We start from the raw sequence: 57,671 nt of genomic DNA, 5'->3' as shown, positions 1-57,671 counted from the left end.
CGGCCGGGTCGCCGCGATCCTCAACGACCTGCCGACCGCCGTGTACGTCGCCAAGACCGCCGGTGACGGCCAGTACTTCGAGGTCGTGCCGCTCGCGCCGATCAACGGTGGCCCGTACGGCATCGGCGTCGCGAAGAAGAACGCGAAGCTGTCCGAGGCGATCAGGGCGGCGCTGCAGTCGCTGATCGACGACGGCACCTACACCAAGATCCTCACCACGTGGGACATCAAGCAGGGTGCGATCACCAAGGCCGCGATCAATGGCAAGTGATCTCCGCCCAGATGATCTGAGGGATGATCTGGTCGTCGTGCCGTTGCGCCACCCATGGCGGTGGTTCAGCGGCGCGATGATCCTGCTGATCATCGCCGGTCTCGGCTGGGCGATGGCCGAGGCGCAGATCCAGTGGGAGGACGTGCCGGGGTTCTTCACGCACCCCGTGATGCTGGAAGGCCTGCTCAACACCATCGTGCTGGCCGTCTGCGCGCAGGGCGGCGCGATCGTGCTCGGGGTCGTGGTCGCGTTGATGCGGCTCTCGGCGAACCCCGTCGCGCGGTGGTTCGCGGTCGGCTACATCTGGTTGTTCCGCGGGCTGCCGGTGCTGCTGCAGATCCTGATCTGGTTCAACCTCGCGCTGGTGTTCAAGAACATCAGCATCCCGATGTTGTTCACCGTGCCCACCAACGTCGTGATGACCGCGTTCGTGGCGGCGTTGCTGGGTCTCGGCCTGAACGAGAGCGCCTACATGGCCGAGATCGTCCGCGCGGGCCTGACCAGCGTCGATCCCGGTCAGACCGAGGCGGCGAAGTCGATCGGCATGACCCCGCTGACGACGTTGCGCAGGGTTGTCCTGCCGCAGGCGATGCGGGTGATCATCCCACCGACCGGCAACAACTTCATCAACATGATCAAGGGCACCTCGATGGCGTCGGTGATCGCCTTCCTGGAGCTCATCCACGCCGCGAACAACATCTCCTCGCGCAACCTGGAGATCATGGAGACCCTGTTCGCCGCCGCGGCCTGGTACCTCGTGATGGTGTCCCTCGCGTCGATCGGGCAGCACTACCTGGAGCGTGCGTATGGCCCTCGTTGAGGCCGTGGGAGTCCGCAAGTCGTTCGGCCACACCGAGGTGCTGCGCGGTATCGACCTGGAGGTCGGGCGCGGTGAGGTCGTGTGCCTGCTCGGGCCGTCCGGTGCGGGCAAAAGCACCTTCTTGCGCTGTGTGAACCACCTGGAGACCATCGACGCCGGCCGGATCTGGGTCGACGGCGTGCCGGTCGGGTTCCGCGCGTCCGGCGGGAAGCTGTACGAGCTGCGCGAACACGAGGTGGCTTTTCAACGCCGTGAGGTCGGGATGGTGTTCCAGCGGTTCAACCTGTTCCCGCACCGCACGGCGCTGGAGAACGTCATGGAGGGCCCGGTCCAGGTGCTGCGGCGGGACCGCGCCGAGGTGCGCGCGGAGTCGCTGGCGCTGCTGGAACGGGTGGGTCTCGCGGAGAAGGCCTTGGCTTATCCGGCGCAGCTGTCCGGCGGCCAGCAGCAACGTGTTGCGATCGCCCGCGCGCTGGCGATGAAACCGAAGCTGATGCTGTTCGACGAGCCCACGTCCGCGTTGGACCCGGAGCTGGTCGGCGAGGTGCTCGACGTGATGACCTCGCTGGCCCGCGACGGCATGACGATGATCGTGGTCACTCACGAGATCGGTTTCGCCCGCTCGGTCGCCGACCGCGTGGTGTTCCTCGTCGACGGAGCGGTGGTGGAGACCGGCACACCGGCCGACGTGCTGGACAATCCGCAGCAGCCACGTACGCAACAGTTCCTCGCAAAGGTGCTCTGAGTTGATCGACGCCTCGTACCTCGCCCAGTTCCGCGAACCGGAGGGGTACCTCGACTTCGCCCGCTTCGGCCCGCCGTCGCTCCCGGTGGTCACGGCCACCTCGCGCCTGATGGACCAGGCCTCGCTCGCCGGTCCCTCCACAGTGGACACGCTGATGCGCGAGGAACAACGGGTGAAGGCCGCCGTCGCGCGGTTGTGCCGCACCGACACCGATCACGTGGCGCTGGTGCCGAACACGTCGATCGGCCTGTTCCAGGCGGCGTTCGGGCTGTCCGGCACGGTCATGTACAGCGCGGCGGAGTTCCCGTCCAACACCTACCCGTGGGTGCGGGCAGGCCTGCCGTCGGTGGTGCTGGACGGTCCGGTGACACGCGAGGCCGTTGCTGCGGAGCTGACTCCCGAGGTTTCCGCGTTGTCGGTGTCCGCTGTGGACTTCCGCACCGGCTACCGCGCGGACCTGGCGGCGTTGCGCGAGGTCGTCGGCGATCGGCTGCTGATCGTGGACGGCATCCAGGGCTTCGGCGTGGCCGACGAGCCGTGGGAGCTCGCCGACGTGTTGGTGGTCGGTGGCCAGAAGTGGTTGCGGGCGGGGTGGAGCACCGGTTTCGTCGTGTTGTCCGACCGTGCGCTGGAGCGGCTGTCGCCCGTGCTGTCGGGCTGGACGGGTGCTTTGGACGCCGGCCTGTTCGACAACGCCGTGCACGAGCCCGCTCCCGATGCCGCCGCGTGGAACATCACGAACCTTTCGCCGGTCGTGTCCGGGGCGTTCGCGGAGGCACTGGAACTGGTCGAGCTCGCGGGCGTCCCGGCTTTGGACACCGCGGTGGCGGAGATCGTCGCCGAGCTGGAGGAGATCGTGTTGTCGTGCGGCGGCGAGATCGTCTCCGCGCGCGACCGGCGGGCGGGAATCCTGGCGTTCACGATGTCCGAAGCCGCTTCCGTGGTGGGGGAGACGTTGAACGCTTTCGGTGTGACGGCGACCGTTCGGCCGGAGCACGTCCGGTTGTCCCCGCACGCCACGACGTCGCGCGGGACTCTCGAACGGGTCCGCGCCGCCCTGAAGTCGTTGTCCGGGACCGCTTCCTCGCCGGTGCCGGCGGCGTTGTCGGCGCTGGTGCCGACGGTGGACTCGCTCGCCTCGGCGCTCGGCCCGGACACCGAGGTCGTGGTGCACGACCTGTCCCGGTTGCCGAACTCCATCATCGCGATCGCTGGCTCGCTGACCGGCCGCCAGGTGGGCGGGCCGATGACGGACCTGTTGCTGGGCCTGGTTCGGCGCGGCACGACCACGGACATGCCGGGCTACGAGACGTATGCGCCGGACGGGCGCGCGATCTGGTCGTCGACGACGTTCGTGCGCGACGCGTCCGGGGTCGCCGTGGGTTGCTTGTGCGTCAACAAGCTCGCGGCGCACGAGGCGTCCGGGCCGGTGGAGTCCTTCCCCCAGGACGTGGACACGTTGCAGCGGGTGCTGGTGGAGAAGGCGATCGCGGACGTCGGCGTGCCCGTCGAGCTGATGAAGAAGGTGCACAAGTCGCAGGTCGTGCGGGTGCTGGACGAGGCCGGGTTCTTCCTGATCCGCGACTCGGTCGACCACCTGGCGGGTGTCCTGGAGGTCACCCGGTACACGATCTACAACTACCTCAACGAGAACCGGGGTACCTGATCACCCTCGCCGCGGTTACAACCTCCAGCTCTACTCGTGTGCCGCCGATCCGACGCACCAGCACGTCACCAACATGCAGTAAGCGGATTCGTTCGGGCGTGAAGGGTTCTTGCAACTTTCGTCTTCCTTTCTGTGCGACACGGAATAAGCTCATTGCGCCAGTAGGCGGTTGTTGGGCTGAAATCGACTCGTTACCGTGCTGTACTGGCTGGCGAGTGCCAGTGTGAAATCAGTTCCTGAGGGGGGAACAATGATATTCGCCCGAAGATCGATCATTGGCGTTTTCTCCGGACTGACGCTTGTCGCGTCAATAGCGGTCGCCGTTCCGGCGAATGCCGAATCTGCGGCGAAAGCGGACTCGATCGTCGGCTCGTCCGCAGTCGTGTGGGACGAGGGCGCTCGCGCCGAGCGCAAGGTTTCCTCCGCCGAAGCCCAGCGGATCGTCAGCGAGTACTGGACGCCGGAACGGATCGCCGCGGCCAAGCCCGCCGTAGCCACCGCCGGCCCGAGGAACACTGACGCGAAGACGTCGGCTCAGGCTCCGGCAGGGAAAGCCGGGACCGGCTCCGTCCCGGAGGCACCGTCGGTGACGGGCGGCCCGTCGACCCAGGACGCCTGGTTCTCCTACACCACCGGCAAGATCTACTTCGTCGACCCGAGGAACAACGGCGGCTACCAGTGCTCCGGCAGTGCCGTGAACAGCGCCTCCAAGAGCCTCGTCGTCACCGCTGGCCACTGCGCGGTCGTGGGTGGCGGCAACGGCCAGGTCATGCGGAACTGGGTCTTCATCCCGGGCTACCAGAACGGCTCCGAGCCGCGTGGACGGTTCGCCGCCTACTGGTTCCACTACTCCACCGGCTGGTCGGTCCGCAACGACTGGCAGCGCGACTTCGCGTGGGTGGTGACCTACGCCAACAGCTCCGGCCAGAAGGTGGTCAACGCGGCGGGCGGCCACGGCTTCCGGTACAACGGCAGCTACAGCCGTTACGTGCACGTCGCCGGCTACCCGGGAAACCGTGACAACGGTCAGGTGCAGTGGTACTGCTGGGGAACGACCGACCGGTGGCCGGGCGCGAATGCCTATCGACTCGGCTGCAATTTCGGCGGCGGTGCCAGTGGTGGACCGTGGCTTGAGGACTACCAGCCCAACGGCCTCGGTTACGTCATCAGTGCGACCCAGGGACTTCTGGACGGAAACAATTCCGGGCCGTATTATGACAGTCACGTGAATGACGTCTTCAACAACGCGAAGAACCAGACTCCGTAAGGAGGCTCCATGAGCACCCGCACGGTTGTGGTGGTGGCGTTGGTCGCGGCGACTGTCGTGGTGGGCGCCTCCGTGATCGCCGGGTTGCGGGGCTCGGGTGGACCGGCCGCGCCTGCCGGTCCGGAAGTGGCCGACGGGCCGGCGGAGCACACCGACCCGGACTACTGGACCGAGGAACGCATGCGTGACGCGAAGCCGGTCCCGATGCCGCAACCGCCTGCGGGCGGCTGAGAGCGCAGCGAAGTACGAGCGAGGCCCATCCCCGCCGCAGGGGGTGGGCCTCCGTGCTGTCGTGATCAGCGCGAGGCGATCCAGCCGACGAGCGCGCTCCAGGCAGGGGTGGAGAACGCGAGGACGTCGCCGCTCGCGTTCTTCGAGTCCCGGACCAGCGCGTCGCGGGCCAGTGACACCTCGACGCACTCGCCCTCTTCCGTACCGTTGCTGTAGCTGCTCTTACGCCAGGTGCGGTCCTGAGTCATCGTGTCCCTCTCGCGGTCGGCCGACGTACTCCGCCAGCTTGCTCCGCGATTGTTCCGCACCCAAGGAAACCTGATCCAGGCGATCGAAAAGCAGCCGGGTGCGTGCGATCGCGCCCAGATCTTGCACGAACACGTGCGTGAGGTCGGTCTCGCTGAAGGCGATGGGACGAGCCTTCTCGTACTCCCACAAGACGCAACTTGAGGCGGCCAGAGGCGCGTCCGCAGGCACGATCCGGATCGTGTGCGTGTTGAACAGCAGTCGTGCGTACTGATCCTCCATGATCTCGCTGCTTCCGACCTGAAGCTCCAGCGCATGCTCATGGACGTAAAACAAGCAAGTCGGCCGATTGTGTCGGCGGAGGATCGTCTGGCGGTCGGTTCGGAACTGGACGAGGTCCGGGATGCGGGTCTCGGTCACCTGTCCTGTCATCCGGTAGAGGCCATCAGCGTATTCCGGAGTCTGGACCAGGCCAGGTATCGACTGCGGTGAGTAGCTCGTGATGGTCGTGGCCGTGGACTCGGCCATCACGACCGTGCGGAGGTTGTCCGACACCTGCACGATGTAGTCGTCGAACGCGTAGTGGTACCGGCGCTTGAACTCCATCACGTAGTCGATGTCCTTGCCGCACATCGACAAGAACTGGATCAGGTCGATCTCGCTGGCGCGCGCCTTGCCGTGCTCGATGGTGGAGATCTTGCTGGGGTCCCAGCCGAGCTTCTTCGCGAGTTCGTTGCTCTTGAGGCCGGTACACGTCTCTCGCAGCCTCCGGAGCTCGTCGCCCAGGTCCCTGCTGTACGCGGTGGAGGGAGTCATGCGTCGACGCTATGGGTTGTATTCAATACAAGAAGCCGCTCGTTCGGGTGAAAACGGTGGCGGGACCGGTTCTTCTTTCCCTCAGCTTGCATCTTTCGCTTAGCGACATCTCGTGTTTACCGTTCCAGGTGTGAGAGCGCTCTCAAAGGTGAGATGGCTGGCCGGCCTGGCCGCCGCAGCGATTGCCCTGCCGTCACTGGCGTCGTCCACCGCCGCGTCCGCGGCCGAGGACTACACGCAGAACGTGACGGCGCTGGACGCCACTCAGGCGAGGATCAACTTCACGCCGACGACCCCTGCCCTCTACGTCGACGTGCACTACCTGATCACCGGTACTCCGCAGCAGAACTTCCGCATGACCAACAACGCCGGCACCTGGCAGAAGACCGTCGGGTCGCTGTCGTCGGGCACGGTGATCGAGTACTGGTTCACCTACGAGAAGAGCGGGCCGCAGTACGACACCCCGCACTTCACCTACACCCACGGCAGCACACCGCAGCAGGTTGCGACGCCGTCGTTCAGCCCGCCCGGTGGCGCGTACACGTCCGGGCAGACCGTGACGATCACTACCGCGACGAGCGGTGCGACCATCCGGTACACAGTGGACGGTTTGACACCTACCGCGAGCTCTCCCGTCTACAGCGGGCCGATCTCCGTGCCCACCAGCCGGACCGTCAACGCCATCGGCATCAAGGCGGGCCTCACGAACTCCGCCGTGGCGAGCGCGACGTACACGATCGGCACGCAGGAGGGGTGCGTCCAGTCGGACACGCCGAACTTCGGGCCGAACACGCGCGTCTTCGACCCGAGCATGTCGGCGCAGAGCATCCAGGCGCAGCTCGACACCGACTTCAACAACCAGAAGGACACGCTGACCGCGCAGATGGCGCCGCGCCGGGTCGCGCACCTCTTCAAGCCCGGCACCTACAACGTCCACGACGACGTCGGCTACTACACGTCGGTCTCGGGTCTCGGGCGCAACCCCGGTGACGTCGTGATCAACGGCGACATCACCGTCGACGCGTTCAACGAGTCCGACAAGGGTGTGGCGCTGCAGAACTTCTGGCGTTCGGCCGAGAACATGGCGGTCAACCCGAGCAGCGGCACCAACCGGTGGGCTGTGGCGCAGGCCGCACCGTTCCGCCGCATGGACATCCGCGGCAACCTGGCGCTGTACCCGGCGTCGTACGGCTTCGCGAGTGGTGGTTACACGGCCGACACCCGCGTGTCCGGTCAGACGGCGTCCGTCTCGCAGCAGCAGTGGTACACGCGTGATTCCAACTACGGCAGCTGGGACGGCGGCGTCTGGAACATGGTGTTCTCCGGAACGCCGGGCGCTCCCGCGAACACGTTCCCGTCGCCGCCGGAGACGACGCTCGCGACGACGCCGATCTCGCGTGACGTGCCCTACCTCTACTTCGAGGCGGGCAAGTACCGGGTGTTCCTGCCTTCCTTGCGCACCAACGCTTCCGGGGCTTCGTGGATCAACGGCGGCACGCCGGGAACCTCGTTGCCGATGAGCCAGTTCTACGTCGTCAAGGCCGGCGACACCGCCTCGACGATCAACGCGGCGCTGGCGCAGGGCTGCAACCTGTTCTTCACGCCCGGTATCTACAACGTCGACCAGACGATCAACGTGACCCGCCCGAACACCGTCGTCCTGGGCATCGGGTACGCGACGATCGTGCCGCAGAACGGCGTCACCGCCATGCAGGTCGCGGACGTCGACGGCGTGCGGATCAAGGGCATCCTGTTCGACGCGGGCACGACCCTGTCTCCGTCGCTGCTCACGGTCGGCCCGTCCGGCTCGTCTTCGAGCCACGCGTCCAACCCGACGACGTTGCAGGACGTGTTCTTCCGGGTCGGCGGGGCCGTGGCGGGCAAGGCGACCAACAGCCTGGTCGTCAACAGCCACAACACGATCATCGACCACACCTGGATCTGGCGCGCCGACCACGGCAACGCCGGCACCTGGGGCTGGAACGAGGCGATCGGTGACACGGGCCTGGTGGTGAACGGCAACGACGTGCTGGCGACCGGCCTGTTCGTCGAGCACTACCAGAAGTACCAGGTGATCTGGAACGGCGAACGCGGGCGGACCATCTTCTTCCAGAACGAGATGCCGTACGACGTGCCGAACCAGGCGGTGTGGAACAGGCCGAACGGGCAGGCCGGGTACGCGGCCTACAAGGTCGGGGACAACGTCACCACGCACGAGGCGTGGGGGCTGGGGAGCTACTGCTTCTTCAACGTCAACCCTTCGGTGCGCGCCGAGAACGCCTTCGAGGTGCCGCAGCGGTCCGGCGTGAGGATGCACAACCTGCTCACCGTGTCGCTCAACTACCAGGGAACGATCACCCACGTGATCAACAACGTGGGCGGGGTGACGCCGCCGGGCACGGTGCCGGTGAACGTCGTCAACTACCCGTAGCGCTGGGACGACGGGCCCGCCGGCAGCCGTCGGCGGGCCCGATTTCGTTCTGCGGGCATCGCATTGCATGATGCGTGGCATGTCGATCGAGCGGGGCGCCGAGTTCGCCGAGTTCTGGGCCGAACGGCACCTGTGCACGTTGTCCACGGTCCGTCCCGACGGGACTCCCCACGTGGTGCCGGTGGGAGTCACGCTCGACGCCGAGAACGGCATCGCGCGGATCATCACGCACGGCGCGTCGTGGAAGGTCAAGCACGTGCGCAAGGCCGGCTACGCGGCGGTGTGCCAGGTGGACGGTCGCCGGTGGTCGACGCTGGAGGGGCCCGCGGTCGTTCGCGAGGACGCGGCGTCCGTGGACGAGGCCGTGCGGCGGTATGCGCTGAGGTACAAGCAGCCTCGGGTCAACCCCGAGCGCGTGGTGATCGAGATCCAGGTGAAGCGTGTCACCGGCACCGTCTGACGTCGTCGTGGTCGGCATCGGGGCCGACGGGTGGGACGGGTTGTCGCCGGCCGCGCAAGCCGCGATCCGGTCCGCGCGGGTGTTGATGGGGAGCACGCGGCAGCTGGACCTGGTGCCGAGGGATCTCGGGCGGACCGGCGACTCGTCGGCGCCGGGTGATCAGGAGCGCGTGGCCTGGCCGTCGCCGCTGGTCCCGGCCTTGCCCGCGTTGTTCGAGAAGTACCGGGACGTCTGCGTGCTGGCGTCCGGTGACCCCATGTTCCACGGCATCGGCACCACCCTGGTCCGGTTGCTGGGCTCGCGTGTTTCCGTCATCCCGCACCCGTCGTCGGTGTCGCTGGCCTGCGCGCGGCTCGGGTGGGCGTTGAACGAGGTCGAGGTCGTGTCGCTCGTCGGGCGGTCGCCTGACCTGCTGCGACCCGTGTTGACGCCGGGGCGGCGGGTGCTCGTGCTGGGCGGTGACCCGGCAACGGTTGCCGCTCTGGCGGGGCCGATCACCGTGCTGGAGCAGCTGGGTGGGCCCGCCGAACGGGTGTACCGGTGGTCCGGGGAGGACGCGGACCCGTTGTGCGTCATTGCCCTGGAGCCCACCGGCGACGCATACTCCCGCGTGCCGGGTTTGCCGGACGACGCTTACGAGACCGATGGTCAGCTGACGAAGCGCGAGGTGCGGGCGATTTCGCTGTCGAGATTGGCGCCGCTGCCGGGGCAGCTGCTGTGGGACGTGGGAGCCGGGTCGGGCTCCATCGCGATCGAGTGGGCGCGGACGCATCCGACGTGCCGGGCGATCGCCGTTGAGCAGTCCGCCGAACGTGCCGAGCGGATCGTGCGCAACGCGGCGTCTTTGGGCGTGCCGGGTGTGGACGTCCACATCGGACGCGCGCCGGAAGCGTTGGAAGGGCTGGAGAAGCCCGACGCGATCTTCATCGGCGGCGGGCTGACCGTGCCGGGCGTGGTGCAGGCGTGCTGGGACGCGCTGGCCTCCGGCGGGCGGCTGGTCGTGAACGCCGTGACGCTGGAGTCCGAGGCCGTGGTGGCGCAGTGGTACGCGCGGCTCGGCGGTGACCTGGTCCGGATCGCGGTCAACCGCGGGTCGGCGGTCGGCGGGTTCACCGGCTGGCGCCCGCACATGCCCGTGACGACGTGGAGCGTGCTCAAGTGACCGTGCACTTCATCGGGGCGGGCCCCGGTGCCGCCGACCTGATCACGGTGCGGGGACGCTCGTTGATCGAGTCGTCGCCGGTGTGCCTGTACGCGGGCGCGCTGGTGCCCGTCGAACTGCTGGACTTCTGCCCGGACGGCGCGCGTCTCGTCGACACGGCGTCGCTGACGCTGGACGAGATCGTCGCCGAGTTGGTCGAGGCCTCGTCGCGGGGCCTGGACGTGGCTCGGTTGCACTCCGGGGATCCGGCGGTGTTCAGCGCGATGGCCGAGCAGATGCGGCGGCTGGACGCGCTGGGGATCGACTACGACGTCACGCCCGGCGTGCCCGCCTTCGCGGCCGCGGCGGCGTCGTTGCAGCGCGAGCTGACGGTGCCCGGTGTCGGGCAGACCGTGATCCTCACGCGGACCTCGCAGCGCGCCACGCCGATGCCTCCCGGCGAGGACCTGGACACGTTGGGGCGCAGTCACGCGACTTTGGTGCTGCACCTCGCGGTGCAACGAATCGCCGAGGTGGTCGCGGAGCTGGTGCCGAACTACGGCGCGGACTGCCCGGTCGCCGTGGTGGCGTATGCGTCCCGCGCTGACGAGATCGTGCTGCGGGGGACGTTGGACGACATCGCGGCGCAGGTGGCCGCAGCCGGGATCAAGCGGACCGCGGTGATCATCGTGGGGCAGACGCTGGGGGCGACGCAGTTCCCGGACAGCCACCTGTACTCGCCGACGCGCGTTCGATGATCCTGATCCTCGGGGGCACGGGGGAGGCCCGCGAGCTGGCGTCCCGGGTACCGGCGATTTCTTCGTTGGCAGGCCGGGTGAGCGATCCCCGTCTTCCTGTCGGCGAGGTCCGGATCGGCGGCTTCGGCGGAGTCGAGGGGCTCACCGAGTGGTTGCGGGACAACAAGATCTCCGCCGTGATCGACGCCACCCATCCGTTCGCGCGGCAGATCACCTCCAACGCCTTCGAGGCGTGCCAACGGGTCGGCGTGCCGTTCCTGATCCTTCGCCGGCCGGGGTTCGCGGCTCAACCAGGCTGGATCTGGGTGGACAGCGTCGCCGAGGCCGCGCGGAACCTGCCCGGCTCAAGGGTCTTCCTCACGACCGGGCGGCAGGACCTCGCCGAGTTCGCCGACTGCTCGCAGTGGTTCCTGGCGCGAATGGTCGAGCCGCCGGAACCGCCGATGCCGCAGCGGATCGAGGTGCTGCTGTCACGCGGTCCGTTCACTGTGGACGGTGAGCTGGAGCTGATGCGCGCGCACCGGATCGACGTGCTCGTCACCAAGGACAGCGGTGGCTCGATGACGTCGGCCAAGCTCGAAGCCGCGCGGCAGCTCGGGGTGCCGGTCGTGATCGTGCGGCGGCCACCGCTACCGCCCGCCCAGGTGGTGGACACCGTGGAGGGTGCGCTCGCCTGGTTGGGCCGCTGACCTGTCGAGGTCGTCGAGCTGCCGCTGGACGCGGGCGACATCGTTGTCACGGCCCTGCTGCCGGTACAGCTCCAGCGCTTCCCGCCACACCGAGCGAGCCTGGTCGACCTCACCGAGGGCGACGTGGGGATGGCCGAGGTTGTCGAGGGTGACGGCGGCCTCGACGGCGTTGCTGACGCTGCGGAAGAGGCCGAGTGCCTCCCGGTAGTGGTCGATGGCCCGGTGGTGGTCACCGGTGCGGTGGGCGATGAAACCCAGGCTGTCCAGGCAGTCCGCCTGGCCGTCGCGGTCCTGCTGGTGCCGGTGCAGGTCGAGGGCTGCCTGGCAGTGCGAGCGGGCGGTGTCGTAGTCGCCCAGGTGCGCGGCGTGCCAGCCCACCGTGTTCAGGGCGTCGGCTTCCCACACCGGCTCGTCCAGGTCGCGCAGGAGTGCCACGGCACGGCTGGCGTGTGCCAGTGCCTGCCGGTCGTCTCTGCGCTGTCCCCAGGCCCACGCGAGGGCGTGGTGTGTCCGCGCCTGCTGGGCGGGGTCGTCGTGGTGTTCCGCCACGGCGAGGGCGAGGTGCAGGTGAGCGATGGCTTGCTCGTGCTGCCCCAACTCGGCGTGGGCGTGGCCGAGCCGCCGTTGTGCGTGGATGAGGGCGGCGGGATCGGGCAGTCGTTCGGCGGCGTCGACGGCGGCCTGCCAGACGGCCAGGTCGTCGTGGCGGTGTCCCCGTCGCAGGTGGAACGTGGCCAGCGCCCAGGCCAGGTGCCACACGGCCTGGTGGCGGTCGTGAGCTGCGGCGGTGTGCTGGGCGGCCAGCAGATGGGGGTGGTGGGCGTCCAGCCAGGCCAGTGCGGAGGGGCGGTCGCTCAACGGGTGGGGGCGGGCCCCTGGGGCGGGCGGGTCGAGCGGGATCGGCGGGCGGTGGGGTTCCAGGATCCGGTCGGCGGTGTCGGTGGTGTGCAGGTAGAAGTCGACCACCCGGTCCATCGCCGCCCGCCGCACCGGTTCGAGGAGGTCACGGGCGGTCTCCGCGGCGTAGGCGCGGACCAGGTCGTGCATTCGGCAACGGCCGTGCGGGTGCCGGTCGAGCAGTGAGTGCTCCTCCAGGGTGCGCAGGACTTTGCGGGTCTGTGCCTCGGAAAGACCGGTGAGGGCCGCGGCGGCGGGCAGGTCGATGTCCGGGCCGGGGGCGATTCCCAGCAGCGCGAACGTGACGCGTTGCTCGTCGGTCAGGCGGTGCAGGGACCACGACAGCACGGCGGGGAGGCTGGCCGTGGGGTCGATGTCGTGGTCGAGCACCGCGAGGCCGAGGTCGCGCAGTTCGGCGGCGTGCTCCGCGAGCGGGATGGCGGGATGGGTGGTGGCGTGGCGGGCCGTGATCGCCAGGGCCAGGGGGTGGCGGCCGCACAGTTCGATCAGGTCGTTGGTCAGACCGGGTTCGGCGTTGACCCGCCGGTCGCCGATGCGGGTTGCCAGCAGGGCGCGGGCCTCGCCCGGGCTGAGGACGCCTAGCGGCAGGTGGCGGGCGCCGTGGCGGTCGATCAACGAGGACAGGGTGGTGCGGCCGGTGACCAGCACGGTGCAGGTCGGGCTGCCGGGCAGCAGGGGGATCACCTGGTCCGCGGTGGCGGCGTTGTCCAGGACGACGAGGATCTGCTTGCCCGCCACCAGACTCCGGTACAGCGAGGCCGCCGCGTCCAGGTCCGACGGGAGGTTGTCGGCGTCCTGGCCCAGGGCGTTGAGGAAGCCGCGCAGCGCGTCGGCGGGATCGGTGGGGCGGCCGGTGGGGCTGAACCCGTGCAGGTCGACGAACAACTGGCCGTCGGGAAACCGGTGCAGGTTGCGGTGCGCCCACGTGAGGGCGAGCCACGTCTTGCCGATGCCGCCCGCGCCGCCGATCGCCGAGATCACCACCGTCGCCTGGCCGTTCGTGGAGAGGGCTCGGTCCAGCTCGGCCAGTTCGAGGGCGCGGCCGGTGAACAGCGCGGGAGCGGCCGGAAGTTGGCGCGGCACCACCGGCGAGGCGTTCGCGGGGTCGGTGAGGCCGGGGTCGGCGGCCAGGATCCGCTGGTGGAGCTCACGCAGGTGCGGCCGGGGATCGACGCCCAGCTCCTCGGCCAGCCGGGCGCGCAGCTGCTCGTAGTGCTCCAGCGCGTCGGCCTGGCGACCGCTGCGGTACAGGGCGAGCACGAGCTGGGCCGCCACCTGTTCGTCCAGCGGGTGCGCCCGGGCACGCGTGGTCAGCTCGGGCAGCAACGCGGCGTGCCGGCCTCGGCGCAGCGCCAGGTCGAGACGGTCGGTGTCGGCGGCGAACCGCTCGCGCTCCAGTTCCTGGCGCACCGCGGCGATCCACGGCGTGTCCAGACCGGCCAGCGCCTCACCCCGCCACACCTGTGCGGCCTGCTCCAGCAGGTCCGACGCGTGGACCTCGTCGGGAGCGGCAGCGGCATCGGCGACCAGGCGCCGGAACCGGTGCAGGTCCACGTGGTCGGGTGCGACCAGCAGGACGTAGCCTCCGCCGCGCCGTTCGATCACCACCTCGTCCGCGACGCCACCGGCGGACAACAGGGAACGCAGCCGCGACAGGTAGTTGCTCACCAGCTGCCGGGCCCGCCGGGGTGGGCGTTCTCCCCAGATCCGGTCCACCAGCCCGTCGGTGGAGACCACCTGGTTGGCCTCGATCAGCAGCATCCCCAGCACGTACCGCTGGCGGGCGTGCCCGAGGTCCACCTCCGTTCCGTCGACCAGAACCTCGACCTGACCCAGCACCCGCAGCTCCACCCTCACCCGCGCAGGTCCCCCTCCGATCGCGGCACGGCGCTGCTTCCGGTTTATGCCCAAAGGACTCTGCACGGCACCACTGAACAGCCGATTCGCAGAACGTTGTGTGACCGGACGAAAACGGGTGTCCACGCTGGCCTTCGCCCCGGCCGCCATGACGAACGCAAGGAGAAGCGCATGTCAGGTGGATTCAGGCGACTCGCCTGCTTCCTGTCCGTCCTGCTGTTGAGCGCCGGCTTGACCGGCACCGCGACAGCAGCACCAGCCGCCCCGCTCGTCGTGTTCAGCGGGCCCGGCATCGAGATGTCCACGCAGGGCGACGTGTCCGCGGCCGCGATCCGCTGCGATGTGGGTGTCGGCAACGACGTCACCCTCTACGACGGTCAGCTCCACGTCACCTGGGCGATCGCCTGCCGGGACACCGCGACCAACCAGTTGTCGCCCCTGGTCAGGGACATCACCATGCAGATCGGCATCCGCAAGGGCAGCAGCATCATCCCGCCGGCCAGCCCTCCGTGCGTGACGCCTGGCCCGTCCGCGACGTGCTCCCACCACGTGGTCTACGACGGGTTCACGGGGAAGACCGACAGCGTGATGTACGCCCAGGTGACCTGGTGGGACAACTACCCGACGCTCACCGGGGGATTCCTCTCCGCCGGAAAGATCATCACCTGAGCCGCGTTCGCTGACGGCGCTGTTCCAGCAGTGACCACCTCGCCGTCGAGGGGACGGCAAGGCGGTCACTGCTGGAGGGACGGTGCGGGATGCTCTCGCTCGGCCGGCCGCCGTCACGAGTCGTGGCTGAGCTGATCGGTGTCCGCGGCCCGGTGGCGGAGACTATTCGCCCAGTGCGCAGGCAATGGCCTGCTCCGGGGTCATCCGTGCCCCCTCCTGAAGGGCGTCGTGGTAGGCGCGTTCACCGAGTGCTTCGCGAGTTCGCGTCCGCCAGTCCTGCCTCTGGTCGATCAGGAGGTCGAAACCGAACAGCGGCCGGCCGATCGGCTCCCACATCTTGTCCGCCGCCCCCTGCAGCACGGCCGCCCGAGTCCAGTCGCTCTCCGTCGCGGCGACCCACGCGAGGAGATCCACACCGAACGGGTAGCCCAGCCGGTCCGTCACGTCACGTTTGACGCGGAGGCACTCGCACAGGTGAGTCGCCGCTTGCCGGGGATCGCCCGCGGTCAGCCACACGATGCCGATCGCGTTCAACGCCCACGACAAGGCCCAGCGTTCGCCCAGGGACGCACAGATGCTCCGGCACTCGTCGAGCAGGTCCATGGCACGACCGGTGTCGTCGGCCATACCGGCGACGAAGATCTGGATCGGATAGATGATCACCGCCGGCGCGGTCCACCGGTCCGATGCCCGGCGGCGGGCCAGCACGTCATCGAGGAGCGGAATCGCCTGCGGCGGGTCGCCGGCCACCACACGCGCCCAGCCGAGGTGCTGGGTCGCCTCGGTCAGGGCGGTGTCGTCGCCCAGCGCCAGGGCGAGGTCCCGGCTTTCCTCCAGCAGAGCCAGACCGCTCTGGTAGTCGCCCTGCAAGCTGGCGATCCAACCGGTGACCCACAGTGCTCGGGCGCGTTCCCGGCTGGGTGCAGGGCTGGCCCGCAGGGCCCTGTCGAGCCAGTACCGGCCGTCGCGGACGAACCCGCAGGCGATCCAGTAGAACCACAGTGCCGCGCTCAACCGCAGGCCGTCGCGGTCCTGCCCCGGCACCGTCAGGCAGTGGTCCAGCGCCGCGAAGAGGTTGGCCCGCTCGACCCGCAACCGCTCGGCCCACTCGGGCTGGCGCGGGCCGCTCGAGTCCCCGTCGGCCTGCTCGGCCAGGCGCAGGTAGTAGTCGCGATGCCGGCTCTGCGGCCCAGCCGTGTCATCGGTCTCGGCCAGCCGTTGCCGCCCGTACTGGCGGATGGTCTCCAGGGTCCGGTACCGCACCCCGGTGGCGCGCTCCTCCCGGACCAGAACCGATTTGTCGATCAGTCCGGTCACCGCCTCGAAGACCTCGTCGGGGGCCAGCCCCAGGCCGGCGCACACCTGTTCGGCCGCATCCAGGTCGAAATCCCCGGCGAACACCGAACACCTGGCCCAGAGCAGCCGTTCCGGCTCCGAGCACAGCTCGAAGCTCCAGTCGACCGTCGTCCACAGGGTGTTGTGGCGCGGCAGGGCGGCGGGAGCTCCACCCTTCAGCAACGCGAACCGGTCCTCCAGCCGGGCCAGCAACTCCTCCACCGACAACACCCGCAGCCGGACCGCGGCCAGCTCGATCGCCAGCGGCAGTCCGTCCAGCCGCCGGCACAGTCGCGTCACCTCCGGCTTGTTGTCCTCGGTCAGCACGAAACCGGGGGCGGCGGTGGCCGCCCTGTCCGCGAACAACGCCAGCGCGTCGCACAGGTGCGCGGGCACCGATGCGCCGGCCTCGGTGGAGGGCAGCGACAGCGGTGGGACGGGCCAGCGGTGTTCACCGGGGACGCCGAGCGGTTCCCTGCTGGTGGCCAGCACGGACAACCCTGGCGCGGCCTTCAGCAACCGGCTCACCAGCCGGCCGCACTCATCCAGCAAGTGCTCGCAGTTGTCCAGGATCAGCAGCAGGCGCTTGTCCTTCAGGAACGCGGTGAGCACGCTCACCGGATCCCGCCGCGAGTGGTCGCGCAGGCCCAGCGCAGCGGCGATGGTCTGCTCCACCCGCGCCGGATCGCCGAGCGCGGCCAGTTCCACCAGCCACACCCCGTCGGGAAACCTCCGGCGAACCGCGCGCCCCACGTGCAGGGCCAGCCGGGACTTGCCCACCCCGCCGACCCCGGTCAAGGTCACCAACCGGGCCGCCGACAGCACGCGCCGCACTTCGGCGGTGGCCTGCCGCCGACCCACGAAACTCGTCATGTCGGCCGGCAGATTGCCCGCCTCCCGCGTGTGTCCGACGTCAGCGGTCATCAGGCCCGGCTCTCCTGTTGTTCGGTGACCCACGTGGCCACCTGGGTGCGTGTGGTCAGTCCGAGTTTCGCGAGGATGTTCTCGACGTGGCCCTCTGCGGTGCGCTGAGAGATCACCAACCGGGCGGCGATCTGCTTGTTGGTCAGGCCCTGGGCGACCAACTCGGCAACCTCCTGTTCGCGCGGGGTCAGCCTCGTGGCGGCGCCGGCGGGGGCCGGCACCCCCTGTGGTTTCTCGTTCAGCGCGCACGCGATGGCGTCTGCCAGGGCCAGGTCCGTGCCGCGCTGGAAAGCGGTCCGGAAGGCACGCTCGCCCAGTGCGAGACGAGTCCGTTTTTCGCACTCCTCGTGATAGCCGAGCATGGGCCGGATCGTGGTGGGGGACGCGCCGAGGGTGTGCCAGAGCGCGTGCGCGGCGCCGAGAAGGTGCGCGGCGTGGCGGGGATCCGGCGCGCCGGCCGCGATCCAGGCCAGTGCCTCCAGGCACCAGGCGATGCCGAGCAGGTCCTCGATCAGGCGCTTGAGACGCAGACTCTCCCGCACCAGCCCGGCCGCTCGCCGGGAATCGCCCTGCTGCCAGACCGCCAGGCCGAGGGCCCACAGGGACAGCGACCGGTACCAGACCTCCCCGCGGGGTTCGGTGATCGCCAGCACCTCCTCGTGGCAGGCCAGGGCCCGTGCCGCGTCACCCCGCACCCCGCTGTACACGGCGAGGGCGAAGAGGGCGTCGAGCAGCCGGGGAAGGTCGTTCCCGGCACGGAGCGCATCGAGGACCGCGTCCAGCAGTGCGACCGAGCGGGGCAGGTCCCCCCGGTACCCCGCCACGTACCCGGCGGCGAGGGTGAACAACGCGTGCGTCGAGGCGTCGTCCAACTGCTTCGCGACCTCCTCGCCCTCGTCCACCAGGGCTGCGGCGGCCTCGACATCGTTCTGCTGTCCGGCCAGCATGGAGTCCGCGTAGAGGGCTCGGGCCCGGTCCACGCAGGGGCGGGGCTGCTGGGCCAGGGCGTGGTCGAGCCAGTACCTGCCCTCGCTGAGCTGCCCCCGCCCGAACCAGTACAGGTACAGCGACGTGGCCATCCGCAGGCCGGCCCCTGCTTCGCCGGGTTCGGTGAGGCAGAACTCCAACGCGGCCCGCAGATTGGGGTACTCCCGCTCCAGGCGGGTGAACCAGTCCACCTGTCGGACACTGATCCACTCGGCCTCGGCGCCCGCCACCAGCGCGGCACACCAGTCTCGATGTCGCCGGCGCAGCGCGGTCTCCTGGCCGGATTCCCGCAGCCTGTCCTGGCCGTACTCGCTGAGGGTGTCGAGCATCCGGTACCGCACGTCGCCGCCGTCCTGCCGGATCAGGATCGACTTGTTCACCAGTGAGGTCACCAGGTCGAGCACGTCCTCCGACGCCAGGCCGTCCCCGGCGCAGACGCCTTCCGCCGCGGCCAGTTCGAAGCCACCGGCGAACACCGTCAGCCGAGCCCAGAGCCGTTGTTCCGCGCTCGTGCACAGCTCGTAGCTCCACTCGATGCTGGCCTGCAGGGTCCGCTGCCGCGTCGGCGCGCTGCGCGGACCAGCGGCCAGCAGCCGGAACCGGTTGGACATCCGGTTCAGGATCTCCTGCGGCGCCAGCGCCGCCAGTCGCGCCGCCGCGAGCTCGATCGCCAGTGGCAGGCCTTCCACCCGGCGGCAGATCTGTGCGACCGCGTCCAGGTTGTCCGCGGTGAGGCAGAACTCCGGCACCACCGCCACGGCCCGCTCGACGAACAGGGCCACCGCCGGGACCTGGGGCAGCCCTCGCAGGGTGGGTGGCTGTGCCAGGTCCGGTACCGGCAGCGGCGGTACCGGCAGCGTGACCTCCCCTCCGACACCCAGCCCCTGCCGGCTGGTGGCCAGCACCCGCAACCCCGGGCAGGCCCGCAACAGCGCGTCGACCAGTTTCGCGACCGGGTCCACCAGGTGCTCGCAGTTGTCCAGCACCAGCAGGACGTTTCGTGCCGCCAGGTACTCGGTCAGCAGCGTCATCGGTGGGCACGCCGAGTGGTCTCCCGGTCCCACGGTGGCCTGCTCCCGCAGTCCCAGAACGGCGGCCACGGTGTGCGCCACCAGCTCCGGATCCCGCAGCTCGCCCAGTTCGACCAGCCACACACCGCCGTCGAAGGACCGCCGCACCTGTGCGGCCACCCGCAGTGCGAGCCGGGACTTGCCGATCCCGCCGAACCCGGTCAAGGTCACCAGACGAGAGACCGACAACACCCGCTTGGCCTCGGTCACCTCCCGCCGGCGGCCGACGAAACTGGTCAACTCCACGGGCAGATTCCCGGCCTCGCCCGGAGCGATGAGCGACATGACACCTTCATCCCTGCGACCACGGTTGCCGGTCGACTTTCGGGGTCAGTCGAACCCAAACGGGCCTACCACGTCAATCGCCGACATACATGGTCCGTATGGCCGCAGGGAAGGAGGCTAATCAGTCGGATAGCGGCGCGGCGTGAACACCACGCCCGCGTCCGTGACGACGGTCTGGGACGAGCCGATGATCAGCAGGCAGCGCATGTCGATCGTGTCCGGGTCGAGCGTCTTCAACGTTCCGACGCGGATCTCTTCCTCGGGACCGCCGACGTCACGTCCGACGACGACCGGCGTGTCCGGGGAGCGATGCTGCAGCAGCAGGTCGCGCATCTCGTGGACCTGGTGCGTGCGGGCCTTGGAGGCCGGGTTGTAGATCGCGATCACCAGGTCGGCCTTGGCGGTGGCGGTCAAACGTTCGGCGATGACGTCCCACGGTTTGAGCCTGTCGCTCAACGAGATCACCGCGTAGTCGTGGCCCAGCGGTGCACCGGCCTTGGCCGCCACGGCGTTCGCCGCCGTCACGCCCGGGATGACCCGCACCGGGACGTCACCGGCTTCCGCTGCGACCTCCAGGACGGCCGTGGCCATCGCGAAGACGCCGGGATCGCCGGACGACACGACCGCGACCCGCTTGCCCTTGCGCGCCAGGTCCAGCGCGAAGGCGGCACGTTCCGACTCGACCTGGTTGTGGGAGGCGTGTTTCGTCTGGCCGGGCCGGTCGGGGAGGCGGTTGAGGTAGGTGGTGTAACCGACGAGCTCGTCGGCGGCTTCGAGTTCCTGGCGGGCTTCCGGTGTGAGCCAGGCGGTCTTGCCAGGGCCCAGACCCACGACGGTCACCTCGCCCTTGCGCGCCTCGGGCTTGGAGTTGCTGGGCAGCAGCGCCAGGGAGAAGTAGGGGACCTCGCCGGGGTCGACGTCGGCCAGCGGCGACATCTTCTGGCGGCCGGTGGTGGCGCGCTCGACGTACCAGGCACCGTCGAGCCTGCCGGAGGCTTCGAGGGCCGTCTTGACGTTGCCGAAAGTGCGGCCCAGCTTGAGGATCGCGGCCGAGTCGGTGTCGGCCAGGCGGGTCGCGAGCTCGGCGGGAGGCAGCGTGCCGGGCAGGATGGTGAGGACCTCGTCGCGCTCGACCAGCGGGGTGCCGAGAACAGCACTCGCACCGCTGACGCTCGTGACGCCGGGCACGACCTCCCACTCGTAGCGGTCGGCGAGCCGCTTGTGCATGTGCATGTAGGAGCCGTAGAAGAACGGGTCTCCGGCGGCGAGGACGACGACGTCACGTCCGGCGTCGAGGTGCGCGGCGAGCTTGGCCGCGGCCTCTTCGTAGAACGCGTCGATCTCGCCCTGGTAGTCGTCGGTGTCCTCGGTGGTGACCGGGTAGACGAGCTGTTCCATGATCTGGCCGTCGCGGAAGTACGGTGCCGCAATGGTTTTGGCGACACTGCGCCCGTGCCGCGCGCTGTGGAACGCGATCACGTCGGCTTCCCCGATGAGCCGTGCGGCCTTCACCGTCACGAGTTCCGGGTCACCGGGACCCAGCCCGACGCCGTAGAGCTTGCCCGTCATTCTTCCTCGCTCGCGATCGCGTTGATGGCCGCCGCCGTCATGGCACTGCCGCCGCGCCGGCCGTGCACCACGAGGTGCTCCAGATCCGTTGCGGCCAAAGCTTCTTTGGACTCCGCGGCACCGATGAACCCGACCGGGATGCCCAAGATCGCGGCCGGCCGGGGCGCTCCTGCCTCGATCAGGTCGATCAGGTGGAACAGCGCGGTCGGGGCGTTGCCGATGGCGATCACGGCACCTTCGAAGCGGTCCTGCAGCAGCTCCAGGGCGGCGGCGCTGCGGGTGTTGCCGATCTCCTTGGCTCGCGAGGGAGTGCGCGGATCCTGGAGGTGGCAAAGGACTTCGTTGTCCTTGGGCAAGCGGCGGCGGGTGACGCCGGACGCGACCATGTTGGCGTCGCACAGGATCGGCGCACCTGCCTGGAGCGCCGCGCGAGCGTTGCGGACGACGCCGGGGGAGAAAGCGACGTCGTTCGGCAGGTCGGTCATGCCGCACGCGTGGATCATGCGGACCACGACTTTCGCGACGTCCTCTGGGAACCTGGTGAGGTCCGATTCCGCGCGAATGGTGGCGAAGGACTGGCGGTAGATCTCCGCGCCGTCCTTGATGTACTCCGTCACCTGATCTCCTCGTAGCCGTCGCCGGTCGCGACGAACTCGATCACATCGCCGGCGGGGCGACCGCATCGGCGTGCACAGCCCGACCAGTGAACCGGGCCGGGAGTGTCGGACCTGCTCCCTAGAATTGAAATTGGGGGTACCCGGCCTGGCACGTGTGTGTGGTGGGACGCGTCAACCCAAGCGCGCGCATCGGCGCGTACGTCGGAGAGCGACTTGGCGCAGCCGGGGCGCCCGGTGCAGGCGCTGACGCCGTGCCACGGCGAGTCCGGATCCGTGATCAGCCCCGAGACGTCGGTTCCGGCAGGCACGACCAGGCTCCGCCACGGCGTCAGCCGGATCGGGACGCCGGGGAGCTGGTGCGCGTCCAGGCGGCCCAACGGCACGCCGGGAGTCGTGGGCGAAGGTGCGACGGGCGTCACAGCCGGGGTGATCCGCGGGGCGTCGGAAACACCGAAGTGCTCGGTGATCTTTCGCACACCGCCGTCCACTTCGGACAGGCGCCAGGCGGTCCCGCGCATCCCCTGGAAGAGGCGGGCAGCGGTCAGCAGGGCGTCGACGGGGTCGTGAACTCGGACACCTGTATCGGTACCGGCGAGCAGGAGCACCTCTCCGACCAGCCCGAAGTCGCCGCCCAGACCACTCACCGCGTGCCCCACCGTGACGAGAAAACGCCCTGGCAGCGCGGCCAGCAGCGGGTCCGCGCACAACGCCGCGTCCAGCGCGTCGACCAGCGACTGGTTGTCCTCCAGTGGCGCCGCGATGATGTTGCGGATCCGCTCGTGCGTCGCGGACGGCAACAGGCCCGCCGCACGCAACCGTTCACCCAGCTCCACGCCGTCCGCGAGGCCCCTGATCTGGAGGTTCGCCCGCGAGGTCAGTTCCAGCGAGCCGGATCCGAGCTCCAGTGCCGCGACCCGCACGACGTCCCACTGAGCAGCGGAAAGCGTGCCGCCGGGGACCCGGATGCGCGCCAGCCCGCCGTCGGCCGCGGGGTGCAGCTCTACGGCGCCGGGGCAGGCATCCGGGTGACTACGCATAGGTCGGACTGTAACCCGCCGGTTAGGGTGAGCCCGAACGACGAAGCGCAGGAGGAAGCCGGTGTGAATCCGGCGCGGTCCCGCCACTGTGACCAGCGGACGCTGGGAGTCAGGAACTCCGCTTCGCCTGTCACCCGCAACCTGGGGCGAGGACCCCACGAGGGATGGAGCCTGCGTGATCCTGCTGCTGTCGACCTCCGACACCGACCTGCTGTCGGCGCGTGCGAGCGGTGCCGAGTACCGGCTCGGCAACCCGGCGCGCACCACCGTGGACGACCTTCCCGGGCTGACCCAGGACGTCGAGCTCGTGCTCGTGCGCATCCTCGGCGGGCGCCGGATGTGGGAGGAAGGGCTCGACTGGCTGCTGGCCAGCGGGCTGCCGGTGGTCGTGCTCGGCGGTGAGCAGCAGCCCGACGCGGCGCTGATGGAGCTGTCGACGGTGCCCGGTGGCGTGTGTGCCGAGGCGCACCTCTACCTGGCGCACGGCGGGCCGGCGAACCTGGCCGAGCTGCACAAGTTCCTGTCCGACACCGTCCTGCTGACCGGGCACGGCTTCGAGGCGCCCACGGCCACGCCCACGTGGGGTGTGCTGGAGCGGGAGACGACCGGAGAAGGCCCCACGGTCGCGGTGCTCTACTACCGCGCGCACCACGTGGCCGGGAACACGGCGTTCGTGCACGCGTTGTGCGACGCGATCGAGGCCAAGGGCGGCAAGCCGCTGCCCGTCTACTGCTCGTCGCTGCGCACCGCCGAGCCCGAGCTGCTGGACACGCTGTGCCAGGCCGACGCGCTGGTCGTCACGGTGCTCGCGGCTGGTGGCACGAACCCCGCCAAGGCGTCCGCCGGTGGCGACGACGACGCGTGGGACGTGGGTGCGCTGGCCGCGTTGGACGTGCCGATCCTGCAGGGGTTGTGCCTCACGTCGAGTCGTGAGTCGTGGGACGAGAACGACGACGGACTGTCTCCTTTGGACACCGCGACCCAGGTCGCGATCCCCGAGTTCGACGGCCGGATCATCACGGTTCCGTTCTCCTTCAAGGAGATCGACTCCGACGGCCTCACGGTCTACGTGGCCGACCCGGAACGGGCGCTGCGCGTCGCGGGCATCGCGGTCAGGCACGGGAAGCTGCGCCACATCCCGGTGGAGAACCGCAAGATCGCCGTGATGCTGTCGGCGTACCCGACGAAGCACTCGCGCATCGGCAACGCGGTCGGGCTCGACACGCCCGCGTCCACGGTCCGGCTGCTCAAGGCGATGCAGGAGCACGGCTACGACATCGGCGACGCGTTGCCCGGTGTCGAGGAGCTCGACGGCGACGCGTTGATCCACGCGCTGATCGCCGCCGGTGGCCAGGACGCGGACTGGCTCACGCAGGAGCAGTTCGAGAGCAACCCGGTGCGCATCGCGGCTGCCGACTACCGGGAGTTCTACGAGACGCTGCCGGAGGACTTCCGCGAGTCGATGCAGGAGCACTGGGGCGAGGCGCCCGGTGAGCTCTTCGTCGACCGCAGCAGGTCGAAGGACGGCGAGATCGTGCTGGCCGCGTTGCGGTCCAACAACGTCGTCGTGATCGTGCAGCCGCCGCGAGGGTTCGGCGAGAACCCCATCGCGATCTACCACGACCCCGACCTGCCGCCGTCGCACCACTACCTCGCGGCGTACCGGTGGATCGAGTCCGAGTTCGGCGCGGACGCCGTGGTGCACGTCGGCAAGCACGGCAACCTGGAGTGGCTGCCCGGCAAGACCGTCGGCATGTCGGCCTCCTGCGGCACGGACGCGGCACTGGGCGACCTGCCGCTGGTCTACCCGTTCCTCGTCAACGACCCCGGCGAGGGCACGCAGGCCAAGCGGCGCGCGCACGCCACGCTGGTCGACCACCTGGTGCCGCCGATGGCGCGGGCCGACAGCTACGGCGACATCGCGCGGCTGGAGCAGCTGCTCGACGAGTACGGCTCGATCTCCGCGATGGACCCGGCGAAGCTGCCGGCGATCCGCGCGCAGATCTGGACGTTGATCCAGGCCGCGAAGCTCGACCACGACCTCGGCCTGGACGACCGGCCACACGACGCGGAGTTCGACGAGTTCCTGCTGCACGTCGACGGCTGGCTGTGCGAGGTCAAGGACGTCCAGATCCGCGACGGTCTGCACATCCTCGGCGAGGCGCCGACCGGCAGCGTTCGCGTGAACCTCGTGCTCGCGATGCTCCAGGCACGGCAGATGTGGGGCGGTCAGGTCGCCGCGCTGCCCGGCCTGCGGGAGGCGCTCGGGCTCGTCGGCACGGCCCGTGAGGACGTTGACGCCGTTGAAGAACAGGCGCGTGCACTCGTCCAGGCGATGGAGGACGCGGGCTGGGACGTCGCCACGGCCAAGACCCTGCACGAATCCGCCGACGTGCAGAAGATCCTGGAGTTCGCGGCCCTGGAAGTGGTGCCGCGGCTCGCTCGCACCACGGACGAGATGACCAACGTCCTGCACGCGCTGGACGGCGGCTACATCCCGGCCGGCCCGTCCGGTTCGCCGTTGCGCGGCCTGGTGAACGTGCTGCCGACAGGTCGCAACTTCTACTCCGTCGACCCGAAGGCCGTCCCGTCACGCCTCGCGTGGGAGACCGGCCAGGCGATGGCGGACTCGCTGCTCGCCCGGTACCGCGAGGAGAACGACGGCGAGTGGCCCCCTTCGGTGGGTCTGTCGGTCTGGGGCACGTCCGCGATGCGCACGGCCGGTGACGACATCGCCGAGGTCTTCGCGCTGATGGGCGTGCGGCCGGTGTGGGACGACCAGTCCCGCCGCGTCACCGGACTCGAGGTCGTTCCGCTGGAGGAGCTGGGCAGGCCGCGCATCGACGTCACCGTCCGGATCTCGGGCTTCTTCCGGGACGCGTTCCCGCACGTCGTGTCCCTTTTGGACGACGCCGTGCAGCTGGTGGCGGCCCTGGACGAGCCGGTGGAGCAGAACTTCGTGCGGGCGCACACGCTGAAGGACCTGGAGGAGCACGGCGACCAGCGCCGGGCGACCCTGCGGATCTTCGGGTCGAAGCCGGGCGCGTACGGCGCGGGCGTGCTGCCGTTGATCGACAGCCGCAACTGGCGCGACTCGTCGGACATCGCCGAGGTCTACGCGGTGTGGGGCGGGTACGCGTACGGCCGCGGCGTCGACGGCATCTCGGCGCGTGAGGACATGGAGTCGGCGTACCGGCGGATCGCGGTGGCGGCCAAGAACATCGACACCCGCGAGCACGACATCGCCGACTCGGACGACTACTTCCAGTACCACGGCGGCATGGTCACGATGGTGAAGGCGTTGACGGGCAAGGCACCCGCGGCGTACGTCGGTGACAGCACGCGGCCGGAAGCGGTCCGGACCCGTACCCTCACCGAGGAGACCTCACGGATCTTCCGCGCCCGCGTGGTCAACCCGCGTTGGGTCGGGGCGATGCGCAACCACGGGTACAAGGGCGCGTTCGAGCTCCAGGCCACGGTCGAGTACCTGTTCGGCTACGACGCCACGACCGGTGTCGTCGCGGACTGGATGTACGAGAAGCTGACCGAGACCTACGTGCTCGACCCGGAAACCCGCAAGTTCCTGCAGACCAGCAACCCCTGGGCGCTGCACGGCATCGCGGAACGCCTCCTGGAAGCCGCCGACCGCAAGATGTGGGAGCACCCCGAGCCGTCCACTCTGGATGCCCTCCGCGCCGCCTACCTCGAAACCGAGGGCGACCTCGAAGACGGTGCCTGATTGATGAACGGCGCTTTTGTCCACCTCAAGTGGACAAAAGCGCCGTTCATCGAGTTTTGTCGAGGCGGACGCAGCAGTGGCCGGGGGTGGGGTCGAGGCGTGCGGTGTGGGTGGTGGCGGCGATCCCGTCCAGCAGGCCGCTGATCAGGCAGAGGTTCATGCCGCACACCAGTTCCGTGTGCCGTTGGGCCAGGCTGTGGAACGGGCAGTTGCCCAGCAGGACCGTCGTGCCGTCCTGCTGCGGCTCGAACCCGAGGCCCTCCAACGCCTGCACGACGTCGCCGCCCGCCTCCGCGGCCAGGTCCTCGCCCCACTCGTACGCGCGCCGGTTCAGGATCTCGCGTGGCGGCTCGCCCGTGGTCTGGGCTTCGAGCAGCGAGTCGGCCAGCAGGTGGCTCGCCGCCTCGTACCGCCGGTCGGGCAGCGACACCTCGATCTGCTCCTCCGACCGCCGGTAGAGCTTCGCCGGCCGTCCCGCACCGGGCCCGGTGCGCCCCGACCTCCGCTCGTGGACGACGTCCAGCAGTCCCATCTCGACCAGCTTGTCGAGGTGGAACGCGGCCGTCGTGCGGGCGAGTCCGACGGCCTCGGAAGCCTCGTCCTTGCTGATGGGCGCGGTCTGGCGCACCACGAAGTCGTAGAGCTTGCGCCGGTTCGGCTCGTCGAGAGCCGCGACGGCGGCGACGTGGTCGGCCATCTCTAAAACCCACTTCTGTTGACTAAATTACTCCGACGGTTCTAACGTTAGCGCAAGTTGTCGTTAGAAGGAGGAGTCATGGCAGTCCTGACGCGCACGGATCCCGCGACCCAGGCGTTCGTGTTGTTGCGCACGGTGTTCGCGGCGGCGCCGATCCTGTTCGGGCTGGACAAGTTCTTCAACGTGCTCGTCGACTGGCCGGTCTACCTGGCGCCGTGGATCGACTCCATCGTGCCCGGCAGCCCGCAGACGGCGATGTACCTCGTCGGCGTGATCGAGATCGTGGCCGGCGTGCTCGTGGCGGTGCGGCCGAAGTGGGGTGGCCTGGTCGTCGCGGCGTGGCTGCTCGGGATCATCGTCAACCTGCTGACCCTGCCCGGCTACTACGACATCGCGTTGCGCGACTTCGGTCTGCTGGTCGGCGCGCTGGCGCTGTCCCGGCTGGCGAGCCGATGACCGGTCCGATCGACGTCGAGGCGGCGCAGCAGGCCGTCACGGACCTGCTGAAGGCGCTGGGCAAGGACCCGTACTCGGTGCACCTGGCCGACACGCCGCGCCGCGTCGCCGAGGCGTACGCCGAACTGCTCACACCGCGGGCGTTCAACATGACGACGTTCCCCAACGACGAGGGCTACGACGAGCTCGTGCTGGCGCGGGGCATCCCCGTGCAGTCGTTGTGCGAGCACCACATGCTGCCGTTCCACGGTGTCGCGCACGTCGGCTACCTGCCGGGCGAACGGATTCTGGGGCTGTCGAAGCTCGCACGGGTCGTGGAGATGTTCGCCCGCGACCTCCAGGTGCAGGAACGGCTCACCAAGCAGGTCGCGGACTGGCTGCAGGAACACTTGCAGCCCAAGGGAGTCGGCGTCGTGATCGAGGCCGAGCACATGTGCATGGCGTTGAGAGGCGTGCGGGTCACCGGATCCAGCACGGTCACGTCGGCGTTGCAGGGCGTGCTGCGGAAGGATCCCGCGTCACGTCAGGAGTTCTTCACCCTGGTGCACTCGTGAGCTCCTCGCGACCGGGACGCCGTCGCGCCGACAGCCACGTGAGCACGGCGGCGGTGAGGCCCACGACCAGCGAGGTCCAGATGTTCAGACGCAGCCCCAAAACGTGGTTCGCGGCGTCGGTCCGCAACGCCTCGATCCACAACCGGCCCGCGGTGTAGAGCACCACGTACAGCCCGAAGACGCGGCCGTGACCGAGCCGGAAGCGGCGGTCCGCCCAGATCACCGCGGCCGCCACCCCGAAGTCCCACACCAGTTCGTAGAGGAAGGCGGGGTGGAACGTGCCCAGGACGACCGGCAGGCCGTCCTGACCGAGGACGGCGCGTCCCGCCGACTGGTCCCACTGGTGGATCACGAGTCCCCAGGGCAGGTCGGTGGGCCCGCCGTACACCTCGTTGTTGAACCAGTTGCCGAGTCGCCCGATTCCTTGCCCCAGCGCGATTCCCGGGGCCGCCGCGTCCGCCATCGCCGGCAGCCGCACCCCGGCGCGCCGCGCACCGATCCAGCCGCCGAGCGCGCCGAGGGCGATGGCACCCCAGACGCCCATGCCGCCGTTCCAGATGTACAGGGCCTCGATCGGCCGGCCGCCGGGGCCGAAGTACGGCTGCCAGGACGTGGCCACGTGGTAGAGCCGCGCTCCGACGATGCCGAACGGGACCGCCCAGTAGGAGATCTGCGCGACGGCGGCGCGATCGCCGCCGCGCTGGACCCACCGGCGCTCGGTGAGCCAGATGGCGACCAGGATGCCCGCGATGATGCAGAAGGCGTAGGCGCGCAACGGGATCGGCCCGAGGTGCCACACGGCCTGTGTGGGACTCGGAATGACGGAGAGGATCGGCCCTTCCCCCAGGAGCATCGCGCCAGGATGGCCCCGGCACGGTGACGTGCCGGTGAAGTCCTGGACCGGTCCGAACACGTGGGTGCCGGCCGCGTCCGCGTCGTCGCCGGCCCAGAACTCGAGCCACAGCTGGGCGAACTCCTCGCGCGACAGCCTGCCGTCACCGTTGGCGTCCATCGCGCCGAAGACCACCGCCACCTTGCGTCTCTGCAAGTCGCTCGCCATGGGCAACGACGACAGGCCGAACGTCGCAACGGAAACTATCGGCCGAACGGGTCCGAACCACCCGGCAGGTGGAGGCGGCTCGACACGCCCAGCTTGCGGCAGGCGCCGGCCAGCACTCCCTCGACGGCCTCGGCGGGCAGGAGCAACGTCGACGCGATCTCCTCGTTGGAACGGCCTCGTGCCGCCAGCTCCGCCACCTGGTGCTCGGTCGGGGTCAGCGCGGTCGGCCCGGTCTGGCGCATCCGCCGGGGTCCGGCACCGGTCGCCACCAGTTCGGAGTACGCCCGTGCGGCCATCGCGGTGGAGCCGCACTTCTGCGAGAGGTCCAACGCTTCACGCAGACACGCGCGCGCACCGGACGTGTCGCCCTGACGCCGCACCACGACGCCGAGGTCGACCAACGCGCGCGCCAACTCCAAACGGGCCGGAGAACCCCGCAGTAGCCGCACGGCCTCTTCCAGCAACGTGCGGCCGGCCGTTCCAGCGGTGACTCGGCCCGCCGCCCGCAACGCCATGCCCAACGCCCTCGGTGCACCCCATGACCAGGCGAGGCTGACTTCTTCGTCAGCCAGTTCGCGGGCCCGTTCACCGTCGCCCGTCGCCGCACAGGCCAGCGCCGCGCCGGAACGCCACGCCAACACGGCGGGATTGCGGTAGGGCCACAACGCGCAATGTCGCCCAGCGGCCAGGAACGACTCCAACGCGTCGTGGTCGTCGCCTCGCGCGGTGAGCAACCGTCCGCGAACGGTCAGCAGTCCGCCGTACGGCCACACACGCCGTGCCTCCTCGGTGGACGCCTCGGCGATGACCGCGTCGGCCTCGTCCAGGCGACCCTCCTCGAGGAGGATGTCGGAGAGCAACGCGGCGTGCCAGGTCGTGATCGCGTGCCAGCGGCGGTCCTGACGCAGGTGGTCGTCCGCCAGTGCGAGGTCGGCGCGGGCGGAGACGAGATCTCCCTTGCGGCGCTGGACGTTCGCGCGCATCACGTACGTCAGCGCGCGCAGTGCCGGCGGCTGCGAGCGGTCGACGTCGTCCAGCACGTCCAGTGCGGCGTCCAGCGAGTCGGCCAGGTTCAGTGTCATCGCGGACGCCAGCGACGACAGGACGCCATCGGCCGACACGAGCGCAACGGCCTCGGCGGCACCGATGTCGCCGACCAGCACGTGGTGCAGAACGCCGGCGGGCGTGTCGAGCCCGACCGTCGACGGCACGGCCTCCTGCCACGCCAGGCCGTGCACCGCCAGGTGTGCCTGTGCCCACGGCGGACCGCCCGCGAGCACCGCCACCAGTTCGGCCGGTTCGCCCTCGGCGTGCAGGGCGTACGACAGCGCCACGGCGGACTCGGCATCGTCCACATCGGACTGGTGTGCCTCGCGCAACCGTGCCGTGGCACCGGGAAGCCCGCCGACCAGCTCGGCGACGCCCAGCATCGTGAGCGCCCGCGCCGGGTTCGCCACCGGTTCCCTCAGGGCCCGCCACAGCAACCGTGCGGCGCCGGGCGTGTCGCCCCGGTTCACCGCCTCCTGCGCGGCGCGGTCGAGCACCTCGCCCGCCCACGGCTCCAGTCCCGGCGAGGTCTCCAGCAGGTGGTCGGCCACCTCGCGGTCGGTGGCGCCGTGTGTGCGCAACGCTCGTGCGGCTCGCAGGTGCAACGCGGCTCGCGCGGACGCGGGCATGTCGTCGAGAACGGCTCGTCCGGCCCCGCCGAGCAGCTCCACCGTGCGCACCGCCTCGGCCAGTTCGGCGGGGCTCAGCCCGGTGAGCTCGGCCAGCACACCAGGACGCGGGGACGGTCCGAGCACGGCCAGGCACTGCGCGGTGGCCACCACCGCGGCCGGACGGCGGCGCAGTCGTGCCGCCACGATCGCGCCGGTCACCTCCGCGCCGCGCTGGGCGACCTGCCACGCGGCCTCGGCCGTCGGCGGCACCCCGTCCTCCTCCAGGGCCTCGACCAGGCGCGTCACCGCCAGCGCGTTCCCGCCTGTCGCGTCGAGGCAGGCGGCGACGAACTCCGGTGCCGGCGCGGGCGAGATCAGCGCGGCGACGTCGTCCGCGGACAGGGGGCCGAGCACGACGTGGTGGCACGAAGCCGCGATCTCGCCGTACGACGGGTCCTCACACCGCTCGCCGACGGTCAGCACGACCGCGATGGGCAGGCGCTGGATCCGCAACGTCAGATAGGCGAGCCAGCGCAGTGACGCGGCATCGGCCCAGTGGGCGTCGTCCACGGCGATGAGCAGGCCGGACGTGCTCGCGAGCGACGTGGCCAGCCGGTAGACGCCGTGCAGTGCGGCGAAGTCCGTGGACTGGCCGGGGTCGATGTCGAAGAGCTGGGCCACGATCCCGAACGGCAGGTCGCCCTCCAGCGCACTGCCACGCGCCCGCACGACGTGCCGACCGGAGGCTTCCCACCGACCGGCGAGATCGTCCAGCACGGCGGTCTTGCCCGTTCCGGGCGCGCCTTCCACGACGGTGGTGGTGCCCGGCGTCACCTGGTCGCTGATTCCGGCACACCGCGCTTTCCGCCGGTTTTTCAAGATCTCTCCACAATCCGCGGGTGAATGGATCAGCAGAATTGATGCTAGGAGAAACAGCACCACTTGCCCAGGTAAACGTTCCTGAGCTATGGGGCGTCTCAACAGGGTCCGTGCACGTATGATCCCGCGGGCTACTACCTGAATGGGTAGCGGCAGCCGGGTGGTGGCCACGCGTGGTCATCCCAACGGCCTAGATGTGCTGCCTCAGGGCTGGTCGTGGTGCGGGTGGTTGTGGTAGTGCAGCGCTTGTTCTCCGCCGCCGTGGAGCGAAAGGAAAAATGGGTGTCGGGGAATCGGGACGGGGTGTTCCGCGGCCGTGACGGAGAACGGGAGCTCCTGAGCGGTGTGCTGGACGCGGGAACGGGCGTCGTGCTCGTCGACGGTGCGGCGGGAACCGGCAAGACGCGGTTGCTGGCCGAGGTCGCCACAATCGCCGCACGCCGCGGTTTCGCCGTCGCCACGGCGCAGGACGAGCTCGACCAGCCGTTCCTGCTGGCCCGCCTCGCCGAACGCGAACCGGACGGTCCCTCGCTCGTCGTGCTCGACGACCTCCACCTGGCCGAGCCGGGCACCCTGGCGGCGTTGCGCGCGCTGCTGCCCGCCTCCAGTCACGAGAAGGTCGTCTGGCTGCTCGCCCGCCGCACCGGAGAGGGCGCCGACCGGCTGTTCGCCGCCGCGCTCGCCCGCGGTGCCGTGCGGATCGAGCTCCGGCCGTTCACCGACGACGTGGTCGCGGACCTCGTCGCCGACCTCGCCGGGGGAGTTCCCGACCACGACCTCCGCGCGCTCGCGTCGACCGCGCAAGGGAATCCGGCCGAGCTGATCGGTCTTCTCGAAGCGCTGAAGGAAGACGGGCAGCTGGCGGTCACCGCCGGGCGCGCGTCGTTGCGCGCCGACTGTCCGCCGCGGCGCACGGAAGCGTTGCTGCGCGGCCGGGTCAGCGCGTTGAGCGGCAAGGCGAGGCACCTGCTGCAGGTCGCGTCCGTCCTCGGGCCGCGCTTCGAACCCGGTGACGTCGCGGAGATGCTGGCCTCCAGCACCGCGATCCTGTTGCCAGCGCTGGACGAGGTCATCGGCGCCGGTGTCGTGACGTCGCTGGAGGACAGGCTGGCGTTCCGGCACGAACTGGTGTGGCGGCTGGTCGCCGACACCGTGCCGCCGCCCGTCCGGCGCGCGTTGCACCGCGAGGCCGGCGAGATGCTGCTGGGACGCGGGGACTCCGCGGTCGTGGCGGCCCAGCACCTGTTGCACGGCGCCCAGCGCGGTGACGTCCGGTCGATCGACGGGCTGGTCGCGGCGTCAAAAGCCGTGCTGTGGAACGCCCCGGACGCGGCCGCCGAGCTCGCGGTGCGGGCGCTCGAGCTCACCGACCAGGCGTCCGCCTCACTGGTCCACCGCACGGTGATCGCGGTGCGCGCGCTGATCGCGGCCGGGAAGCTCACGGCGGCGCAAGCGCTCGCGCAGGACGCGTTGTCCCGCCAGGTCTCCCCGGAGCACGCCGCGAAGCTGCGGCACTGCGTGGCCACGACGACGTTGCTCGGCGCCCAGCACGCCGCGTCGACTGAGATCTCCGAGGCGCTGCTGGAGGAACCCGATCTGCCGGCGGAACTCGCGCCGTGGGTGGAGATCACCAGGATGATGGCGTTGCTCGGCCACGACCGGTCCCGCGCGGAGGAACTGGCGGAAGCGGTCGTGCGCACCCACACGGGCTCTCCGGACGACGTGCTGGCAACGGCGTTGGCGGTGCTCGCCGCGATCGCCCGTGACCGCGGGGAACCCGGCGCCGCACTGGAACTGGCACGTGAGGCCGCGCAGTCCGCCACCTCCCACGACCTCTGCGCCTACCCGCAGCTGTTGCTGGCGACCGTGCTCGCCGGGCTGCGGGAGTTCGCCGAGGCCGACGGAGTGGTGCGGCGAGCGCGCAGCGGACCGTCCTCCGTGGTGACCAAGGAGCTCATGGTCTCCGCCGTGCAGGCCCGGATCCTGTTGCAGGCCGGGCGGATCGAGGAGGCGTCGGCCGAGGCGCGCGACGCGGTGACGGTCGCGGACGACACCGGGCACACCGCGCTGGTCGCGCCACCGTCGGCGGTGCTCGCGATGGTCGCGATCCACACCGGCGACCTGCCCGCCGCGATCGAGCACGTCGAGCAGTACCGCGGACGCGTCGGAGTCGACGGGATCGTCTTCTCCCGCGCCTACTACCAGTGGGCCGACGTGCTGGTGTCGTACGTCGCCCACGGGCTCGACAAGGCGATGGGGCTGCTCACCGACGAGTACCCGGAGCTCGTGTCCTCGGGGCTGTTCGCCGAGGAACCCCGTGCCGCCGGGTGGTTCGTGCGCCGCGCGCTGGAGGCCGGGAACGAGGGGCTGGCGAAGGCCGTGGTGGACCGCGTCGAACAGCTGGCGGAGGAGAACCCGGGATTCCGCGCGGTGGCGGCCGCCGCGTTGCACGCGCGGGGCCTGTTCGACGGTGACGCCTCGCTGCTGGAACTGGCGTCGCAGCAGCACCGCGACCTGTGGGCACGGGCGAACGCGGCCGAGGACCTCGGAGTGCTGCTGAGCGCCGCGGCCGATCGCACGGACTCGGTGAAGGCACTGGAGAACGCGCTCGGGCTTTACCGGGAGATCGGTGCGTCCCGCGACAGCGCCCGCGTGCTGGGCCGGTTGCGCAAGCTCGGCAGGCGCCGCAGGGCCGCACCCGTCCGTCCTGCGTCCGGATGGTCCAGTTTGGACGACACCGAACGGGCGATCGCCAACCTGGTGGCCAAGGGGCAGACGAACCGGCAGATCTCGACGCAGCTGTTCATGTCACCGCACACGGTGAACTTCCACCTGCGCAAGATCTTCCGCAAGCTCGAGATCAGCTCTCGCGTCGAGCTGGTGATGAGGTCGCGGGACGACCAGTGAGCCGCTTCGCCTGACGCCGCAGCTGAAGGATGCGGGCCGCGCCGACGACCGCGACCAGCACCGCACCGCCGATCGCCGCGAACAGCAGCGCCACGCCGAGCGGAAGGCTGGCCTCGCCCCACAGGAAGTAGATGGTGGCGTTGCCGCCGTTCTGCAGGATGAAGACGAGCAGGAAGATCAGCACCACGATCGCGACGAGGATCGCGATCCACGTACCGCTGATCCGTGTGGGCCGCAGCTTCTTCGGTGCGGCCGTCGCCGGTGGTGCGGTCGGGATCGGCTCGGTGACCGGCGTCTTCGGGGTCTCGTCGCTGGGAGTCGCCACGACGAGAATTATCGGCGACCCAGCGTGATCCCGCTTGCTGGCAAAAGGGTTACAACCTGCGCAGTCCCGAGAGAACCCGTTCGAGCAGCGCCATGTTCGGCTTGTCGCCGGGTTCGTGCACGGCGACCAGGTTCAACGTGATCAGGTCGCTCAGCAGCACCCGCGTGACGCCGAGCGGGATCTTCATGAGCGCGGAGATCTCGGCGACCGACCGCGGCTGCAGGCACAGCCGCATCATCGCCGCCTGGTCGTTGTTCGCGCGGTACAGCCGCTCCTCGTCCGTGGAGAGCAACGTCTCCAGGCGCAGGTCGTGGCGGGCCGAGGTCCGGCCGCCGGTGCGGGCGTAGGGACGAACGAGAGCGCTGTCCCGCGCGGGGGCGGGCGGTAGGTCTTCGTCTTCCTGCATCGGCCACTCCGGGGGCGGTTCCGGTGGGCGCTGGCGCAACGGTTGCTGACGGGGCAGTTGCTGCGTCTCGGCGCCGTGGGAGTCCCCTCTCGCGTCGGCGCGCAGCCGTCGGCGGGTAGCCGGAGACCCGAAACGCGCCCCCGTGTATCCGATTTCCGTCGCTTCCTCGTCGTGCACGTGCTCAAGCTATAACGAACACGCCCAAATGTATGTCGATCACGTTGCCTTTTTGTCACCCAAGTCGAATCTGACCTGGATTGCGGTCCCCGACGACGTCGTTTGGGTGCGCACGAGGTCGGCCAAACGGTTCACCAGCAACAGACCGCGACCGCCTGGTTCGTTTGCGTGAACAGGCGTTCGGCCAGCCAGAACATCGGTGATGTGGCCGTTGTCGTTGACTTGGCAAACAATACTTTCTCTTTCCGTCCAGACCCGGACCGTGCTCTCGCCGCCGCCGTGCCGGACGCTGTTCGTCGCGAGCTCGGTGACCGCGAGGGCGAAGTCGTCGACGCGATCACGGGCCAGGCCGAACTTCACGGCCTGCTCACGCGCGAACGCCCGCACCGCCGCCATCGCACCCGCCCCGACCAGCGTGCTCGCCGCGTCGGACGGGGTGGGCAACGGCAGCGAGTGCGTGGCGACGACCACCCGTGCGGGGTGGAAGTGGTCGCTGGGACGGTGGCCGCTCGCGTCGATCACGACCGGGTGAGTCTTCTCGGCGTCGGCCAGGACGTCGTGGGGGAGGGAGGAGATGTCGTACGGGCACAGGATGCTGAGGTCACGGCCGCTGAACGCGTAGTTGACCAGTGCCTCGTGCAGCGCGCACGCCGGGTACTCGACGTCGGTGCGACGGTCCCACACCGGCTCGCTGATGATCCGGACGGCCCTGCGGTGCCGGTCGGCGAACGCGCGGAGCTCGGGAATGATCCGGCCGGGGTTGCGGCCGGTGTCCGCCATGTCGATGAAGGTCACGAGGTGGGCGAACCCGCTCAGCGCCTCCTGGAGCAGCGTGAGGTTCCTGCTGGGCACCGCCACGGCGACGGGCTCGGCGTTCGCCAGACCCTCCACCACGAACGGGACCGTGCCGTCGATGTAGGACTCCTCGTCGGAGTAGAACAACGCCGGATGTGCGAACGTCATGTGCCACCTCTCGTCAACGTCCCAGGATGCGCACCCGGCACGTTGCTCAAACCCATCATTTCTTGACCCTCACACCGTGTCAGCCCCTACACAGGAGCAGTCGTGTTCACCATCGGAGACTTCGCCCATCTGGGGCGCGTGTCGGTGCGGATGCTGCGCCATTACGACGCCGTGGGCCTGCTCCTGCCGGCCCACGTGGACCCGTCGTCGGGCTACCGCTTCTACACCGCCGCACAGCTGCAGCGGCTCAACCGGCTCGTCGCGTTGAAGGACCTCGGTCTGACGCTCGACCAAGTTCGTGTCGTGCTCGACGAAAAGGTTTCCGTCGAACAGTTGCACGGAATGTTGTCGTTGCGGCGAGCCGAGCTGCGGCAGCAGATCCTCGCGGACGAGTCGCGGTTGCGCCGGGTCGAGGCACGTCTCCGCGCCATTGAAAGAGAAGGCGCCATGCCCACCGACGAGATCGTCGTGAAGCCCGTTCCCGCCGTCCGGATCGCCCGCCTGACCGCCACCGCCGCGTCCTACGAGCCGGAGGACATCGGTCCGGTCATCCAACCGCTGTACCAGCAGCTGATGGAACGGCTCGACCGCGCCGGCGTGCCCATCACCGGCTACGGCATCGCCACCTACGAGTCCACCGAGGGCGACGCCGTCGTGGTGCACGCGGGCGTGACCGTGGCCGTCGACCCCTCGACCGCCTCCGACTTCGAGGTCGTCGACCTGCCGCCGCTGGAGTCGGCGGCGACGATCGTGCACCGCGGGCTGATGGACGACGTCGACGCCACCTACCAGGGCGTGGCGGCGTGGATCGAGGCGAACGGCTACAAGCAGAAGGGGTTGGTCCGCGAGGTCTACCTGAACTACGGCGAGGGGGATCCCGCGGACTGGGTCACCGAGCTGCAGCTGGAGATCACCAAGCCGTGAACGCGATCACGGCGGCCAGCCCGAGCAGGCCGACCGGCAGCGAGGCGACCGCGGCGAGCCCGCCCACCAGCAGCGGGCCGCCCGCGTCACCCAGCTCGCGCCCGACCTCGGCACTGCCCATCGTCTGACCCGTCCGTTCCTCCGGCGTGGTCCTGGCCAGCGCCGCGAACGCGAGCGGGGTGACCGCTCCGGAGCCGGCGCCGATCAGCACGGCCGCGATCAGGGTTCCGGCGAGTCCGGGGATGCCGGCCGCGGCCGCGAACCCCGCCGCGGCGGCGAGCAGGCCCGCGCGCGTGCCCGTGCGGGTGGTGAGGCGACCGGCGTCCATCGCCCTGCCGACGCGGGGCTGGACGACCGCCGCGGTGATCGCGAGGAGCGACACCGCGGCACCGGTGACGATCGAGCCGTGGACGGCGGCTTTCACCGGCAGGAAGCCGATTCCGGTGGCGAGTGCCGCGGTGGACGCCGCGAGCGCGGCGGTCGGCCTGAGGAAGTCGCGGTGGGACAAGCGTTTCGCCAGGTCTCTGACGGTCTGCCGCTCGCGCGGAAGAGGTTCGAGGTTCGGGACGGTCAACGCCCACGCGGCCACCGCGGCCGCCATGGCGGCCATCGTCAGGAACAGCACGTCGAAGCTGCCGAAGTGGATCAGCACGCCACCGAGCAGCGGCCCGGCCGTGTAGCCGACGCCCTTCCACGCCCCGTACCGCCCGAACGCCTTGCCGCGCGCGTTGTCCGGGGTGAGGCGGGCGACCATCGCGCTCGCGGCCGGGGAGAACGCGGCCGCGGCGACGCCCTGGCCGAACCGTGCGACGGCGACGTTGTCGATCAGCACGAACGCACTGCTCGCCACCGCGAAGGCGATGAGGCCGACCAGCAGGACGGGGCGGGGGCCAATTCTGTCGGCGAGAGAACCGAAGACGGGCTTCAGCACGACCTCGGCGCCGTCGTAGATCGCCAGCAGGAGGCCGAGGGTCAGCAGGTCAGCCTGCAGGAACCCGAGTCCGGACGCGACACCGTGAGCGCCGAACGCCGTCACGAAACCCGCCGCGCACAGCGGTAGGACGTTTTTCACGCGAGTCAGAATATGTTGGCTCCCTTGGGTTCGCGGGAAGCCGAGGGTCATGAACAGCAAGCGAATCGTGACCATGTCCGCGCTCGCCTGTGCCGGCCTCGTGTTTCCACTGGCCGGAACCGCTGCGGCGGCCGATGGCGAGCTGACCATGACCGTGACGTCCGGGGACCAGAGCGCCGCGCGCGTGCTGACGCTCACGTGTGACCCCGACGGCGGTGAGCACCCGAACGCCGACGCCGCGTGTGCCGAGATCGAGGCGGCCGACGGCGACTTCTCGGCGTTGCCCGGTGAGCCGAGCCTGTTCTGCACGCTCGAGTACGACCCCGTCACCGTGACGGCGACCGGCACGTGGCGTGGCCGCACGGTGAACTACGAGCAGACGTTCCCGAACACGTGCGAGCTGATCCGCGCCACCGGATCGGTGTTCGTACCCGAGCTCCGCTAAGTCCTGGTGTTCCGGATGAACGGCGCTTTCGTCCACCTCACGTGGACAAAAGCGCCGTTCATCGCGTGGCTACGCGTCGTCCTGGTGGATGCGGCGGTGCAGCGACTCCATCCGTTCGTCCAGCTGCGCCGCGATCATCGCCGACGACATCAGCTCGTCCACGAAGTCCGCGGGCGGGCTGTCGTCGTACTTGTAGAACAGCTTGTGCTCCAGCGTGGCCCAGAAGTCCATGGCGATGGTCCGGAGCTGCACCTCGACCTTCACGTGCTCGACCCGGTCCGACAGGAACACCGGGATCCGCACGATGAGGTGCAGGCTCCGGTAGCCGTTGGGCTTCGGGAGGGCGATGTAGTCCTTGGTGCGCAGGATCTCCACGTCGTTCTGCCGCGCGAGCATCGCCGACACGCGGTACACGTCGGACACGAACGGGCAGATGACCCGCACGCCGGCGATGTCGTCCAGGACGTCGCCGATCGACTCGACGTCGAGCGGCAAGCCCTTGCGCCGCAGCTTCTCGAGGATTCCTTCCGGTTTCTTCACCCGGTTGGTGATGTGTTCGATCGGGTCGTGCCGGTGGACCGAGTCGAACTCCTCGCTGAGGATGCGGAGCTTCGTCATCAGCTCCTCGATCGCGAACTTGTAGACGAGCAACCGCCGTTCGAGGTCGCGAAGGAGGCTGAGGTCGTCTGCCAGGTCGGTCACGACACCAGGGTACTGATCACGCGGACCCGCCCCGGCAGGCGGTCACGCAGAGCGACGGGGTTCACGGCTGCCTTCCCGAGGTCGTGAGCTGGGTCAGCCAGTCCTCGTTCTGTCTGGCGATGACCTGCTCGCAGGCGGTGACGAAGTGGTCCTGCGCGGCGGGGTCCGGGCGGTCGGGCAGGGAGCGGGCGAGCTCCTCCAGGTCGTCGACCGTGCGGCGGTAGCGGACCACCAGCCGGTCGTAGCCGCTCTGCGCGATGTGGGCGGTGACGGCACCGGCGATCGTGGTGAGCAGACCCGCCCACACGGCCAGCTGGTAGCCCTGCACGGCACCGACGGCGGCGAGGGCGGCGGCCATGCCCTGGAAGACGTACTCCGCCATCCGCATCCGCTGCAGGTTGCGCCGCAGGCGTTTCGCGGTCGCGCGGTGGTAGGAGATCTGCTCGCGGACGCGGCCGTCCACATAGGAGCGCACGTCGCAGATCAACGGGGTGGCGTTCGCCAGCTCGTGCATCTGCTCGTCGCCCTCGACGCGTTCGACGTTCTCCTTCAGCAACGCCACGGCTCTCGGGTCGCGGTACGGCGCCGCGCCCGCGAGGTACTTGCACACCTCGGCCTTCACCTGTTCCGCGATGATCCGCGTGCTCGCCCAACGGTCGCGTTCCGCGGGTTCCTTCACGGCGCGCACCCAGATGCCGGCGATCACCAGTGCCGCGGTGAGAACGGCGACCGCGATGCCCGTGACCGGCAGCCACCGCGCGTTGAACTGCGCCGCGACGACCGTGAGCACCGCGCTGCCCGCGAGCGTGCCGAGCACGGCCATCCGGTAGCGCATCGCGCGGACCTTGTGGTGGTCGGCAGACCTCGACCAGGCTTCGTGCTTGCCCCACATCGCGCGGGCGACGTTCTCGTCGACGGCAGGTCTCCTGGCGAGCCGCGCAGGCTGCCCGGGCTCCGGACGGACGGTCGTGACGCCCTGCTCGGCCAGCCAGCGCCGGCTGATCGCGGCGTCGAACCCGGAACCGCCCCTGGCTTGCACGAAGGCGGCCACGAACGGGCTCGGCGCGGCGACGCGGTCCTCGATCCACGCGCACAACTGCTCGTGCCGCACCGCACCGTCCAGCCTGCCCGCGAGCTCGGTGAAGCGCGCGAGTCGTTGCGGCAGCGGATCGTTGCCGTGCACCACCTCCGGGAACGGCCACCCGGACTCCGGCTGGGCGACCTCGATGACTGTCGTCGGCGTGTCGTCCGCGACCACCTCGACGTGGTTCTGCGGAACGAAGAACACCGTGGCCTCCTCCCGTGCGTGCTGAAGGGTGCCGAGCAGCTCGACGGCGCGTTTGGTGGCCCAGTCGTTCGGCCGCGGCTCCTCGCGCACGTCGATCCGCAGCCGCCCTTCCTGCACCACCACCTCCTGCGACGGCCGGCCGGGCAGGAACACCAGGCGCGGCAGGTTCGGCTGCCCCGCGTCGTTCTCCTCATAGGTCGAGAACGTCCACTCGCGGTCGGGCAGCAGGGTCCGCAACGTCCACAGCGCGGACAGCTCCTTCCCGTCCGGCACGCCGATCACGCTGTACGTGCTGGACGGCCTGGCCAGCGCGCACGCCAGCAGCGGCAGGAGGATCGGGTCGTCCAGTGCCTTCGGCCGTGCGGACGGGTCGAACTCCTCCCGCACCACGTCCGGCAGCCGGTTGCTGATCGGCCGTTCGTCGAGCCACCGCAGCCAGCACGTCGTCATCGCCGGGACCAGCCGGGAGATCGTGCCGCGGTCGCCCACCAGCGCGTGCGCGACGTTGCGCCCGGCGTCACCGGGACGGGCGGAGCGGCGCAGCACGGCCGCGCTGCCGTCGGGGAACGACAGGTGGCCGAACGACGTGCCGGCGCGGCCGAGCAACCGCGTGTGCGGCCGCAGCTTCTCGTTCCAGGCGTCCCACGAGTCGGCGTCGTGGCTGGAGAAGGACGCCGCCACCAGGTCCATGCCCTTGGTCTCGCTGACCGCGAACAGCAACTGCTCCAGGCTCACGTGCCCACCTCCGCGGCCTGCGGGCCGTCGACGAGCCCGCACATGGACAGCAGCGCGAGCAGCGGGCGCAGCACGCGAGCCGGTCGGACACCGCGCGGGAACAGGTCGTTGCCGTCGGCCTGCGACCCCGTGGCCGACACGACGTGCAGCGTGCTGCGGCGGAACCGTTCGAAGACGTCGAGCATCGGCCGTGCCTCGTAGCGGTCCAGGAACGCGTAGACGTCCCTGCTCTCCTCGCGGAACACGCCTGCGTCCAACGGTTCCCGCAGGTCCTCGCGCCGGATCCAGTAGTCGACGGGGTGTTCGTAGCGCAGCTCGTCGGCCTTGGTCAGCACCACGGCGACCGGCAGGTCCTCCACGTCGTCGCGGCGGCCCATCCGTTCCAGGGCACCGGAGAACGCCGGGTTCCGGTTCGGCTGCCCGCCGCCGCGCAACGCCGGGAGCGCGCCCGCCGGGTGGTCGACGAACATCAACGCCGTCGCCCCGAGCACGAACTGGCCGCCGAGCGACTGCGGTCCCGACTGCACGAAGTCCTCGCCCGCCACGTCGAAGAACACGATCGGCCTGGTGGTGCCCGACGCCGTGCGCACCAGGAGGTAGGTGGCGAAGTCCTCCTTGAGGTCCTTGGTGGCGTTGAGCTTGTTGCCGCGCAGGAGCTGGTCGATCTCGCGCTGGAACGCCGCGTGCCGCAGCTCGTCCGCCGGTTCGAAGGCGAGGCCGTGGTGGCGCAGGTCGCCGCGCAACGCCTCGTGGATCATCGTGGTCAGCAGGTGCGTCTTGCCCGACGCGTGCCGGCCGACCAGGCCGATCACCACGGGGTCGCCGTGGTCGCGGTGCGAGACCGGCAGGTAGTGCTCGTGGTTCTCCTTGCCGGGGTTCGGGCACCTGACGTAGCAGCGGGCGCGGCGGTCCCTGCGCAGGACCTGGTTGGTGTGGCCGGAGAGGTCGGCCTTCACCCAGCGGGCACCGTTGTCGTCGACCACCCGCTTGTAGAGCTCGTCCTCGCGCCAGGCGAAGGACTCCAGGCAGATCGGGCACTGCACGCGCTTGTCCTCGGGAGTCGTCATCTACAGCACCGCCACCAGGACCGCGATGGTCGCGATCACGAGGAAGACCACCGCTGCCAACGGGATCAGCGGGACCTGCCGCGGTCCCGGCTTCGGTGCGCGCCTCGGTGCGACCGGCTGCGACACCGGCCGCACCACCGGTTTCGGCGGCCGCAGCTCGTCGAACCTGTCGTAGCCCGGTTTCATCGCCGCCGTCACGTCCACCGGCCTCGGCAGGGGATCCCTGTCGTTCAGGCGTTCCAGCACCTGCACGGCCGTCGGCCGCTGCTGCGGGTCCTGGTCGAAGACGCCGTGCAGCAACGACTCCAGCACCTCGGGCTGCGAGGCCAGGTCGGGGACGTCGCCCGGCTGGACGTGCCTGCCCGTGAACAGCTCGTAGACGACCCGGCCCGCCGCGCGCACGTCGTGGCCGGGATGCGCCACTGAACCGTTGCGGGACGGGCGAGGTGCCTCGCCGGTGCCCGTCGCGTGCTCCAGGTTGACGAGCTGGGTCGTCGCGCCGTCCCAGTACAACGACGGCAGCCCGACCGAGCCGTGCACCAGGCCGACGGCGTGCAGCTGGGCCAGCGCGCGGAAGAGACCGATCATGAACCGGCGGCGTTCGTCGATCAGCAACGTCCGCAGACCGCTGTCGACGCACTTGCCGCTCGGCGGTTCCAGCAGCAGGAACGGTTCCGCGGAGTCGAAGTCGTAGCCGACGATCTGCGGGAGTTCCGGCAGCGGGACCCGGTAACGGGTGTGCAGCCGGGTCAGCGCACGGATCTCGTTGTCCAGCAACGTTTCCGTGACGGCGAGGTCGTCACCCTGGGCGTGCAGCGACCTGAGCACCAGCGTTCTGCCGTCGTCGGTACGCACGCGGTCCGCGTCCAGGGCCTGGATCCGCCAGGACGCCGCGCGGCCCGCCGGGTCGCGTCCGGTGAGCGTGTCGAAGTTCGAGGTGGCGGAGTGCTTCACCGCTGGTCTCCCTGGGCGTGCACCGCGCGTTCGACGTACCGCGCGAGGATCGGGGTCAGCCGCAACGCGCCCACGGCGTCGCCCCTGGTGCGGATGATCTCGTCGCACCCGGCGTCGACGGGCGGCAGGTCCATGTCCGCCGACGCGAAGTGCACGATCCTCGCGTTGTCCGCTTGCAGCAGTCGGACGTCCTCCGCCGCGCACAGCTGCGTCATCCTGCTGCGCTCGGTGAGCTGCAGGATGCGCCGCGACGACGCCGAGCCCTGCCACAACGTCTCCGCGAGCCTGCGCCGGGGACCGTCGTCGGTGACGAACGCGGGCAACTCGCGCAAGCCGGCCTGTACGAGGTGGTCGTCGTAGGCGGCCACGAGTTCCTTCGCACGCGCCGAGGAACGCTGTGCGTCGGCGGAGAGCGGCATGCGGGAGGCGATCGCGTCGAACGACGGCCGCAGCACCTCCAGCGTGATCGCCACGAGGTCGTGGTGCAACACCTCGGCCAGCCCGGCCGAGGAGTCACCGCCGAACGTGTGCTCGGTGTCCTTGACGCCGGAGATCACGTCGCCGAACACCTCGGCCACGGCGTCGACCCCGGCCGCCACGACGAGCAGCGAGTCCGCGAGTCGGCGGCTGCGGTCGGCGGGCGACCAGCGCTGCTCGATCGTGCGCGACACCTGGTCGGACAGCCGCTTGGTAGCGTTCTGCGCCTGGCGCAACGGCACCGCGTCCCGCCAGCGGCCGGCCACGGCCCGCCACGCGAGCCAGGCCGACACCAGTGACACCGCGACCAGCACCACCAGCACGCCGGCGCCGATCAGCGCGTCGGACGACAGCGCTCCCGGAGACTTCAGCCCGGTGGCGGCGCCTGCGACGGAGGTGAACACCGTGGCGCCGAACACGAGCCCGAGGTCGGCACCGGCCGGGCAGGGCGCGGACAGCAACGCGACCAACCCTGTCCACAAAGGAACAATCAGCAGCATCGGCCACGCGCCGAACCCCGGCAACGCGGTGCTCAACAGAGAGGTCAGGAACATCACCGGCAGCAGGGGCGTGACCGGGATCGGCCACACCTTCACCCGCGGCGGCGCGATCAGCCCGTGCGCCCACGTCTGGAGGTCCGCGGCCGCGTCCTGCTCGGTCACCGCGAGGCTGCGCGCCGCACCGAGCCGGTTGCCCAGCCGGCGGGCCTGTTCGGCGATGCCCGGCAACGTGCGGCCGCCGAGCAGTTCGGTCGTCACCGCCTTGCGCACCGCGTCCGCCATCTCCTCCGAGTTGACCGGTGCGGGGGAGGGCAGGCCCTGTTCGAGGAGTTCGGAGGGCGGCGGGTACCCGTCGGCGAGGCTCGAATCCACGTCCTCCAACGCTCTGCGCGCCACCCGGTGGTACCGCAGCAGCGCGTCACCGGCGGTGCTGAGCCGGTCCAGCACCACCCGGTGCCTCTTCTTGAGACCCACCAGACCGCGCCACGACCGCCACCTGCCGATCGCCCGCGCCGCCGCGGTGAGCTCGCGGTGGGCGCGGGCCATCGCCTCGTGCAGCGGTGATCCCTCGCGCACCGACGTCGCGTCGCCCTCGGTCACGGAGCGCACCACGGACGTCAGCTCGGTCGACTCGCGGTCGTGCAGCCGTGCCGCCACCCCGGTGGCGACGAGCTGCCGCAACGCCCGCAGCTTCAACGCCCGCATCATTGCCGGTTCGACCGTCGCGTAGTCGACGGCCAGCCCGGGACTCGCGGCCTGGTGCGGCATCGCGCCGACCTCCGCGACCACCCGGTCGAACACCTCGGGGAACCGCAGGGCGACCAGCAGGTCGTCCACAGTGGACTCGCCGCCGCCGGCACCCGGCCGTTGCGAACCGCCCTCCCACGGCACACCGGATCCGCCGGTGACCCACAGCGTCACGCCGACGCCGGCCAGCGCCGAGGGTGTGCGCAGGACGGCGTCGATGCCGCCGATCGCCACCAGCACGACGCCGGTCACCTGCGGCAGCCGGGCGAGCCGCTCGAAGTGCACGTGGTGCTCGGCCAGCGCATCGGTCTTGTCGATCACCAGCACGCGGCTCGACAGGACCGGGCCGTCCGCGCCCTCCGGAGTGCGGAGGTCCAGCGTCATCACCGGGTCCGGGGTCACGGGCGCAGCCATTCCGGGTCGCGCGCGACCCACTCGCGCAGGTCGGACAGGGTGTCCTGCAACGGGTTGTTGACACCGCGGAACGGCAGCCGCAGCGCGCCGGGCAGGGTCTCCTCCCAGAACTCGCGCAACGCGAGCAGCCGGCGCGTGCCGCTGCCACCGGTGCGTTCGCGGAGCTCCGCGTCGATCCGGGCCAGTTCGGCCGGTGCCAGGCCGACGATCCGGTCGAAGAGCTGCGACGGCTTGTCCGGCCGCCGATCCAGACCGCGCGGGGTGGTCGCGATCAGCTTGGCGCAGAAGTCGCGCCGGATCTGCTCGTCGTCGGTCAGCACCCACGCCTCGTACGCGGACAGCAGGCTCGCCCAGCTCGACAGCCGCCCGAACGGTTCCAGCGGCAGCCGCATGCTCGCCTGCGCGCCGTCACCGAGCTTCACGGTGATCGCGGACGGCGAGTCCTCGTCTCCTGCCACGGCGATCTGGTCGTTCCACGCCGCGCACAGCAGGTGGTGCAGGATCCGTTCGCGGTGCTCTGCAATCGTGGCGAGGTAACCGAAGTCGTAGCCCAGACGCTGCCGCCAGCGCAGGAAGTCCTGCTGCTCCTCGTTGCGCAGCGCGTCCGACCAGTGCTTGAGCACCTCGCGGACCTCGGGCACCTCGGTCAGTCCCATGGAGCTGCGGAACAGCACGACGGTGATCGACTCGGCCGCGATCGGCCGGAACTCGACGACGGCGTCCTGCCGCGGCAGCGACACCTCGTGGCGCAGGAACTTCTCCAGCTCGAAGTCCTGGGCGGAGGCGGGGTAGCTGAACAGGATCCGCAACCGGCCGGTGCCGCTCGGCGCGAATCCTCCCGGCACGAGCCCGGCGAGCTTCTCCCGGAACTGCGCCAGTTCGTCGTCACCGACCTGGACGCCCGGCTTGCCCGCGGCGGCCGCCAGCAGGTCCTGCAACGCGGGGAGCAACGGCCGGTGCTGCCCGTCGCGGTAGGAGAAGAGCCGTTTCACGGCCTGCTTCACCCGGTCCTTGACGTGCGCCACGGCCATCGCCGGGCCGCGGCCGTCCAGCACCATGTCGTAGGCGTGCTTCCAGCCCTCCTCGCCGAGGATCTCGGTGACGAGGTCGCCCGGCGTCGCGGTCGGCCGCAGCTTGCCGCCCTGGTGCACGTAGTAGTCCACGAACCGGCGCACCACGGCCTGGTAGAACGGTTCCAGGTCGCCCTGGCGCGGCAGCAGGTACGTGACTCCGACGCGCTGCTGGTACAGCTCGCGGGCGCGGGCGGTGAACCGTCGCTCGCTCTGCCGCGCGTGGTCCTCGAACGCGTTCACCAGCGACAGGACCTGCTGCTGCACGGCCTTGAGCTTGAGGTCCCAGCGCACCGCCTGGTCGTTCCACGCCGCGTGCCAGACCCGCTTGGCGCGCCAGGCGTACCAGTCGTTCTGGCGCGCGATCGCCGCCCGCACGGCGGGGTCGGAGAACTGGAGCTTGCGCAGGAACTTGCCCTTGATCCCCGCGGCGGCCGGAGGGTTCAGCGTCAGGCCGGCGGGGGCGGTGGGTTCGCCGCGGCGCAGTTCGAGGATCTTGGCGAACCCGAGCGCGCTGGCCTCGTCGGTGAGCCCGTCGTGGCCGTTGAGAACCCGCCTGAGCCGGAACAGGTCGACCTCGCCGAGCAGCGACTTCACCGCGCGGCCGGCGTCGAACGTCTGCACCATGTCGGGGATCTGCCTGGCCAGCTGCTGGTCGAGCGTGCGCAGGCCGGACTCCATCGTGCGGGCCCGCGTGGCGAGCGCCCGCGCGATCGCCTCGGCGCCCGACACCGCCGAGACCTCGTTGATCGGCACCGGAGCGCGCAGCCGCAGCGGGTCCAAATTGGACTCCGTGAAGAACCTCTCGATGAACGGCGAGTTGTTCTCCGCCTGCCCGGTGCCCGGCTCGTCCAGCTCGGTGACCGCGGCGGCGAGCAGGCGCGAGCTGATGATGTCCGCGATGTCGTCCACCGGCACGGTCATCGACGCGACGGAACTCGTTGACACACCGCGGTTCCCGATGCCGGTCGCGGCGGGCACCTCGCGTTCGACGGCGCCGTTGATGAACGAGTCCGCGAAGCTCATGTACGTCTGCGCGACGGCCTGGCGCCCACCGTCGCCGTCGGTGCCGAGGTCCGTGCCGATCAGCGACAGCACCAGCGACACGATCGACCGGTGCAGGTCCTCGCGCTGCACCCCGGGGCCCTTGCCGAACAGGAACGCGGTCTGCACGGTCGAGGCGCGCAGCCGGATCTCCTCGCGGTCCGGGTAGCGCACCGAGAGCTGGCCGCTGATCCCGGAGCTGTCCAGCTCGGTGCCCGCGACCTGGGCGTTCTGGTCGTCCACCAGCCGGAACAGGTCGAGCAGCGACCGCCCCGCGTTGAGCCGCGCCGCCCTGCCGCCGCCGAGCCCCTCGTCGAACGCGCTCGGCATGAGCACCAGCGGGAAGATCCTCGCGCGGTAGTCCTGGTGCGCGAAGACGTCGCCGATCAGGTGCAGGAAGTCGAAGAAGATGCCGCTGCCCGTGCCGCCCGCGACGCTGAACGCCACGAACACGTCGCAGGACAACGACCTCTTGCCACCACCGAGCAGCGCGAGCTCGCCGAGCGAGTTGTTGATCGCGCCGATCGCCTTGCGCAGCGGTGCCTGCGCCGCCGACGTGCCGCCGCGGAACGTCTCGAACAGGGCCGCGCGGCCGACCGTCGGGAGTTGACCGGCACCGCGGGCGAGCGGGCCGATCCGCGGTTCGCCCAGCGGCGGTGGCAGCCACGGTTCGACGTACTGGGAGGCGGCGAGACGCAGGCTGCGCGCGACCTCGGGGTAGGTGTCGTGGTGCGGCACCAGTTCCCGCACGAGGTGCATGGTGCGTTCGGCGGCGGACAGGTACTCGGGATCGGGCACGACCCGGCGTTCCAGGGAACCGAACTCGTCCTCGCTGAGATCCGCGTAGACGAACTGCAGGCACGACGGCAGCTGGTACGGCAGGAAGTTCTTGCCCTGCATGCGCTGCTGGAGCTCGGTGCCGTCCGGGCCGCACAGCTCCTCGCGCAGCCTGCGCTCCAGCTCGGCGCCGACGCGACAGCCGGTGCCACCCAGTCCGACGTACAGCATGGGCTGGTAGATCTGCATCGTTGTCCCTCCGGCTAGAGCAGGTGGTTGTCGGACGGCCGTTGCTGCGGTTCCGCGGCGGTGAACGGGTCCTGGTGGTGTTCTTCGGAGAAGCCGACGGGGGAGTGCTCGTCCTCCACCTCGATCGACAGGCTCGGGCTCACGTCGACCCGCTCGCCGAGGTGCAGCGACTGCGTGTCGCCGTAGGGAGTGCGCAGCTGCAGGCGGCCGCCGACCCTGCTGAGCTCGTAGCTGTCCTCGCCGCCCGCCGAGTGCGCGAGGTGCGGCACGCCGGCCGCCGCCTCGCCGAGGTGGAAGCGGAACACGGACGACGGCTGCTCCGGTGCGGCCAGGTCGCCGCGCGACCGGTGGCCGTCGTAGAGGTGGACGACCAGCCCGCGCACGTCGCGGCGCCTGCGCCGGTGCAGGAACAGGACGAGTGCGGTGGTGACGACCGCCGCGATCGTGATGCCGATCGCGATCTGCGTCAGCGGCGGCGGTTCCTCGACGTTCGCCGTGAGCCGCCACTCGTAGATCACGTCGTCCGGGTTCTCGTCGTCCACGACCCGCAGCGTCACCGCGTTGGCGCCCTTGACGGTGTCGTCGGCGAAGGCGAGGTCGAAGTCGAACGTGCTGGTGCCCGACGGCGGCACGTCGAGCACGGTCTGCTCGCCGGGGATGCTCGCGACCGTGCCGGGAGCGGCGTCGGCGACGACGATCCTGGCCTTGCGGGCGCGGCCGGAGTTGTTGGTGACCGTGACCGTGCCGCTGACCGTGTCGCCCGGTGCGACGTTCCAGTCGGTGTTGCCGAACGTGGTGGTCGCGACCAGCGGGCGCGGGCCCGTGACGAGGGCCGCCTCGACGATCCTGGTGTCGCTGCTGATGCCGATGCCCGCGACCGTGCCGGTGAACTTGACCGCGCCCTTCGCCTCGCCCGGGATGACGATCTTGCCCGAGTAGACGCCGTCCTGGTTGCGGCTGTCGCCGTTCTGGGCGTCGTCGTTGAGCGGGATCGGGGTGGTGAAGCCCTCCCCCTCGACGTCGGCGGTGAACGACAGGTCCTTCAACGCGCTCGGGTCGGTGATCGACCGGCTCCTGGTGTGCAGGCTCAGCGCGACCGTGACCTCCTGACCCGCCTGGGGCGCGGGAGGGTTGACGGTCATGCTCGACCGCACCGCGCCCTGGTACATCACGACGGTGCTGACGTCGAGCGGGGGCACGCCCGGTGCCGACGTGATCTTGACGGTCCACGTGCCGGGCAACGGGTTCACGATCCGCAGCCCCTCGACCGTGCCGTTCTCACCGCTGACCTGGAACGTGGAGTCGCCCTGGGTACCGGACTTCGGCACGGTCCTGCCGTCCGGGTCCACATAGGACACCGCGATGCGCGAGTCGTGCTTGGTGACGAGGATCGAACCGTCGGTGGCGATCACCGGGATGGTGACCTTGGCCTCGGCGGTGCCGCCACTGCTGACCGGGGTGCGCTGGATGTCACTTGCGCCGGCGCATCTGGCCGCCTGGAAGGCTTTGATGAGCGCCTGGGCCACGTCGGCCGAGCTGCTGACGACGGTCGCGGCCGGTGTCGGGGACTTCACGCCGCACTGGCCCTGGAACGAGCCCTTCGCGAACCTGTCGAGCTGCGCCTGGTCGACGTTGCCGAAGCCCAGCGGCCAGATCTGCGTCTTCTCCCGGTTCGCCTGCTGCAGCAGTGTCCCGATCAGCTCGGAGGCGGTGCGGTTGCGCTGGTCGCCGACGTTGTCCGGGCCGTAGCGAGGGCTGTCGGAGACGTCGAGCTTGCCGTCGGTGAGCAGGAAGATCAGCTTCGGGCCGTTCTTGTCGCCCTCGAGGTAGCTCAACGCCTGCTGGAGCGCGGCCGCGTGGTCGGTCCCCTCTCCCTCACCGGACTTGCGGCTCTTCAGCCCGCGGGTGCAGTCGCTGAGGCGCTGGCGGTCCTGAGCGGTCGCGACCGTGCTGGGCGGGCACACCACGTCGACCGGCGACTGGCCGCCGTTGTCGCTGCCGAACCCGACGACCGCGATGGTGCTCGACGGCGCGAACTCTCCGAGTGCGATCAGCGCGGCGGCGTCCCGTTCCCGGTCCACGTCCTGCGCGCTGATGCTGCTCGACTCGTCGACCAGGACCACGATGTTCGCGGGCGTGATGACGGGTTCCGGTTGCTGTTGTTGCGGTGCCGCGCCTGCTGGTGAGGACGTGGACAGCAGTAACGCGGCAGCTGTCGAGGCGAGCACGGAGAGACGCATGAGTCAATTCACCCACTGACGCTGGTGGAATGTGGCGGGCGGTATTTCGATCGAACGCGCGCGCTGGCTCGTTACTGCCCTAATGACCGCAATCGTGCGGCGTATAAGCGCAGGTCACCGTGATTCCACCGCGCATGGATTCAATCTGTTTGCGCCGGGTGAGTGAAATTTTGACGGTGCTGAAACATCGGCGTGCATGGGCGCGATTATGCCCGGTCATTTGGGTGAAAATCATGGACAAAACCTGGTCAATAGATGACCGATGGAGATGTCAGGTGCGCGCCGGAAACGCGTCGATAGGACGCGGTTATGAGAATCCGTTGTCAGAACTGGGCGACGGCTTCGGGGGCGTAGCCGTAAAAGCCGGGAAGACCACCCGTGTGGAGGAACACGACGGGCACGTCGCTGAGCGGCGCCAGCTCGCGGAACTTCACGGCGGCCTTGCCGGTGTAGACGGGGTCCAGGAGCACGCCCTCGGTCTCCGCGAACAGCTTCAGCACGCTCCACATGTCCTGCGTCGGCACGCCGTAACCCGGCCCGATGGTGTCGTCGGTGACGGTGACGTGGCCGAGCTTCGGTTTTCCGGCCCCGAGCAGAGCGGCGGCGTCGGTGGCGAGGCTGTGCAGTTCCTGCTCGGCGTCCTGGGCGGTGTGCGAGACGCTCGCCGCGTGGACGGTGCCGCCCCAGCCCAGGAGCTCGGTGCCGAGCGCGATGCCGGCCGCCGTGGCGCCGCTGCCGTCCGGGACGACGATGGTGGCGTTGTCGATGCCTCGGTCGTTCAGCTGCCCGACGAGCTCGACGGCGGCCGCGACGTACCCGAGCGTGCCGAGACCGTTCGAACCGCCGACGGGCAGCGTGACGGCCTTGTCGTGGTTGACCTTCTCGTAGGCCTTGACGGTCTCGTCGGCGTCCGCGCAGACGTGCACGTTCGCGCCGAACATGTGGTCCAGCACGACGTTGCCGGACTTCTCGTAGGCGTCGCCCTTCATCGGCACCTTGGCGGTGAGGACGAGCTCGCAGCGCAGCCCGAGCTTCGCGCACGCGGCTGCGGTCTGCCGGCCGTGGTTGGTCTGCAGCGCGCCGAACGTGATGATCGTGTCCGCGCCGTCCTCGATCGCCTGGCCCAGCAGGAACTCGAGCTTGCGCAGCTTGTTGCCGCCCGCGCCGAGGCCGTTGACGTCGTCGCGCTTGATCAGGACCGGCGGGCTGCCGAGCGCGGCGGCGAGCCTCGGAGCGTCGTCGAGCGGGGTCGGCCAGTTGCCCAGTGCGACTCGGGGGAACGCGCTCAGGTCCATGCCCGCGAGCTTAGGTCAGACTTCGCGGCCGAACTCCGCGTAGCGCGTGGATCCGCTCTCCAGTGCTTCCAGTGCGAGCGTCAACCTGCGGTGCAGCGACGGGTAGATCCGCGGCTTGGCCTCCTCGAGCGTCAGGTACACCACGGCTTCGAGCTCGTCGTCGTGCGCGGTGGCGTCGTCGACGATCCCGCCGTCGAACACGAACTGGTGGCAGTCGCGCCAGACCCCGTTGCGCGGCGTCCAGTCCACCACGAGCAACCGGCCGAGCTCGACGGTGAGCCCGAGCTCCTCCCGGATCTCGCGGACCGCCGTGGCCTTCGGGGACTCGTTGTCGTCGGTCATGCCGCCGGGGATGTCCAGCACGGGCTTGTACGTCGGCACCACGAACAGGACCCGTCCGGCGGAGTCGCGGATCAGCGCGCCACCGGCACACGTCTTGGTGGGCCTGCGCGAGGCGATGCCCGGTTCGTACTCGAGTTCGGCTGGACCCTCGTCCAGGACGTCGGTGGCGAAGGCGGCGGGGTCACCCGCGTGGAGAGCAGACACGAGTTGATGATCACACCACAGGGTGAATCGCGCACGGGGCGTGCCGGGGTTCACGCCTGGTGGGTGAATGTGCCGCGATGACGGAACGCAACCAAACGACCGGGGAGTACGCTTGACCCTGTAACTCCGTGCGATCAATCGCCGATGTCCACGGCAACATCGGTGGAGGTGACGCCAATGGGGGCAACCGGTGCCGCCAAGCGCAGACGCGACGGTAGATCGGCCCCGTGGTCGGTGGTCGGGCTGACGGTCGTCTTCGTCGTGGTGGCCCAGGTCCAGTTCGCCATCGCGATCGCGGAAGAGGTCTGGTGGCCTGCCGCGCTCGGGGCGTTGCTGCTGGCAGCGGCGGTCGCGTTCGTCAAGACGGCGCGCAGGCTGCGGTGGGAGGACGACGACCTGTACGAGGCGCCGCCCGAGGTGGGCAAGCCGCTCCCCGCCCACTACGAGGCCCACGTCGACCCCGACGGAAGCCTCGCCCGCGCGGTCGGCGAGGTGGTTCACGCCTCCCGCCGCTGGAGGGCCTGACAGCGCTCATACGGCGGAAGACCGGGCCGCGGTGGTCCGGTCATGTCGCCACGTCCTCGCTGAGATGGAGCCATGCCGACGTCCGCCGAGTGGCTCGAAGTCCGCGCGCACCTGCTGGAGCACCGCCACGCCCTGGCCCTCAAGGCCGTGTCGGAGTACCCGTCGCTGCCCAAGGTCGCGGGCACGCCACTGCTCACGACCCCGGGTTGGATGCCTTCCTCGCCCGTTCCGCTGGCCGACCTCTCCCTGGAACTGGGCCGCTCGCCCGCCTTCTCACCTGACTGCGGGACGTTGCTCCCCGACGGCTTCGGCAGCTACTCCGAGGCGATGGCCGCGCTCGCCGCACCCACCGTGTTCCAGAACCGCGAGACCTACCGCCTGCTCGGCTTCACCGGCCGCCACCTCACGTTCGGCCTCGGCACCTACTTCGACGGCATCGACGTGGGCGAGGCCTGCGCCCACGAGTACGCGGCCCTGTCGACGGGCCGGATCTCCTCGCTGCCGCTGCGGTCGTCCATCGGCGATCCCTGCGACCTCACCGCCCGCCCGGTCAACGTCGCCATCAGCACCTTGACCATCCGCCACGATCCCTCAGGCTCGACGTTCTTCCTGCACTGGCGCGACCCGAAGCGCGTCGGCCACGCGGGCGGCATGTACCAGGTGCTGCCCGTCGGCGTGTTCCAGGGCGCGCAGAACAGCGACTTCTCGTTGTGGCACTGCATGATCCGCGAGTTCGCCGAGGAACTGCTGGGCGTCCCGGAGATCCACGCGCCGGACTACGGCACCTGGCCGTTCGCTGCCTCGTTGACTGCGGCGGCGCGTGTGTACTACCTCGGCACGGGTGTGGACCCGTTGACGTTCGCCACCGACATGCTCACCGTCGCGGTGTTCGAGGCATCGCGGTTCGACGCGCTGTTCGGGGATCTGGTGTCGCACAACGAGGAAGGCCGTGTGCTGGAAGGACTTCCGTTCACCGCCGCGAACGTCGAACGGTTCGTGCACCACGAACCGACTCAGGCGGCGGGGGCGGCGCTGCTGTCGCTGGCGTGGCAGCACCGCGCAGCCCTGCTCATGAGCTGAACGGGTTGGGCAGGTGTGCCCACGCCTTCGTGCCAGGGTCGAGCCGCATCAACGTGAGCGGCTTGGCCGGCAGCGGATCGTGCAGCAGCGCGTGCCGGTCCGGTGTGTCCGGAACGGTCTTCGCCACCACGTCCCAGAGTTCGGCTGCAGGCGCGTCGAGTGCTCCGACGACTCCGGTCAGCGCCGTCGCGAAGAACGTGGCGAACGTCTTGGCGCGCAAGGCTTCCTGGTCGGCGTGCAGTCGTGCGGGGAGGTTCTCGCGAGGGCTGACGCGGATGTCGGCCAGGTCGCGGTAGATCAGCCGGCGCGGTCTGCCGTTCACCAGGCCCACCAGCAGGTTCTGCTCGTGCGCCTCCAACGCCACCCCGCGGGCGAGCAGGGTCATCAGCGGCGGCACGGTCAGTTCCGCGAACTCCGTCAGCCACGTCACCGGGTCGCCCAGCGAGCGGATGGGCGCAGGGCCGCCGTCGACCGGGCGGGCGGTCAGTGCGGCCAGCGGAAGCAGGGTTTCGCCGTCGAGCGGCACGGGCCTGTCGCGCAGGATCACGCCCAGCGCGCGGTTCGGTTCGCCGTCGGTGAGGACCGCGGCCGAGGCCCTGTTGTGCTGGAGTTCGAGGCCCTCGACGACGTCGTCGAGGAAGTCGGAGACCGTCACCGCGGTGGTGATCGAGTTGCCGGAGATGTCCCGCACGGCCGAGGTGATCTGTGCGCTCAGCGTCGTTTTGACGTGCCAGTCGCCTGCCGACAGCGTTCGCAGGGTCATCAGCGGGTGTGCGGGCAGGGTGCCGGTGCTGAAGACGTTCAGGCGGTCGGCCTGCCACGGGTGGACCGGGAGGAGGATCGACGGGCCGTCGCGGAGTTTTCCCGGCCAGTCGCCGAAGACCACGTGGTCGCGGGCCGGGTGCAGGCGCAGCGCGACCACCGGGCGGTGTTCCGGGCCGTACGCGAGGTGGTCGTGGGCCGTGAAGCCGGTGCGGTTGCGGCAGCACGGGTGCAGCGGATGGCCGTCGACCACGCTCTGCTCGTGCTCCTCGAGCGACCTTTCGAGGAATGGAGTCATGAGTGGGCTCGTTGTGCGGGAGAGCGCCAGTCCGGCCACGCTGTGGGCCACCTCGGCGATGAGGTTCGCGGAGTGCGGCCAGTGTTGTGCGGCGAGGAGGTCGACCGGGTGGAGGTGCTCGTCCGGATCGGTGTTGACCTGCGGCAACGGCTCGATCGTGAACGCCCGGCGCAGGCGCGCCGAAATCGCCGCGCGGGCTTCCGGCAGTGCCGCGAGAAATCGTTCGGCACGGTCGGCTGGAAGTGCGGCGGCGAATTCGGACTCGACCCGCGTTTGCGTCAGAATGACCAGATCCTGACACATCGCCTTCAGGGAAGCGGACACCGGTGGAAGCGATCACTGACCCCGACGGCATCACCTCGACCGCCCTGCTCAACTGCCTGCGGCGCGAGGTGGGGGAGCAGGGGCCCTGCGGCACGATCAGGTTGCCCCGCACCGGTGTCCTGCTGCGGGCGCGGGAGGGGCGCTGGCTCTCGGACCCCGAGATGTTCTCCGGGGCGTGGCAGCCCGTGTCGTGGCACGAGCTCGCGGTGCTCGTCACCAAGGAGCTCGGTGACCCGCCGGTCGGGTTCCTCGACGAGATCGCGGGGTCGCGGTCGGCGATCGCCGCCGTCCTCGACGCCCGGCCCGCAGCGCCCGGCGACCTCTACCAGCGCTCCGAGCAGGCGCTGATCGCCGGCCACCGCTACCACCCGGCACCGAAGGGACGCGGGGGCGTGCCCGCCTCCGAGTGGCTCCCGTACGCGCCCGAGGTGCACGCGCGGTTCTCGCTGGCGCAGCTGGAGGGGGAGTTCGTCGACGACGGCGAGGTGCCGCTGCCCGCTGGGATCCTGCCCGCGCACCCGTGGCAGCTCTCGTTGCTGGGAATGAGCGGGACCTCGACCGGTCACGAGGTCTGGCCGACGTCCTCGGTGCGCACGGTGTACGACCCGGCGGCGGACCTGTTCTACAAGTTCAGCCTCGACGTGCAGATCACGAACGACGTGCGCCGGCTCTGGGCGCACGACCTGCGCTGGATCCCGCCGCTCGCGCGCCTGCTCAGACCGGTGTTCGACGACATCGCCTCGGTGTACCCCGGCACGGCGTTCCTGATCGACCGCGGCTATCGGACGTTGCCGGATTCCTTCGAGGGCCTTGCTGTCGTGGTGCGGGACGGCATCAGGCAGCACGTGCTGCCCGGCGTGACCCCGTTGCTGGCGGCCGGAATCAGCGAAGGATTCGACGGAAACCCGTTGGACGGACTGGATCGCGACGACGCGCTGCGGTGGTTCCGGCAGTACGTCTCCGTCGTCGTTCCTCCTGTGCTGCACGCGTTCTTCGCGCACGGAGTCGTGATGGAGTGCCACCTGCAGAACGTTCTGGTGGGAGTGGACGCCGGGGGAATGCCGGTTCAGGCGATCTTCCGCGACCCGGAGGGAATGCGGTTGCTGCCGCGCCATGCCCGGTTGCTGTCCGAAGTGGACGGAGACGGTGGCTCGCGCGGTGTGTCCGAGGCGAAGGGCTGGGAGCGGCTCCAGTACTGCCTCGTCGTGAACCACCTCATCGAGATCGCGGGCGCTGTGCTGGACCGGCACCCCGGTCTGGACGTGTGGGCGGAAGCGCGGGATGTCTTCCGCTCGTACGGATCGTTCACACTGCTGAACTCGTTGCTGGAGAGTCCGTCGGTGCCCGCGAAGGCGAACCTCCTGCTGCGCTGGACCCGTGCGGAGGGTGCGACGAGCGTCTACGTCGACTGCCCGAACCCGTTGTACCAGAACTAACTCCGTACCGAAGCCGAGCGGATCAGGCATATTTCTTTGGCGCGAAAAGCACGTTCGGGCCATCTATCGG

46 protein-coding genes, 1 pseudogene and 1 riboswitch (1 of these 48 running past the window's edge) are annotated in these 57,671 nt (G+C 70.0%); of the genes and pseudogenes, 21 read left to right on the top strand and 26 right to left on the bottom strand.

The annotated features are described in order from the left end of the window. The 6 genes from ACFOWZ_RS30650 to ACFOWZ_RS30625 all read left to right on the top strand — a co-directional run. Positions 1-271: the end of an ABC transporter substrate-binding protein gene (locus ACFOWZ_RS30650; RefSeq protein ID WP_382377388.1), read on the top strand. 635 nt of this gene lie to the left of the window's left edge; 271 of the gene's 906 nt are visible here — the last part of the coding sequence; its start codon lies off the left edge, out of view; the stop codon is at positions 269-271. Further along, complete coding sequence (locus ACFOWZ_RS30645) at positions 261-1,091, top strand: amino acid ABC transporter permease (protein ID WP_382377387.1); 831 nt, start codon at positions 261-263, stop codon at positions 1,089-1,091. Before ACFOWZ_RS30650 ends, ACFOWZ_RS30645 begins: the two co-directional genes overlap by 11 nt. Further along, positions 1,078-1,836 carry an amino acid ABC transporter ATP-binding protein gene (locus tag ACFOWZ_RS30640; protein ID WP_382377386.1) on the top strand — a complete coding sequence of 253 codons (759 nt, stop codon included), beginning with the start codon at positions 1,078-1,080 and terminating at the stop codon, positions 1,834-1,836. The genes ACFOWZ_RS30645 and ACFOWZ_RS30640 overlap by 14 nt, the downstream gene beginning before the upstream one ends. Before the next feature lies 1 nt (position 1,837). Further along, entirely contained in the window at positions 1,838-3,502 is a 1,665-nt protein-coding gene (locus ACFOWZ_RS30635) for an aminotransferase class V-fold PLP-dependent enzyme (RefSeq protein ID WP_382377385.1), read from the top strand. 196 nt (positions 3,503-3,698) lie between these two features. Continuing rightward, on the top strand, positions 3,699-4,769 hold the full coding sequence (locus ACFOWZ_RS30630; protein ID WP_382377384.1) for a trypsin-like serine peptidase: 1,071 nt from the start codon (positions 3,699-3,701) through the stop codon (positions 4,767-4,769). A 9-nt stretch (positions 4,770-4,778) separates the two neighbouring features. Beyond that, positions 4,779-5,000, top strand: coding sequence for a hypothetical protein (locus ACFOWZ_RS30625; protein ID WP_382377383.1), 222 nt, complete (start codon positions 4,779-4,781; stop codon positions 4,998-5,000). A 65-nt stretch (positions 5,001-5,065) separates the two neighbouring features. Here the strand turns inward: ACFOWZ_RS30625 and ACFOWZ_RS30620 are convergent, their stop codons facing one another. Both ACFOWZ_RS30620 and ACFOWZ_RS30615 read right to left on the bottom strand, forming a co-directional pair. Next, on the bottom strand, positions 5,066-5,248 hold the full coding sequence (locus ACFOWZ_RS30620) for a DUF397 domain-containing protein (protein WP_382377382.1): 183 nt from the start codon (positions 5,246-5,248) through the stop codon (positions 5,066-5,068). Continuing rightward, positions 5,223-6,062, bottom strand: coding sequence for a helix-turn-helix domain-containing protein (locus tag ACFOWZ_RS30615; protein WP_382377381.1), 840 nt, complete (start codon positions 6,060-6,062; stop codon positions 5,223-5,225). The genes ACFOWZ_RS30620 and ACFOWZ_RS30615 overlap by 26 nt, the downstream gene beginning before the upstream one ends. Before the next feature lie 157 nt (positions 6,063-6,219). Between ACFOWZ_RS30615 and ACFOWZ_RS30610 the strand changes: the two genes are divergently transcribed. The 5 genes from ACFOWZ_RS30610 to ACFOWZ_RS30590 all read left to right on the top strand — a co-directional run bounded on the left by ACFOWZ_RS30610 (position 6,220) and on the right by ACFOWZ_RS30590 (position 11,541). Further along, positions 6,220-8,493, top strand: coding sequence for a chitobiase/beta-hexosaminidase C-terminal domain-containing protein (locus tag ACFOWZ_RS30610; protein ID WP_382377636.1), 2,274 nt, complete (start codon positions 6,220-6,222; stop codon positions 8,491-8,493). A 79-nt stretch (positions 8,494-8,572) separates the two neighbouring features. Then, the gene (locus ACFOWZ_RS30605; RefSeq protein WP_382377380.1) at positions 8,573-8,953 is read left to right on the top strand and encodes a PPOX class F420-dependent oxidoreductase; all 381 of its coding nucleotides are present in this window, start codon (positions 8,573-8,575) and stop codon (positions 8,951-8,953) included. Continuing rightward, positions 8,934-10,115 (top strand): precorrin-6y C5,15-methyltransferase (decarboxylating) subunit CbiE, encoded by a 1,182-nt coding sequence (cbiE, locus tag ACFOWZ_RS30600; protein WP_382377379.1) that lies wholly within the window; start codon positions 8,934-8,936, stop codon positions 10,113-10,115. The genes ACFOWZ_RS30605 and cbiE overlap by 20 nt, the downstream gene beginning before the upstream one ends. Next, positions 10,112-10,852 carry a precorrin-4 C(11)-methyltransferase gene (gene cobM / locus ACFOWZ_RS30595; protein ID WP_382377378.1) on the top strand — a complete coding sequence of 247 codons (741 nt, stop codon included), beginning with the start codon at positions 10,112-10,114 and terminating at the stop codon, positions 10,850-10,852. The genes cbiE and cobM overlap by 4 nt, the downstream gene beginning before the upstream one ends. Continuing rightward, positions 10,849-11,541, top strand: a complete 693-nt coding sequence (locus tag ACFOWZ_RS30590; protein WP_382377377.1) for a cobalt-precorrin-6A reductase — start codon at positions 10,849-10,851, stop codon at positions 11,539-11,541. Before cobM ends, ACFOWZ_RS30590 begins: the two co-directional genes overlap by 4 nt. On the opposite strand, the gene ACFOWZ_RS30585 is transcribed toward ACFOWZ_RS30590, so the two are convergent. Next, positions 11,482-14,316, bottom strand: a complete 2,835-nt coding sequence (locus tag ACFOWZ_RS30585) for an AfsR/SARP family transcriptional regulator (protein ID WP_382377376.1) — start codon at positions 14,314-14,316, stop codon at positions 11,482-11,484. The genes ACFOWZ_RS30590 and ACFOWZ_RS30585 overlap by 60 nt on opposite strands. A gap of 171 nt (positions 14,317-14,487) precedes the next feature. On the opposite strand from ACFOWZ_RS30585, the gene ACFOWZ_RS30580 reads away from it, so the two are divergent. Next, positions 14,488-14,985: a hypothetical protein gene (locus ACFOWZ_RS30580; RefSeq protein ID WP_382377375.1), complete on the top strand. Its 498-nt coding sequence runs from the start codon at positions 14,488-14,490 to the stop codon at positions 14,983-14,985. Between the two features lie 162 nt (positions 14,986-15,147). Here the strand turns inward: ACFOWZ_RS30580 and ACFOWZ_RS30575 are convergent, their stop codons facing one another. From ACFOWZ_RS30575 to ACFOWZ_RS30555, 5 genes are all read right to left on the bottom strand, one after another. Then, entirely contained in the window at positions 15,148-17,244 is a 2,097-nt protein-coding gene (locus tag ACFOWZ_RS30575; protein ID WP_382377374.1) for an ATP-binding protein, read from the bottom strand. After that, positions 17,244-19,586: an ATP-binding protein gene (locus tag ACFOWZ_RS30570; protein ID WP_382377373.1), complete on the bottom strand. Its 2,343-nt coding sequence runs from the start codon at positions 19,584-19,586 to the stop codon at positions 17,244-17,246. The genes ACFOWZ_RS30575 and ACFOWZ_RS30570 overlap by 1 nt, the downstream gene beginning before the upstream one ends. Positions 19,587-19,703: 117 nt before the next feature. Then, entirely contained in the window at positions 19,704-21,155 is a 1,452-nt protein-coding gene (locus ACFOWZ_RS30565; RefSeq protein ID WP_382377372.1) for a precorrin-2 C(20)-methyltransferase, read from the bottom strand. After that, complete coding sequence (locus ACFOWZ_RS30560) at positions 21,152-21,772, bottom strand: precorrin-8X methylmutase (RefSeq protein ID WP_382377371.1); 621 nt, start codon at positions 21,770-21,772, stop codon at positions 21,152-21,154. The genes ACFOWZ_RS30565 and ACFOWZ_RS30560 overlap by 4 nt, the downstream gene beginning before the upstream one ends. Then, positions 21,769-22,809 carry a hypothetical protein gene (locus tag ACFOWZ_RS30555; RefSeq protein WP_382377370.1) on the bottom strand — a complete coding sequence of 347 codons (1,041 nt, stop codon included), beginning with the start codon at positions 22,807-22,809 and terminating at the stop codon, positions 21,769-21,771. Before ACFOWZ_RS30555 ends, ACFOWZ_RS30560 begins: the two co-directional genes overlap by 4 nt. A gap of 8 nt (positions 22,810-22,817) precedes the next feature. Continuing rightward, positions 22,818-22,949, top strand: a riboswitch (cobalamin riboswitch). A gap of 35 nt (positions 22,950-22,984) precedes the next feature. Here ACFOWZ_RS30555 and cobN point away from each other — a divergent pair. After that, entirely contained in the window at positions 22,985-26,548 is a 3,564-nt protein-coding gene (gene cobN / locus ACFOWZ_RS30550; RefSeq protein ID WP_382377369.1) for a cobaltochelatase subunit CobN, read from the top strand. A gap of 46 nt (positions 26,549-26,594) precedes the next feature. On the opposite strand, the gene ACFOWZ_RS30545 is transcribed toward cobN, so the two are convergent. Next, the gene (locus ACFOWZ_RS30545; protein WP_382377368.1) at positions 26,595-27,245 is read right to left on the bottom strand and encodes a helix-turn-helix transcriptional regulator; all 651 of its coding nucleotides are present in this window, start codon (positions 27,243-27,245) and stop codon (positions 26,595-26,597) included. Positions 27,246-27,323: 78 nt separating this feature from the next. Here ACFOWZ_RS30545 and ACFOWZ_RS30540 point away from each other — a divergent pair, with 78 nt between their 5' ends. Together ACFOWZ_RS30540 and folE are read left to right on the top strand one after the other, a co-directional pair. Beyond that, complete coding sequence (locus ACFOWZ_RS30540) at positions 27,324-27,701, top strand: DoxX family membrane protein (RefSeq protein ID WP_382377367.1); 378 nt, start codon at positions 27,324-27,326, stop codon at positions 27,699-27,701. Then, complete coding sequence (gene folE, locus ACFOWZ_RS30535) at positions 27,698-28,255, top strand: GTP cyclohydrolase I FolE (protein WP_382377366.1); 558 nt, start codon at positions 27,698-27,700, stop codon at positions 28,253-28,255. Before ACFOWZ_RS30540 ends, folE begins: the two co-directional genes overlap by 4 nt. On the opposite strand, the gene lgt is transcribed toward folE, so the two are convergent. From lgt to ACFOWZ_RS30520, 3 genes and pseudogenes are all read right to left on the bottom strand, one after another. Next, positions 28,236-29,108, bottom strand: coding sequence for a prolipoprotein diacylglyceryl transferase (lgt, locus tag ACFOWZ_RS30530; RefSeq protein ID WP_382377635.1), 873 nt, complete (start codon positions 29,106-29,108; stop codon positions 28,236-28,238). The genes folE and lgt overlap by 20 nt on opposite strands. Positions 29,109-29,219: 111 nt before the next feature. Beyond that, a pseudogene (locus ACFOWZ_RS30525) lies at positions 29,220-29,315 on the bottom strand (EF-hand domain-containing protein); the annotation flags it as partial. Positions 29,316-29,350: 35 nt separating this feature from the next. Further along, positions 29,351-31,852, bottom strand: a complete 2,502-nt coding sequence (locus ACFOWZ_RS30520) for a tetratricopeptide repeat protein (RefSeq protein ID WP_382377365.1) — start codon at positions 31,850-31,852, stop codon at positions 29,351-29,353. Between the two features lie 282 nt (positions 31,853-32,134). Between ACFOWZ_RS30520 and ACFOWZ_RS30515 the strand changes: the two genes are divergently transcribed. Beyond that, positions 32,135-34,759, top strand: a complete 2,625-nt coding sequence (locus ACFOWZ_RS30515; protein WP_382377364.1) for a helix-turn-helix transcriptional regulator — start codon at positions 32,135-32,137, stop codon at positions 34,757-34,759. Here ACFOWZ_RS30515 and ACFOWZ_RS30510 read toward each other — a convergent pair. The 3 genes from ACFOWZ_RS30510 to ACFOWZ_RS30500 all read right to left on the bottom strand — a co-directional run bounded on the left by ACFOWZ_RS30510 (position 34,713) and on the right by ACFOWZ_RS30500 (position 36,630). Beyond that, positions 34,713-35,084, bottom strand: a complete 372-nt coding sequence (locus tag ACFOWZ_RS30510) for a LapA family protein (RefSeq protein WP_382377363.1) — start codon at positions 35,082-35,084, stop codon at positions 34,713-34,715. The genes ACFOWZ_RS30515 and ACFOWZ_RS30510 overlap by 47 nt on opposite strands. A gap of 49 nt (positions 35,085-35,133) precedes the next feature. Next, positions 35,134-35,490, bottom strand: coding sequence for a DUF742 domain-containing protein (locus ACFOWZ_RS30505; protein ID WP_382377362.1), 357 nt, complete (start codon positions 35,488-35,490; stop codon positions 35,134-35,136). 216 nt (positions 35,491-35,706) lie between these two features. Further along, complete coding sequence (locus ACFOWZ_RS30500) at positions 35,707-36,630, bottom strand: anti-sigma factor RsbA family regulatory protein (RefSeq protein WP_382377361.1); 924 nt, start codon at positions 36,628-36,630, stop codon at positions 35,707-35,709. A gap of 102 nt (positions 36,631-36,732) precedes the next feature. Between ACFOWZ_RS30500 and ACFOWZ_RS30495 the strand changes: the two genes are divergently transcribed. Continuing rightward, positions 36,733-37,554: a MerR family transcriptional regulator gene (locus tag ACFOWZ_RS30495; RefSeq protein WP_382377360.1), complete on the top strand. Its 822-nt coding sequence runs from the start codon at positions 36,733-36,735 to the stop codon at positions 37,552-37,554. Here ACFOWZ_RS30495 and ACFOWZ_RS30490 read toward each other — a convergent pair. Then, on the bottom strand, positions 37,541-38,626 hold the full coding sequence (locus ACFOWZ_RS30490; RefSeq protein WP_382377359.1) for an MFS transporter: 1,086 nt from the start codon (positions 38,624-38,626) through the stop codon (positions 37,541-37,543). The genes ACFOWZ_RS30495 and ACFOWZ_RS30490 overlap by 14 nt on opposite strands. A gap of 49 nt (positions 38,627-38,675) precedes the next feature. Here ACFOWZ_RS30490 and ACFOWZ_RS30485 point away from each other — a divergent pair, with 49 nt between their 5' ends. Further along, a complete protein-coding gene (locus tag ACFOWZ_RS30485; protein WP_382377358.1) occupies positions 38,676-39,071 on the top strand; it encodes a subtilase-type protease inhibitor in 396 nt (131 codons plus the stop codon). A gap of 69 nt (positions 39,072-39,140) precedes the next feature. Here ACFOWZ_RS30485 and ACFOWZ_RS30480 read toward each other — a convergent pair whose 3' ends face one another. From ACFOWZ_RS30480 to ACFOWZ_RS30440, 9 genes are all read right to left on the bottom strand, one after another. Further along, the gene (locus tag ACFOWZ_RS30480) at positions 39,141-39,773 is read right to left on the bottom strand and encodes a GTP pyrophosphokinase (RefSeq protein WP_382377357.1); all 633 of its coding nucleotides are present in this window, start codon (positions 39,771-39,773) and stop codon (positions 39,141-39,143) included. A 61-nt stretch (positions 39,774-39,834) separates the two neighbouring features. Next, a complete protein-coding gene (locus tag ACFOWZ_RS30475; RefSeq protein WP_382377356.1) occupies positions 39,835-41,796 on the bottom strand; it encodes a DUF4231 domain-containing protein in 1,962 nt (653 codons plus the stop codon). Further along, positions 41,793-42,863 carry a TRAFAC clade GTPase domain-containing protein gene (locus ACFOWZ_RS30470; protein ID WP_382377355.1) on the bottom strand — a complete coding sequence of 357 codons (1,071 nt, stop codon included), beginning with the start codon at positions 42,861-42,863 and terminating at the stop codon, positions 41,793-41,795. The genes ACFOWZ_RS30475 and ACFOWZ_RS30470 overlap by 4 nt, the downstream gene beginning before the upstream one ends. After that, entirely contained in the window at positions 42,864-43,817 is a 954-nt protein-coding gene (locus ACFOWZ_RS30465; protein ID WP_382377354.1) for a hypothetical protein, read from the bottom strand. After that, the gene (locus tag ACFOWZ_RS30460) at positions 43,814-45,955 is read right to left on the bottom strand and encodes a hypothetical protein (protein ID WP_382377353.1); all 2,142 of its coding nucleotides are present in this window, start codon (positions 45,953-45,955) and stop codon (positions 43,814-43,816) included. The genes ACFOWZ_RS30465 and ACFOWZ_RS30460 overlap by 4 nt, the downstream gene beginning before the upstream one ends. After that, positions 45,940-49,095 carry a tubulin-like doman-containing protein gene (locus ACFOWZ_RS30455; RefSeq protein ID WP_382377352.1) on the bottom strand — a complete coding sequence of 1,052 codons (3,156 nt, stop codon included), beginning with the start codon at positions 49,093-49,095 and terminating at the stop codon, positions 45,940-45,942. Before ACFOWZ_RS30455 ends, ACFOWZ_RS30460 begins: the two co-directional genes overlap by 16 nt. A gap of 14 nt (positions 49,096-49,109) precedes the next feature. Next, positions 49,110-51,335 carry a VWA domain-containing protein gene (locus ACFOWZ_RS30450; protein WP_382377351.1) on the bottom strand — a complete coding sequence of 742 codons (2,226 nt, stop codon included), beginning with the start codon at positions 51,333-51,335 and terminating at the stop codon, positions 49,110-49,112. A gap of 323 nt (positions 51,336-51,658) precedes the next feature. Beyond that, positions 51,659-52,630, bottom strand: coding sequence for a D-cysteine desulfhydrase family protein (locus tag ACFOWZ_RS30445; RefSeq protein WP_382377350.1), 972 nt, complete (start codon positions 52,628-52,630; stop codon positions 51,659-51,661). A gap of 15 nt (positions 52,631-52,645) precedes the next feature. Continuing rightward, the gene (locus ACFOWZ_RS30440) at positions 52,646-53,176 is read right to left on the bottom strand and encodes an NUDIX domain-containing protein (protein ID WP_382377349.1); all 531 of its coding nucleotides are present in this window, start codon (positions 53,174-53,176) and stop codon (positions 52,646-52,648) included. Positions 53,177-53,353: 177 nt separating this feature from the next. Between ACFOWZ_RS30440 and ACFOWZ_RS30435 the strand changes: the two genes are divergently transcribed. Together ACFOWZ_RS30435 and ACFOWZ_RS30430 are read left to right on the top strand one after the other, a co-directional pair. Next, positions 53,354-53,701, top strand: coding sequence for a hypothetical protein (locus tag ACFOWZ_RS30435; RefSeq protein ID WP_382377348.1), 348 nt, complete (start codon positions 53,354-53,356; stop codon positions 53,699-53,701). Between the two features lie 72 nt (positions 53,702-53,773). Then, entirely contained in the window at positions 53,774-54,781 is a 1,008-nt protein-coding gene (locus ACFOWZ_RS30430) for a hypothetical protein (protein WP_382377346.1), read from the top strand. On the opposite strand, the gene ACFOWZ_RS30425 is transcribed toward ACFOWZ_RS30430, so the two are convergent. Continuing rightward, positions 54,771-56,144 (bottom strand): IucA/IucC family protein, encoded by a 1,374-nt coding sequence (locus ACFOWZ_RS30425; protein ID WP_382377345.1) that lies wholly within the window; start codon positions 56,142-56,144, stop codon positions 54,771-54,773. The two genes, ACFOWZ_RS30430 and ACFOWZ_RS30425, sit on opposite strands and share 11 nt — an antisense overlap. Positions 56,145-56,167: 23 nt before the next feature. On the opposite strand from ACFOWZ_RS30425, the gene ACFOWZ_RS30420 reads away from it, so the two are divergent. After that, complete coding sequence (locus ACFOWZ_RS30420; protein ID WP_382377344.1) at positions 56,168-57,601, top strand: IucA/IucC family protein; 1,434 nt, start codon at positions 56,168-56,170, stop codon at positions 57,599-57,601. The last annotated feature ends 70 nt before the right edge of the window (positions 57,602-57,671 follow it).

The sequence above is a fragment of the Lentzea rhizosphaerae genome (assembly GCF_042649515.1).
Taxonomy (GTDB): domain Bacteria; phylum Actinomycetota; class Actinomycetes; order Mycobacteriales; family Pseudonocardiaceae; genus Lentzea; species Lentzea aerocolonigenes.
The sequence above is the reverse complement of the archived record's forward strand: the minus strand, read 5'-3'. Positions and strand labels throughout refer to the sequence as shown.

Excerpts from the sequence above, each read along its gene's own strand:
- ACFOWZ_RS30450 (WP_382377351.1), bottom strand. The coding sequence starts at position 51,335 with ATGCGTCTCTCCGTGCTCGCCTCGACAGCTGCCGCGTTACTGCTGTCC.
- ACFOWZ_RS30430 (WP_382377346.1), top strand. The coding sequence starts at position 53,774 with ATGCCGACGTCCGCCGAGTGGCTCGAAGTCCGCGCGCACCTGCTGGAG.
- ACFOWZ_RS30575 (WP_382377374.1), bottom strand. The coding sequence starts at position 17,244 with ATGACCGCTGACGTCGGACACACGCGGGAGGCGGGCAATCTGCCGGCC.
- ACFOWZ_RS30500 (WP_382377361.1), bottom strand. The coding sequence starts at position 36,630 with ATGACGTTCGCACATCCGGCGTTGTTCTACTCCGACGAGGAGTCCTAC.
- ACFOWZ_RS30640 (WP_382377386.1), top strand. The coding sequence starts at position 1,078 with ATGGCCCTCGTTGAGGCCGTGGGAGTCCGCAAGTCGTTCGGCCACACC.
- ACFOWZ_RS30460 (WP_382377353.1), bottom strand. The coding sequence starts at position 45,955 with ATGGCTGCGCCCGTGACCCCGGACCCGGTGATGACGCTGGACCTCCGC.
- ACFOWZ_RS30625 (WP_382377383.1), top strand. The coding sequence starts at position 4,779 with ATGAGCACCCGCACGGTTGTGGTGGTGGCGTTGGTCGCGGCGACTGTC.
- ACFOWZ_RS30570 (WP_382377373.1), bottom strand. The coding sequence starts at position 19,586 with ATGTCGCTCATCGCTCCGGGCGAGGCCGGGAATCTGCCCGTGGAGTTG.
- ACFOWZ_RS30605 (WP_382377380.1), top strand. The coding sequence starts at position 8,573 with ATGTCGATCGAGCGGGGCGCCGAGTTCGCCGAGTTCTGGGCCGAACGG.
- folE (WP_382377366.1), top strand. The coding sequence starts at position 27,698 with ATGACCGGTCCGATCGACGTCGAGGCGGCGCAGCAGGCCGTCACGGAC.
- ACFOWZ_RS30555 (WP_382377370.1), bottom strand. The coding sequence starts at position 22,809 with ATGCGTAGTCACCCGGATGCCTGCCCCGGCGCCGTAGAGCTGCACCCC.
- ACFOWZ_RS30505 (WP_382377362.1), bottom strand. The coding sequence starts at position 35,490 with ATGCAGGAAGACGAAGACCTACCGCCCGCCCCCGCGCGGGACAGCGCT.
- ACFOWZ_RS30615 (WP_382377381.1), bottom strand. The coding sequence starts at position 6,062 with ATGACTCCCTCCACCGCGTACAGCAGGGACCTGGGCGACGAGCTCCGG.
- lgt (WP_382377635.1), bottom strand. The coding sequence starts at position 29,108 with ATGCTCCTGGGGGAAGGGCCGATCCTCTCCGTCATTCCGAGTCCCACA.
- ACFOWZ_RS30580 (WP_382377375.1), top strand. The coding sequence starts at position 14,488 with ATGTCAGGTGGATTCAGGCGACTCGCCTGCTTCCTGTCCGTCCTGCTG.
- ACFOWZ_RS30455 (WP_382377352.1), bottom strand. The coding sequence starts at position 49,095 with ATGCAGATCTACCAGCCCATGCTGTACGTCGGACTGGGTGGCACCGGC.
- ACFOWZ_RS30470 (WP_382377355.1), bottom strand. The coding sequence starts at position 42,863 with ATGACGACTCCCGAGGACAAGCGCGTGCAGTGCCCGATCTGCCTGGAG.
- ACFOWZ_RS30645 (WP_382377387.1), top strand. The coding sequence starts at position 261 with ATGGCAAGTGATCTCCGCCCAGATGATCTGAGGGATGATCTGGTCGTC.
- ACFOWZ_RS30435 (WP_382377348.1), top strand. The coding sequence starts at position 53,354 with ATGGGGGCAACCGGTGCCGCCAAGCGCAGACGCGACGGTAGATCGGCC.
- ACFOWZ_RS30565 (WP_382377372.1), bottom strand. The coding sequence starts at position 21,155 with ATGACGGGCAAGCTCTACGGCGTCGGGCTGGGTCCCGGTGACCCGGAA.
- ACFOWZ_RS30485 (WP_382377358.1), top strand. The coding sequence starts at position 38,676 with ATGAACAGCAAGCGAATCGTGACCATGTCCGCGCTCGCCTGTGCCGGC.
- ACFOWZ_RS30590 (WP_382377377.1), top strand. The coding sequence starts at position 10,849 with ATGATCCTGATCCTCGGGGGCACGGGGGAGGCCCGCGAGCTGGCGTCC.
- ACFOWZ_RS30445 (WP_382377350.1), bottom strand. The coding sequence starts at position 52,630 with ATGGACCTGAGCGCGTTCCCCCGAGTCGCACTGGGCAACTGGCCGACC.
- ACFOWZ_RS30540 (WP_382377367.1), top strand. The coding sequence starts at position 27,324 with ATGGCAGTCCTGACGCGCACGGATCCCGCGACCCAGGCGTTCGTGTTG.
- ACFOWZ_RS30545 (WP_382377368.1), bottom strand. The coding sequence starts at position 27,245 with ATGGCCGACCACGTCGCCGCCGTCGCGGCTCTCGACGAGCCGAACCGG.
- ACFOWZ_RS30620 (WP_382377382.1), bottom strand. The coding sequence starts at position 5,248 with ATGACTCAGGACCGCACCTGGCGTAAGAGCAGCTACAGCAACGGTACG.
- ACFOWZ_RS30425 (WP_382377345.1), bottom strand. The coding sequence starts at position 56,144 with ATGTGTCAGGATCTGGTCATTCTGACGCAAACGCGGGTCGAGTCCGAA.